We start from the raw sequence: 57671 nt of genomic DNA, 5'->3' as shown, positions 1-57671 counted from the left end.
AATCATAATTTGCCAATTGCTATAAACTCGGTAAATTACGAGTAGACTAAAAAATCATGCAAGATGGATACCGCGGTTAACAGCAAAGCAGCCCTGAAAGGGGCTGAATTCCTCGTGAAAGAGACTACCCCCGCCGGGATTTTTATTCCCGAAGATTTTTCAGAAGAGCAGCTTATGATCAAAGAAATGGCCGAACAGTTCGTAGCCAAAGAGGTGACGCCCGTTCTGGACCGCCTGGACAAGCTGGAAGAAGGCCTTATGCCTTCCCTCCTGGATAAAGCCGGTGAGCAGGGCCTCCTGGGAGCCGCCTTCCCGGAAGAGTTCGGCGGCCTCGGCAAAGATTTTATAACCGCTACCCTGATCAACGAAGCCCTGGGCGCCGGCCACTCCTTTTCCGTGGCCATGGCCGCGCATACCGGCATCGGCTCCCTGCCCATCCTCTATTTCGGCACAGACGCGCAGAAACAGAAATATATTCCCAAACTGGCCTCCGGCGAAATGAAAGGCGCTTACGCCCTCACCGAGCCGAACTCCGGCTCTGACGCCCTTAGCGCCAAAACCACCGCCAAACTCACCGCGGATGGCAAACACTACCTGCTCAACGGCCAGAAGATATGGATCACCAACTCCGGCTTCGCGGATGTGTTCACCGTATTCGCCAAGATAGACGGGGATAAGTTCACCGCCTTCATCGTGGACAAAGGCACTCCCGGCTTCACTCTCGGCCCCGAAGAACATAAAATGGGCATCAAAGGCTCCTCCACCCGCCAGATCTATTTCCAGGACGCGCAGGTACCGGTTGAAAACGTGCTTGGCGAGATCGGCAAAGGCCACCTCATCGCCTTCAACATCCTTAATATCGGCAGGCTTAAACTTTGCGCTGCTGCTTTAGGCGGCGCCAAAGGCAGCCTGGACATTGCCATTCAATACGCGAACACCCGCGAACAGTTCAAACAGCCCATCGCGCAGTTCGGCGCCATCAAACATAAAATGGCGGAGATGGCCACCCGCATCTGGGTATGCGAATCCGCGCTGTACCGCACCGCACAGCTGATAGACCAGAAAGAACACGAGCTGCTGGCGGAAGGCAAAGCCTTCAACGAAGCCCTGCTGGGCGCCGCCGAGGAATACGCCGTGGAATGCGCCATACTGAAAGTGAACGGCTCGGAAGTGCTGGACTTTGTAGTGGACGAAGGCGTCCAGATACATGGCGGCAATGGCTTCAGCGATGAATACGTGATCTCCAAAGCATACCGGGACAGCCGCATCAACCGCATCTTTGAAGGCACCAACGAGATCAACCGCCTCCTCACGCTGGATATGACGCTCAAACGCGCCATGAAAGGAAAAATAGACCTCATGACCCCGGCTATGAACGTGATGAAGGAACTCATGAGCATCCCGGACTTCGGCAATGAAGACGAAGGGCCTTTCGCCAAAGAAAAGAAACAGGTGGCCAATATGAAAAAGGCCATCCTCATGGCGGCGGGAGCGGCCGTACAAAAGCTCATGATGAAACTGGACACCGAACAGGAAATACTCATGAACATCGCCGATATGGCCATTGAAACATTCGTGAGCGAAAGCGCGCTGCTCCGCATCATCAAGCTCACCGAGCTGAAAGGTGAAGCAGCCGTGGCATTACAGGCCGATATGGTACGCACCTATCTCACAGACGCAGCGGACCGTGTGAACAAATCCGGCAAAGACGCCATCAACGGCTTCGCGGAAGGAGATGAACAACGTATGATGCTGCTGGGCCTGAAACGTTTTACCAAAACCGAACCATTCAATACAAAAGACGCGCGCCGCCGTATTGCTGAAAAGCTGATCGCGGATAACGGCTACACGTTCTGATCTTTTAATGCTTATAGATACCTTTGCAGGGAACAAGGAAACATAAATCCTTGTTCCCTTGTTTTATTGTAGAGAAAAAATTGTACGGATGAAAAGGTTAGGAGGCAGTCTGCTGCTTGTTGTATTGTTTGTATTACAGGCGCAGGCGCAGGAGAAGAGTTTTTTACGGCTCACGCAGCCGGGCAGGCAAAGCAACGCAGTCACAGCCACCCGGCAGTTCCTCGTAGGCAGTACCTGCAAATCCTGCCAGGTATTTGTGAATGATGAACTTCAGAAAGTATACCCCACCGGCGCCTTTGCCATTGAAGTGGAGCTGGAAGAAGGCAGCAATGAATTCGTCATCAAATCGCTCGGCCCCGAAGGAGATTCCATCCAGCGCATCATCTCTTTCACTTACAACGTCCCCCAGCCGGCCGTACCGGTCTCTTCCGTGAACATCGCCTATGTGCAGACCTTCCCCGAAGGCAACCTGCTGGTAGCCCCCGGCGATCTGATCCGCTTCCGCGTAAAAGCCATTCCCGGCGGCACTGTCACCGTCGGCGGTCAGTTCAGGCTTATGGAACTGCCCGTGAGCGGCAGCCAGACCATGCCCGGCATTTATCAAGGCACCTACACCGTGCAGTGCAACGATCCCCTCATCAACGGCCGTACCATGCCCGTAGTGCTGGAAGCGGAAGGCACACAGGTGCGCCGTAATACCACCTACACCTTTACCCTGAACGATCCGCAGGTGCAACCGATGGTAGGTAAAACCACCGGCGAAAACCCCTTCCTGAAATACGGCCTCGGCGAAGACCGCCTTGGCGGCGCGCGCATCGGCAACCTGGATACAGCCGTTTACCTGAACATTACCGGCAAGGTAGGGGCGGACTACCGCGTGAAACTCGCCAAAAACTTCACCGCCTACATCCCGCAGGAACAGGTGGTGATGCAGGCCCCCGGCACTTTCCCTCCATCGTCCCTCAGCAACAGCTGGCGCGTATGGGGCGATGATAAATTCGATTATCTCACCGTATCCCTCACACAAAAGCTACCCTACCGCACCACCCAGCAAACCGATCCTTCCCGCATCGTGCTGGACATATACGGCGCCACCGCCAATACCAACTGGATCACCCAGCTGGAGAACAGCCAGGAGATCAAAAATGCGTATTACGAACAGGTAGAGGATGACATCCTCCGGGTGATCATTGAGCTGAAACACAAGCAGCACTGGGGCCACCAGGTGTATTACAACGGCAGCACCCTCACCCTGAAAGTAAAAAGACCGCCGGCACAGTCCGGTCTTGGCAACCTGACCATTGCCGTGGACGCCGGTCATGGCGGCCGGAACACCGGTGCGCAAGGCCCTACCGGCGTATACGAAAAAGAAATGGCCATGGCCGTAGCCGTTTCCCTGCAGCAGGCTTTGCAGGCGGAAGGCGCCAGGGTGCTCATGACCCGCGTGAACGATTCTTATGTGGACAACAACTACCGCGTGAGCGCCTACCGCGACAAAGATCCGGACCTGCTCGTGAGCATCCACCTCAATTCCTCCGCGGACCCGGTGCGCATCCAGGGCACCAGCACCTATTACAAACACATCGGTTTCAGGCCGCTGAGCCAATATATTTACAAACACATGCTGGAGCTGGGCCTGAAGGAATTCGGCAATGTAGGCAGCTTCAACTTCGCGCTGAACAGCCCGACGGAATACCCGAACGTGCTGGTGGAAACCCTCTTCCTCAGCAACCCGGAAGATGAAATGAAGATCCTGGACCCGGGGTTTCGCCAGCAGATGGCAGGCAAAATAGTGCTGGGTATCAAGGATTTTGTGGCGGCAGGATATGCAGGCGCGGAGGAGCAGCAGTAAAAGAAATGGCTCCCGCAGAGGGAGCCATGTGAAGACCGCGATCTAATATTGTTCACGGTATTTCCATATCCAGAACGAAACTTGATGGAACGGAAAACCAGTTTGTCTTATTGAAAATAAAACGGTGGCCCAATCCCAAAGAAGGTTATTGTATCTTTTTAAATAGTCAAAATGGAGAGAAGCTCAGAATGGTGTTTTTCTGCTGCCCGTATTGCTCTGTCTAATGTCCAATGTCGCATCCGGCCCTATATGCCTGGGTTAGCGTACATAGCACAAAAATGGAATATCTATTGCAGCTCTGCAATACTCAGAACTGGGTATTTTTTGTTTTTTCCCTCATATTGTTTTAACCCTGAACCATAACATCTTACCATTACAGATTATCTCCCGATCTGGTATACAATATCCTACCATCTTAGTAGATTAATAACTATCTTTGCCTCCGCTGTAACAGCCTTATATTTTGTACATTAGCGTTATACATTTATAAATACGTGATTATGGGCCAGTTAGTGAAAAAATTTGACGAGTTGGGCGCCCTCAGCACTAAAACAAAAGAAATGCCCCCTTATACCCGCCGCGTAGCGGAATATTGGGAAGCGCTTGTGAATTCGTAACTTTACACCAAACCGATATATACAAAATGTCAACTACCATCATCCCTCCGCAGCCCTTAACGGCCAAGGACTTTGCAACGGACCAGGAAGTACGCTGGTGCCCGGGTTGCGGGGATTACTCCATATTAAAACAGGTTCAGACCATCATGCCGGGCTTAGGTATCCCGCGCGAAAATATAGTGATCGTTTCCGGTATCGGGTGTTCATCCCGCTTTCCTTATTACATGAATACCTATGGCATGCACTCGATCCACGGGCGCGCCACGGCTATTGCCTCCGGCCTCAAGGCCACCAGGCCCGAGCTGAGCGTTTGGATCGTGACGGGAGACGGGGACGGGCTGTCCATCGGTGGCAACCATACCATCCACCTCCTGCGCCGTAACTTTGATGTGAACATCATGTTGTTCAACAACCAGATCTACGGCCTTACCAAAGGACAATATTCTCCCACTTCAGAAGAGAACAAGATCACGAAAAGTACGCCTTACGGCAGCATAGACCATCCCTTTAATCCCATGGCACTCGCCCTGGGTGCGGATGCCACCTTTATTGCCCGCTCCATGGACCGTGATCCCAAACACCTGCAGGAAATGCTGAAACGCAGCCACGCCCACAAAGGCGCGTCTTTCCTGGAGATCTACCAGAACTGCAACATCTTCAACGATGGCGCTTTTGAGGTGTTCACCGAAAAATCCAGCAAGGCAGACGAGACTATTTTTGTGGAACAAGGCCAGCCGCTGGTATTTGGCCCGCAGAAAAATAAAGGCATCCGCCTGGACGGCCTGAAGCCGGTAGCCGTGGACCTGACCACCGGCGAATACAGCACTTCAGACCTCTGGATCCACGACGAACAGGACTTTGGGAAAGCCCAGCTGCTCACCCGCATGTTCGACGATGCGCGTATAGAAGGTCATCTCCCCAGGCCCTTTGGCGTGTTTTACCAGATCTTCCGCCCCACTTACGACGATATCATGACAGCACAGCTCCAGGAAGCCACCGCCAAACGCGGCCCCGGCAACCTCGACAAACTGCTGGCAGGTAATGAAACCTGGACTATCCTGTAATACGGGTAGGAATTATCCTGATAAATTGAACTTAAAAATATTCCCGGTTGCCGTAAGGTAGCCGGGATTTTCATTTTAGGTCTATCCAAAAGGATGTAATTAAAGCTATAGCTTTAAATTATGCTTGTAGGTTTAATGCTATGTCTTTAATTATATTCCCATTGAATTTCCTGACTTATACTTTTTTACCCCACATCAAGTCCGGATCAAGTCCACCTCATCTCCACCTCACCTCCGCCTCTCCTTCAATGCTGGTATAGGTTTCCTATAAGTTCCCGATAATGAAGATACAATGGTAAAATAAGACCAGTGCAGGCAGAATAGCTGTACATGCGGATTGATAAACAATGTTTTACACCTTACTGTAAACAAAAAGAGAAGGCCATCTGCCTCCTCTTTCCTGCAATTAAATATACGGTTCTGGTTAATAGACTAATGTGAAAACTCCCCGCCCCCAAACCACACCTGGTACAGCAACGCCAATCCAAAAACGATCATACACACCCCGGCGATGCGGTTCAGCCAGATCACGTTCGTAAGCGTGAGCTTATGCCTGATCTTGTCCGAGACGAACACCTTCAGGATATCCGCCGACAGTACGAACAGCAGGCAGATGCTGTACATGATCGCCCGGTGGGTGATAGTAGTGGGCGCATTGGCCACGCACACGCCCAGCCAGAAGATGATCACACCGGGGTTCAGCGTGTTCATCAGGAAACCGCCCAGCCAGATCTTTGCGTAATCGCGGGTGCTGAACATTTCCGGCCGTTCATCGCCTGTTACGATCTTTACCTGCTTAAAAACCAGGCCGTACACGCCCATCACGATGAGCAAAATACCGCCGGTGATGCCGATAATACGGGTATGTTCACTAAGATTGCTGATAAAAGAAGTGGCAAGGTTCCCTAGCAGTACGAACATGATGTCGCTGGCGGATACGCCCATGGCAAAGCTGATGCCGGCCCTGAAGCCGTTACTGATGCTATATTTGATGATAGCAAAAATCACCGGGCCTACGGATACAGACAAAAACATTCCCAGCAACAATCCTGCGATAACAGCTGCAATCATGAATTCAATCGTGGTTAGGCTTTCACGCCTGCTTTGGTGGTAAGAAATTGCTCCCAGTCCTTCAGCTTCTCGCCTTTCAATACACGGGGGAACTTGTTCATGGCTCCTTCTTTGCCTTTGCAACGCAGGTAATCAATGAATACCTCGTTCGGCAATATTTCGACAAAAATTTCTTTTAATGCGGAGGTACGCTCCACGGCATAGTCGTCATTCACCTCGCTGAGCGTCTGGTCTATGATCTCGCGCACCCGGGCAACGTCCACGTTCGGCGCTTCCGTGCCAATGTACCAGCGGTGGGCAAACAGGTTTTCGTATCCGAAGCCGGCCACGGTAAACTCACGGATGTTGATCCCCAGTTTCTTCTGCACATTATCTATCGCCTTATTCATATTATCCACGCTCATGTGCTCTCCCGCCAGGCTGAGGAACTGCTTGGTACGGCCCACGATAGTGATCTCATGTTCTTTTACGGAGGTGAACTTCACCACGTCCCCGATCAGGTAACGCCAGGCGCCGGCACAGGTGCTCAGCATCACGGCGTATTCCACGTCTTCCACCACTTCATGGATCATATAAGACTTGGGATTGGGTTTAAACTCCCCGTCCGCGTCAAAATTCTCCTCGTTGAACGGAATGAATTCGTAGAAGATCCCGGCGTTCAGCACCAGTTTGATGCCTTTTACGCCCGGCCTGGCCTGGAAGCCGAAGGAACCTTCGGAGGCCATATAAGTTTCGATAAAGGTGATGGGTTTGCCCAGCAGCTTCTGGAAACTGTCCCGGTAAGGCTCAAAGCTCACGCCGCCATGGATGTAAATAGCCAGGTTCGGCCAGATCTCATGGATGTTTTTGACGTTGTGGTATTTGATGATCTCTTCCAGTACGATCTGTACCCAGGCGGGCACGCCGCACACGGTGCCTACGTCCCACTGCGGGGCCTTGCGCACGATCAGTTTGATACGCTGTTCCCAATTGGGTTTCCGGGAAATGCTGCCGCCGGGCTTGTAAAAGCGGCGGAACCATTTAGGAATGTTTTTAGCCTGGATGCCGCTCATGTCCCCTTCGTAATAGTCGCCTTTTTCGAAGAGGGAGGTGGTGCCACCGAGCATCAGGATGCCTTTGGTGAAGGATTTAGGCGGAACGTTGAAGTTCGCCATGGAATATAGTTGTTTCACGCCCACCTTTTTCACGGTCTTGAGCATATCCCGGGTTACAGGGATGTGTTTGCTCGCCGATTCCGAGGTGCCGGAACTGAGGGCGAAATACTTGATCTTTTCAGGCCAGCTCACGTTGGGGGTACCTTCCAGGCATTTGTACCACCATTCTTTATGCATTTTGTTGTAGTTATGCACAGGTACCTTCTGCCGGAACTGGGCAACCCAGTTGGGGGAGTTCAGTATCTGCTCATACCCGTAATGCTCGCCAAACTGTGTGTGTTTGGCTTTTTCCATCAACCTGCGCAGTACCTGTAACTGGTACTGGCGCGGCGTTCCCAGCTTGAACGTGAACTGTTTCCGAATTCGAAGTGATCTGGATATCAGATTACCTATTATGGCCATTAAGTGCGATTCTAGTTATAAAAAGCAAAAATACTTAATTCGTGCGTAAATCAGGGGAAGTTGCGCACACTTCGTACCTTTGCGCCATGTTAAAATCTACGTTACTCAAAGCTACGCAAGCCGGTGCAAAAGTTTTACAGGAATATTTTAACGGTACTTTCACAGTTTCCCATAAAAGTTCGGTGAACGACCTTGTAACGGAGGCGGATAAAAAGGCGGAAGCAGCAATTATTCAGACGATCCAGGCCGATTTCCCGGATCACCAGATACTCAGCGAAGAAATTGGCGCCATCACCACCAGTTCCACCATCAAATGGATCATAGACCCGATAGACGGCACGGTCAATTTTGCCCATGGCATCCCCATCTGTTGTGTGAGCGTCGGGGTGGAGCAGGACGGGGAGATGATCCTCGGCGCGGTGTACAATCCGTTGATGAATGAGCTGTTTTTTGCCCAGAAAGGCTTTGGCGCTACGTTGAACGATAAAAGGATCAGTGTATCCACCAAAACAAACATGGCCAATGCCTGCCTGGTGACAGGTTTTGCCTACCAGTACGAATCCACCGCCAACCCCCTGGATGTACTCCAGCGGTTTATCAGGCAGGGCCTGCCGGTGCGCCGCCTCGGCTCCGCCGCCATAGACCTCTGCTGGGTGGCCTGCGGCCGCTTCGACGGGTTCTGGGAACATCACCTGAACGCCTGGGATTCCGCCGCCGGATTCCTCATTGTACAGGAAGCGGGCGGTAAAGTGACCGATTTTTCAGGCAAAACCTATTCCCCTTACCAGAAACAGATACTGGCCACCAACGGCCATATTCATAACGACCTGCTGAAAGAGATCAACAGTATTTAATTATACATGGAAGAAAGAACAGAAATAGAAAACCTCGGGGAATTCGGCCTGATCGAATACCTCACCCGGAATATAGAGCTCCACAACGCCGGCACCATCCTGGGCGTGGGAGACGATGCCGCCGTGATAGATCACTTTGGCAAACAAACCGTGATCTCCACCGATATGCTGGTGGAAGGCATTCACTTCGACCTGATGTATACCCCGCTGAAACATCTCGGGTACAAATCGGTGGTCGTGAACCTGTCCGACATCTACGCTATGAACGCCGTGCCCACGCACATCACCATGAGCCTGGCATTCTCCAACCGCTTTTCGCTGGAAGCCCTCAACGAATTCTACGAAGGCGTGTACGCCGCCTGCGAACGGTATAAAGTAGACCTCATCGGCGGAGATACCTCTTCCAGCAAAAAAGGTTTTGTGATCAGCGTAACCGCTATCGGCGAAGTAGCCCCGGACCAGTACGTGAAACGCTCCACCGCCCAGAAAGGCGACCTGCTCTGCGTTTCCGGCGATCTCGGCGCCGCTTACCTCGGCCTCACCCTGCTGGAAAGGGAAAAACAGATCTTCCTGGAAAATCCGAAAGTACAGCCGGACCTGGAAAACCAGACCTATATCATCGGCCGCCAGCTGAAGCCCGAAGCCCGCCAGGATATCATCGAATTTTTAGCTGAAAAAGAGATCCGCCCCACTTCCATGATGGACGTAAGCGACGGTCTCAGCTCGGAGATACTGCACATCTGCAAACAAAGCAACGTAGGCTGTGTGCTTTACGAAGAAAAATTGCCCATCCACGACCAGAGCCGCAGCATGGCCATGCAGTTCGGCCTTGATCCTACCGCCTGCGCACTCAGCGGCGGCGAGGACTACGAGCTGCTGTTCACCATGAAACAGGAAGATTATGACAAGATCACGCTGAATGAAGAAATTGCCGTGATCGGTTATATCACCGAAGCAGACCAGGGTTCGCACATCATTACAAGAAGCGGGAACAAACACCAGATCACCGCCCAAGGATGGAATGCTTTTAAATAAGGAAACTATTATTATAGAAAAAGGCCGTCATTGCGAGGAGCAGCAGCGCCAAAGCGGGAGGGGCGCCGAAGCAATCTCCCGGGCTGAATTGAAACACTCCAATATCAGGAGATTGCTTCGTCGCGGCTCCTGCACAAAGGCCTCGCTGCTTCTCGCAATGACGGAGATTCGTTATTCCACTTTTAATTTTATCACCTGGCTGTTGTGCGTGGGATCCGGCACAGCGGGCGCCTGTATCCCCATCTTCAGCTTATATTCACCAGCCACCGGCGGCGCCTGGATAGTGATGTCCACACTGTCTTTTTTCAGCACATCCGCCAGCCGCAACGAATAACCGGATTGCCGGTAGTCATCTTTGTTCCAGATGAGATACCCTACCAGCGGGCCTTCCGCGTCTTTCATTTTTACGGGAACATTATACCCGTTCTTCACGCCAAAACGCAGCATCACCGATCCGCCCGTTTTCACAGCGACCGCTTTCTCCGCCGTCTCCAGCTGGATAAGGGAATAAGAATAATACGCCATTTCGGGACGGTTAAAAAAATCGCCCTGTGAAGTACCGATACTGTCTGCTCCCGAAAAATAATAAGCATCCGGCGCACTCATTAAGACTTCTTTCCCCCACAGGTCTTCTTCCGTATGCCAGAAATTATACTGGCTCCTGCGGGAAGGAATGGTATTGAGGCTATACGCTTCATGACCCGTATAAAACATGTATTTGGAGGGGCGCTGGTAACTGTTGAGGAACACGACCGGCCTTCCATTCGCCTGCTGTTCGATAACGTTTGTCCATTCCCGGTTGTGATGGATCTCCGGGCGCACAGGTACACCGGGCATAAAATCCCAGATCATGTACACACGCGTCACACACACCAGCAGCAGGGACGCCGCCCAGGTGTATTGGAATATCTTCGCTGAATAACCCTGCCGTACAATACCCTGGTGCGCCAGTATGAACATGGGGGTGAATATCATCACCGTCCAGTTCGCCTCCACACGGCCTTTGAAGGTGCTGAACAGGAAAAACACCAGCACGCCCACCAGGCTGAATTTCAATGCGCGCTCAAAGGTGCTCACCACCGGTGTACGGAAAGCGTAATACAATATCAGCCAGCCCACCAGCGGGCCGAAAAGCAATATCTGCCCCGTTACATAGTCCAGCGTATGGGTGTAATGGTAACGGTTGGAATTGCGTTCCACGAGATGGTATTGCAAAGAAGGGAAGTTGTGCGAGTACTGCCAGTACAGGTGCGGGAAAAACAGCGCCGTTGTAATGAATACAGCTATCCAGAAACGGTAAAGCCTGAGCAGGGAAAGGTTGCTGAGCACGGTAAAGAACACCAGCAGGATGCCATGATATTTGCTGTAGAACATCAGGGCCATGCTGAGGCCCAGCAGCAAAGTGTTTTTCCAGCTCTGCGACTCCAGGAAACCGCGATAGATATAAAAATACAGGGTGGCAAAAAAGATCAGCGGCAGATCGGGCACCGCCAGCATACCGCCCAGCTGCATGGCACCCATACCGGCCAGGAGGAGATAAAACACACGGTTATCTTTCTGGGGAATAAGTTTGTCCGTGAGGATGAGCGTGCCCAGGTTCAGCGCCACCATGCCCAGCCTTACGCCCAGCTCGTTATGAAACAGCGCGTACCCGGCTTTGATCAGCAGTGCGATCATCGGCGGATGGTCGAAATACCCCCAGTCCAGGTGGCGGGAGTATACCCAATAATACGCCTCATCGTCCATCAGCTGGGTGAAGCCGGCCTGGAACAGCGCGAGTATGACCCAGATGGCCAGTACCCCGTTCTTATATTGATCTTTGGTAAAAAAGCGGATCATAGCCCGCGAAGTTAGGTAAGTTCCCGTTTAAATTACAGGATCATAAACCGGTCCGCATCCTTCATAAAGGGGAAGCGGGCGCGCAGGTCGTCCAGGTGCTGGCGGGAAAGGGTGTAGGTGAATACGTCCTCCTCGTGCTCCTTGCGGTAAATGATCTCCCCTACAGGGTCTATGAGGCTGCTATCGCCGCTGTGATAGATGTCGTTGCCATCGTTGCCCACACGGTTCACCCCGATCATATAACACTGGTTTTCGATCGCTCTTGCCTGGAGTAAAGCTTTCCAGGGCGTGCTGCGGCGCTCGGGCCAGTTGGCTACGTTGATGAGCACGTCGTAAGCCGGCTCTCCGTTTTCCTGTATGTTGTTGCGGCTCCACACGGGGAATCGCAGGTCGTAGCAGATAGTGAGATTTATTTTCCAGCCTTTCACCTGTGCGATGAGGCGTTTGTCCCCGGCTGAATAGTGGTCCTCTTCTCCGGCAAATCCAAAGCGGTGGCGTTTGTTGTAGATGCCAAACTGCCCGTTGGGAAGCATCCAGATGAGGCGGTTAAAATATTCGCCGTTCTCCTCGATGATGAGGCTGCCGGTGATGATGACGTTTTTCTGTTTCGCCTTGGCTTTCATCCACTGTACAGCGCTGCCATCCATGGTTTCGGCCAGGCGTTCGCTCTGCATGCTGAAGCCGGTACTGAACATTTCAGGTAATACGATCACTTCCGTCCTTTCTTTGATGGAATCGATCTTTTGATCGAACATGGCCAGGTTGGCCGCTTTATCTTCCCAATACAAATTCGCCTGGATGAGCGAAACCGTTAAATCAGACATATTATTCAGATTACTACAAAACGACTCCAAATTTACGATGCCAGAGCTTAGAAAGTTTTAAATATTTCCCTTATTAATCCTCTTTTTTTGCGATTTGTTCAATCGCATCGCGTGCAAACTCCTGTTCAAAGCCTTTTTGCAGCAGGTATTGAAGGGTCTTGTACTGGCGTTTCAGGTATTGTTCGCCGTGCAGGGAATTGTATTTCCGTTCCGCGAGGTTCAGCAGGGTTTGGCCGTACGCTTCGGGGTCTATCTCCGCCAATCCTTTACGGATGCAGTAATCGGAGATCTGTTTTTGTTTCAGGGCAAGCCGGATCTTTTTTTTACCCCATTGCTGCATCCTGAATTTGCCGCCGGCAAAAGCTTTGGCATACCGTTCCTCGTTCAGGAAACCTTCCGTCACCAGGTGAGCAATGGCTTCCTCCGCTTCTTCGCCATACAGCTTCAGCTCGCGGCACTTTTCCCGCACTTCCATATGGCAGCGCTCCTGGTAGGCGCAATAGTGGCGGAGTTTTATGATATCGCTGCTGCTCATCGTCACGAATATAAAAAGGGCTGACCAAATATTACTTCAGTCAGCCCCCGTAAATAGTTATACTTATTGTTGTCTTACGATCATCAGTTTGGCGTAGTTCAACATGATCTTCTTTTCGCCGCCGCCTTTCGGGAACATCACCGTGGCAATGCGGTTGTTGGGCGCGCCTTCCATGCTCAGTATCTTCCCGAAACCGAACTTCTGGTGCTCCACATCCATACCGGGCTCCATGCCGGAGGGATCGTCCGCCGTAAACCCTGGCGTGGGCGTATGATTGCTCACCGGGCCCGAGGTAGGTCTTGCCGCCGCGGTCCTTACCGGGGTGGGGCCTTGTGAAGGCGCTGCCGTTTTACGTTTCTCGAACATATTGCCCCATGAAGCCCCGCCGCCAAGGCTGCCGGAGTTGCGGAGACCGCCGCCGGCATAGCTGCGGTCCAGCATCTGCTCAGGCACTTCTTCCAGGAAACGGCTTGGCTCGTTCTGCTGCAACTGGCCAAAACGGTAACGACTGTTCGCATAAGTGAGGAACAGGCGGGCTTTGGCGCGGGTTACCGCTACGTAGAACAAACGTCTTTCTTCTTCCAGCTCCTCGCGGGAATTGATGGACATGCCGCTGGGGAAAAGGCTTTCTTCCATCCCCACCGTGAACACCACCGGGAATTCCAGTCCTTTTGCCGCGTGAATGGTCATCAGTTTCACCACATCGCTGTTTTCGTCGTTGGTATTGTCCGCATCCGTGAGCAGTGTGATCTGCTGCAGGTACACGCCAAGGGTTTTATTGTCCAGCAATTCGCCGTCTTCCGTGGGGGTTTCGGTGAATTCCTTGATGGAGTTCAGCAACTCCTGGATGTTCTCGTAACGGGCAAGACCTTCGGTGGTTTTGTCGTTGAACAGTTCTTTTACAATGTTCGTGCTTTTACCTACCTGCACGGCTACTTCGTAGGCATTGTGTTTCTCCAGCATGATGCGGAAGCTCTTGATCATGGTCACAAAACCGTCTATCGCTTCCAGTGTGCCGGCTTTGAACCCGAATTCCTTCGCTCTTTCCAGCACTTCCCAGAACGTGATATTCTGGTCATTCGCATAAATGGATACTTTCTCTACCGTGGTTTTACCAATACCGCGCACGGGGTAGTTGATGACACGTTTGATCGCTTCTTCGTCGCGGGAGTTCATCACCACGCGCAGGTAAGCGATGAAGTCCTTGATCTCTTTCCTTTGATAAAAAGACAGGCCGCCGTAGATCCTGTACGGGATGGCCATCCTGCGGAGGCTTTCCTCAAATGCACGGCTCTGTGCGTTGGTACGGTACAGTATGCAGAAATCGCGGTTGCTGTAGTGGTTGCGGAGCTTCTGCTCAGCGATGGTATCGGCTACGGTCTTGCCTTCTTCGTTGTCCGTATTGGTACGGATCAGTTTGATCTTTTCACCTTCGGCATTGTCCGTCCAGAGGTTCTTTTCGATCTGCCCTTTATTCTTCGCGATCACCTCGTTCGCCACGTTCAGGATGCTTTTGGTGGAGCGGTAGTTCTGCTCCAGCTTCACCACTTTCACATCATCGTAATCCTTTTCGAACTGGAGGATGTTCTGAATGGTGGCGCCGCGGAAGGAGTAGATACTCTGCGCATCGTCTCCCACCACGCAGATGTTCTCATGCACCGCGCCCAGCAGCTTCACGATCTCGTACTGCGCGGGGTTCGTATCCTGGTACTCATCGATCATGATGTATTTGAACTTGTGCTGGTACTTGGCCAGTACATCGGGGAAACTTTTCAGCAGCACGTACATCTTGAAGAGCAGGTCGTCAAAGTCCATGGCGCCGTTCTTGAAGCAGCGTTTGGCGTACATGTCGTAGATCTTCCCCGTGAGCGGGCGGCTGGCCCGCTGGTCTTCCTGCTGGATGTAATAATCCTGCTGGTAGGCTTCCGGGCCCATCAGGCTGTTTTTGGCTGCGGAGATGCGGTTGTATACGAGGTTCGGCTTGTAATGTTTATCGTCCAGGTTCAGCTCGTTCACGATGGTTTTCACCACGCTTTTGGCATCGTCCGAATCGTAAATGGTAAAGTCGCTGGGGTAGCCCAGCTTGGGCGCATCGCTGCGCAGCAGGCGGGCAAACACGGAGTGGAAAGTACCGATGTAAAGATTGCGGGCTTCGTTTCCGCCGAGTATCTTTTCCACCCTTTCTTTCATTTCCTTGGCCGCCTTATTGGTAAAGGTGAGTGCTAATATGTTAAAAGCATCCACCCCGTTGCGCATGAGGTGGGCTATCCTGGTCGTCAGTACCTTCGTTTTACCTGAACCCGCACCCGCAATGATCATTAATGGCCCTTGCAGGGAGATGACAGCTTCCCGCTGCCGCTCATTCAGATCGTCTAAATAGTTTGCCTTCATTAATGGATTTTTTGCAGGCTGTAAAAGTACGATTTGAGCGGCGGACTGCGAAATTAGGTGGATAACTCAGTGTGAACACTGCGCTAAGCTGTTTTCCCAGGCATTACGGCATAAAAAAAGAGGCTTCGCAGCCTCTTTTTTTAATGTTTTTATTTTTCGTTCCGGTCCACCTTCGGGCGGTCGTCCCTGTTGGCAATGCTCCAGGCGGTGTGAAACACCAGCTGTGCGCGTTTGGCCAGCAGCCCGTAGCTGATCTTGTGCGGCTCGTCACCTTCGCCGTGATAGTCCGGGTGCACGCCGTTGAAGTAGAAAATGATGGGAATTTTATGTTGCGCGAACATGTAATGGTCGGAGCGGTAGTAGAACCGGTTCGGATCGTTCGGGTCGTTGTAGCGGTAATCCAGCTTCAGTTTTGTTTGTTCATTAGCGGCTTCGCTGATGGGGCGCATGTCTGAGCTGAGCTTGTCGTCACCGATGATGTACACGTAATTGCTGTCTTTTTTATGGTCCGCGTCTATACGCCCGATCATATCGATGTTCAGGTCCGCCACGGTTTCCTGGAGCGGGTAGATCGGGTTGTCTGTATAATAACGGGAGCCCAGCAGGCCTTTTTCCTCACCGGCTACGGTCATGAATACGATGCTGCGGCGCGGGCCTTTACCGGCCTTTTTAGCTTTCATAAAAGCTTCCGCCATCTCTATGACCGCCACTGTGCCGGAGCCGTCATCATCCGCGCCGTTGTGCACTTTGCCGCCGATGATGCCGATGTGGTCGTAGTGAGCGGTGATGAACAGGTATTCGTCTTTTTTATCCGTTCCGGGAAGTATCCCCAGCACGTTGCTGGATTTGATCTCGTTCTTTCCTTTTTCAAACACCAGTTCGGACACCTGTCCCGTGGCGGCTTCCTGCCTGCCTGCTTTGAGGCTGGCGGCCAGTTCGGACCAGGGCTTGCCCAGTATGGCGGAGGCCAGGTCCGGGGAAATAAAATATGCGTTGGGAATAAATTCCATGGTCGTCATCGTTTCGAAATACAGGCCGGTACGGCGCAGCCTGTCTCCGGCACGGCCCATGGCCGGTACCCTGTCGGATACCAGGAACACTGCCCTTGCACCTTTGTTTGCAGCAGCGCGCAGCTTGTCTTTCAGCTGGAGGCCCTGTTGGCCTTCCTGCCGGGGGATCAGCGGTTTGCCTTCCGCGTTCATGGGCTCACCATCCGCGACGATCACGATCTTATCATTCAGGTCAAGGTCTTTGTAGCTGTCCTGCGCTTCGTGGGTGATGCCGTAACCGGCGTATACCACCGCGGTCTGCCCAAGCGTCTGGTTCACGGTTTCACGGAGAGCGCTGTAAAAGCCGTTGCCGAACTCATACGTTTTGCCGCCGGCAGTGATGCTGCTGCGGGTAAGCGTATCCTGGAACAGGCTGAAGGGTTGCTCCCACTGCCCGTCCTTTCCGCCGGGCTGAAGGCCCACGCGTTTGAACTGTTCGGCGATATATTTGGCGGCTTTGTACTGGCCGGGTTTGCCGGTTTCACGGCCTTCCATTTCGTCGCCGGCAATGATGTAGAGGTGTTTTTTGAGGTCCGCCGCGGTGATGCCGTTTGCGTACGGGGTGGACGCTGCCGGCTTCGCCGGTTTTTTGGCCACCTGCGCGCAGGCTACGGTTCCTACGGCCAGCATAGATGCCAGTAGCGGGAGTTTTTTCATTGGTTGTGTTTATCTCTAAAATTAAGGTTTACAGTTGTTGTAAGCGCTACCACTCATCAAAAGCAGGCACTCTTTTGCCCTGCTGCGGCCGGTCCTCAGGCACAGGATTACAGGTGTTTTCCTACGATCCGCGTGCGGCGGGTATTTTACAAAAAAGGCTGTTCCATCGGAAACAGCCTTTTACGTTATAATATCTTCGTTTATACGCAGGCGATCTTTTTCACCCTGCTTTCATGGCGGCCTCCTTCAAAGGGGGTTTCCACAAAGATGTCAACCATCTCTTTCGCGGTGGCCTGGTCCACAAATCTTGCGGGAATGCAGAGCACGTTCGCATTGTTGTGACTGCGGGCAAGACGGGCCAGTTCATCACCCCAGCAGATGGCCGCGCGGATGCCCTGGTGTTTGTTCGCCGTGATGGCCACACCGTTTGCGCTGCCGCAGATCAATATGCCGAAGGTATGCGTGCCGGCTTCCACGGCGCTGGCTACGGGGTGCGCGAAATCGGGGTAATCCACCGAGTCCGGCGAGTGTGTTCCGAAATCTTCTACCGCGATGCCTTTACCTTCAAGGTAAGAGATCACTTCTTCTTTATATTCAAACCCCGCGTGGTCGGAACCGATCGCTACGGGTAATGCGGGGTTAAATGTCAGTTGTTCCATAACCTGCTTTTTAATTTGTTCACGCTTTTAAAAACTACTATCAGCTCCATTCTTCCGCCTCAGTCTTTTCCATCTTCCTGTACGTTCTCGCGGAGATGGCGATACTTACTTCATACAGCAGGTATAAAGGTACGAAAACCAGCAATTGGTCTAATACATCGGGCGGGGTAATGATGGCCGCCAGGATGAGGATCACCACCACGGCGTGGCGGCGGTACGTGCGCATGAAAGTAGGCGTGAGCAGGCCGAGCTTGGTGAGGAAATACACCAGGATAGGCATTTCGAAGAGAGCGCCCATACCCAGGATGATCTGGGACATGAGGGCGAAATAATCGTCGATGAAGAAGTCGTTTTTGATCACTTCGGACACGGTGTAGCTGGCCAGGAAGTTGATCATGAACGGTGCGATCAGGAAGTAGCTGAAAGCGATACCCATCAGGAACTGCAGGCTCACCCAGAAGATGACGCCCTGGGAACCTTTGGCTTCATTGTCTTTCAGCGCGGGGCGCACAAAACGCCAGAATTCCCAGCAGATGTAAGGGAAAGCGCCGATAATGCCGAGAATAAACGCCAGTTTGAACTGCAGCGTGATCTGCCCGGCAAGTTTGGTATTCTGGAATTGAATTTTGGGCGGTACGATACACATCTTGTCTCCCAGGCCCAGTGCATGGCTTGCACTGCAGAGCCACTTATATGTCGGGAAAGAAGCCTGTGTGGGCCCGAAGATCACATTGGTGAGGATCCAGTCCGTAAACACGAACCCAAAAATACTTAACAACACGATGGCTGCGGCAGATCGCACCAGATGCCACCTGAGTTCTTCCAGGTGATCAAAAAACGACATCTCTGCCTTGTCCTCATTATTCGAAAATAGCTTCTTTAACATGTGCGCTTTATAAAAATCAGGGAGCACAAATATAACGTGTGCCCGGTGAATAGTCTAGTCTAAAAACGGGACAAGTTAAGAATAAAAAAAGGAGGAAAATAATGAAGGGGAGGAAGCGGGGCTTAAATTATCCTTAAAAAAAAAGAGCCAGCCCGAGAAGAATCAAGAGCCGGCCTTTCATCCATTGTTTGTTAACCCCAAAAAAGTTGAATTCGAGAATGTCTTTATTCGCTACTGTTATGAAATAACTCATTCCTTTATGGCAAGCTATCAGATATAAGTTATAACCGTTACAGAGCTTTTAAATTTCTAAAACAAAAATAGAAAGAAATATCGTATTATCAATGTTACAACAAAGTTTTTTACAACCTTTTAACAAAAATCAAATTATTGTGTTACGTATCAGCACCTATGTTAATTCAATTCGTGTTAATTTACTACTACTCTTATCAAAAACGATTTAGCAAGACTAATATTATACAAAAAAATAATTTCTAAATAGCTATTTCCTTAAAATGCTGTTTTACAGGCTGTAAACGCTTAATTCCTTTTTTTCTTATCCTGATCCCCTTTTTTATTGGTTTACAGGTTTCATTCTGCACCTGATATTTATAGCAATTTTCGCGCCGGAATCATTAGTTCAGGATCTTCATTTTCACCATTTCTATCCTCGTATCCGTCACGCTAAGGATGTCAAACTCATAGTCATCGATGATGATACGCTCCTTCAGCCGCGGGATCGTTTCGTAATGGGAGATGATATACCCGGACAAGGTTTCGCTCTCATCTTCCGGGAAATCGAAGCCGTAGCGCTCGTTCAGATAATCCAGTTCCAGCCTGCCGGAAAAGATGTACTCTTTTTCCGCGATCTGTTTCTCCACGAATTCTTCTACATCATGTTCGTCTTTGATGTCGCCGAATATTTCTTCCAGCACGTCTTCGATAGTCACAATGCCGGCCGTGCCGCCAAACTCATCCACTACCCAGGCGATGCTGCGGCGCTCTTTGTTGAACTTGCTCAACAGGTCTATCGCGCTCATCGTTTCGGGCACGGCCAGGATGGGGTGGATCACGGAACGGATCTCAGGCGGGTTCTTGAACATATCCAGCTGGTGCACATATCCGAGAATATTGTCAATATTATTTTCGAAGATGATGACCTTGGAGAGTTTTGTATCAATAAATTTTTTTCTGGCGTCGATGATACTGCTGTTGATGTCCAGCGCTTCGATCTCCTTACGGGGGATGAGGCAGCCCCTGATCTTTACGTGCACCAGGCTCAGGGCGTTCTCGAACAGCTCGGTGTTCAGCTCCTGGCCTTCGCCCATGTGCTGCTGGCTCTGGCGGGTAAAATATTCGACATCCACGCGGGCAAAGGAGCTTTTATTCTCCGTAATACGCACGTTGAACAGGTATTTCAGTATCCATTCGGAAACGGACTCCAGCAGGTTGCCAAGTATATACAGCGGCTTGGAAAGCACGGAAATGGGCAGTGCGAAGAAACCCAGCAGGGCTTCGGGGCGGGAGCGGAAAATGCTTCGGGGAATAAAGAACCCGAAGAAAAGCATCAGCAGCGTGGCTACCAGTATTTCCACGAGCAGCGTTACCACCACGATATTTTCCAGGGTAGCCGGCGGTACCACCATTGCCCAGAGCGAATCTATCCAGCCGGCTACCAGCATACTGTAGATCACGATGCTGATGGTGAGGCCGATGAGGCTGGTGGCCAGGAAGCGGGCGGGGTGTTCGTTAAAGCCGGAAAGTATCTTGCCGGTAGCCCGGCCCTGTTTTTTCTTCAGTTCGATACTCAGCCTGTTCACGTTGGCGAAAGCGGTTTCCATACCGGCAAAGAAGCCAGCCACAAGGATCACTATAACCAGTAAAACAATCGTATAAATATCCATCCAAACAAAGATATGAAATTAGCTCAAAGCCCGCGCGGCCAACTGATCAATAACGCTCGTCAGCCCCGGAATGTTCTCCGGCGGGGTCAGTTACCGGCATCCCTCTCAAAATCCCGGCCAATCAGTCCAGGAAATTCTCCACGATCGCCTTTACCTCGGCATATGCCTTTTCCAGGTCCTCGTTCACCACAATGTGATCAAATTCCCGGGCAAATGACAGTTCGTAGCGGGCTTTGCCCAACCTTTCGTCCAGGGAGGACTGGGTTTCCGTGCCCCTTTCGCTCAGCCGGACGCGGAGTGCGTCCAGGGAAGGGGGCTGGATAAAGATAGTGAGCGCCTTGCCATGGTATTTCTCCCGGATGCTGAGCGCCCCTTTTACGTCTATATCCACCATCGGGTATTGTTCATTGCCCCAGATGCGTTCCAGCTCGCTTTTCAGCGTACCGTAATACTTCCCGGCATATACCATTTCGTATTCGGCAAAATCGTTCTGCTCGATATGCTGCTGAAACTCCTCCGGGCTCATGAAATAATAATCCTTTCCGTGCACTTCGCATTCCCTGGGGGAACGGGTGGCGGCGGAAATGGAAAAGGCCAGCTGTGGCATTTCGCCCAGCAGCCTTTTTACAATGGTAGTCTTACCTGCCCCCGAAGGCGCGGTAACGATAATGATCTTGTGTGATGACATGTTATGATTTACACGCGCTTGATGTCTGCTCCCAGGTTCCGCAGGCGTTCATCAATGTACTGATAACCGCGGTCGATCTGGTCGATATTATGGATCGTGCTCTTGCCTTCCGCGCTCAGCGCTGCGATCAGCAAGGATACCCCCGCCCTGATGTCCGGGCTGCTCATCGTGATGCCCCTGAGCTGATGTTGTCTTCCGAGGCCGATCACGGCCGCACGGTGCGGGTCGCAGAGGATGATTTGCGCGCCCATGTCTATCAGCTTGTCCACAAAGAACAGCCTGCTCTCGAACATCTTCTGGTGAATGAGCACGCTGCCTTTGGCCTGTGTGGCCACTACCAGCACAATGCTCAGCAGGTCCGGCGTAAAGCCGGGCCAGGGATTGTCGTATATGGTTAAAATGGAGCCGTCGATAAATGTCTGGATCTCGTAGCTGTCCTGCGCGGGGATGTAAATATCATCTCCCCTGATCTCCAGCTGGATGCCCAGCTGGCGGAACTTTTCAGGGATCACGCCCAGGTGCTGTATGCCTGCGTCTTTGATGGTGATCTCGCTCTGCGTCATGGCGGCAAGGCCAATGAAGGAGCCGATCTCGATCATATCCGGCAGCATGGCGTGGCTGCAGCCTTTCAGGCCGCTCACGCCTTCGATGTTGAGCATGTTGGAGCCAACGCCGGTGATCTTTGCTCCCATGCTGTTGAGCATTTTGCAAAGCTGCTGCAGGTAAGGCTCGCAGGCTGCGTTGTAAATAGTGGTAACGCCCTGTGCGAGCACGGCGGCCATCACGATGTTTGCCGTGCCGGTCACTGAAGGTTCGTCCAGCAGCATATAAGTACCTTTAAGACCGGTTTTGGCCTCAAGGCGGAAGTAATTGTCGTCCGTATCGTACACGAAGGCTGCCCCCAGTTTTTCGAAGCCGATCACGTGTGTGTCCAGCCTGCGGCGGCCGATCTTATCGCCGCCCGGTTTGGGGATGTATGCTTTGCCGAACCTTGCGAGCAGGGGCCCCGCCATCATAACGGAACCGCGCAGGCGGCCTGATTTCTTTTTGAATTCCGGGCTTTCGAGGTATACAAAATCGATGTCATCGGCTTGAAACTCGCAGGTGGCGCGGCTTACGCGGTTCACCTTCACCCCGATGTCCCCCAGAAGCTCTATCAGCAGGTTTACATCCAGGATGTCCGGGATATTGCTGATGGTTACTTTTTCAGGTGTTAAAAGTACCGCGCTGATGATCTGTAATGCTTCGTTCTTTGCTCCCTGCGGTATAATTTCTCCTTTCAGGCGGTTGCCGCCTCGTACTTCGAAAGCGCTGCTCACTTATTTCCTGTTTTTGTTGTGTTTGTTGTGTTTATTGCTTTTTCCCGGGTTCTGCTTGAACTTGTTCTGCTGATACGCTTTGCGTTTCTGGCTGCCGCCGCCCTGGCCGGAACCGCCGGACCGGAACTGCTGCTGCTCGCCTGCGTAGTTGTTGAACGAAGGGGCGTTTACGGGAATGGCGTTGCTGCTGGCGCTGCTCAGGCCCGGCTGGTATTGCAGCTTTCCGCCGGTGATAGCGCCCAGCTCTCCTTTGATCGCATCGTCGTGTACGCTTTCTTTATGCCAGTTGCTGTAAGCCAGCTTCATGTAGTTGCCGATCACCTGGGTAAAACCTTCCTTCATCTCGGGATTGTCTTCCGCGATGGCCTTGTCTATCACCATTTCCAGGTTTTTGCCGAAGTGGCGGTTGCGCGGGTATTTTTTGGGATAGGGCAGGCGGTCAGGTTTCGCGCGCAGGGTTTCGCGCGTGGGGATCGGATAGGGAGAATCCACGTCCAGCTTAAAGTCAGAAACGAGGAAAAGGTGGTCCCACAGCTTATGCCTGAAATCTTCCACATTGCGGAGATGCGGCTGAAGGGTGCCCATCAGCTCTATCACGGCCATTACCTGTTGCTGGCGATGCTCGCGGTCCTTAATGGTCAGGATGTGTTCGATCATCCGCTGTACATTTCTTCCATACTCGCGCATGATCAGATGGTTGCGGGCGGTATTATATTCCATTGCTGTAATTTAAGTAAAATCCGTAAAAAGTGATTGATTACCAGCCGTTCATCCGCGAAGTAACAAAAAAACCCGGGTGCGGAACGGCTATGTGTGCAGTCAAGCTCATGCAAACTTAATGAAAAATCTTTACGCTGCATTCTTACAACGCCCGATTCCTTACTTTTACGGCATGAATCTTTCGCTGACAGGTAAAACCGCCGTGATATGCGGAGCATCCCAGGGCCTGGGGCTGGCTTCCGCCAAAGAACTCGCCCTGCTGGGCGCTTCCTGCATCCTGCTGGCGCGCAACGAACAAAGCCTCTCGGCGGCCGTCGCGTCACTGGATACCACGCAGGGCCAGCGGCACAATTACTTTGTCACCGATTTTAACAAACCCGAAAATGTAAAAGCCACTATCCAGGCCATTACAGACGGGCAGATCGTGCACATTCTTGTCAACAATACCGGCGGTCCTTCCGGCGGCCCCATCCTTGCAGCCGAAGGCGGCGCTTTTATAAAAGCCTTCGAAATGCACGTGGTGTGCAACCAGATACTGGCCCAGGCTGTGGAGCCCGGCATGAAAGCCAGCGGCTACGGCCGGATCATCCAGGTGATCTCCACTTCGGTAAAAACACCGCTGAAGAACCTGGGCGTGTCCAATACCATCCGTGCCGCCGTGGCCAGCTGGGCCAAAACCCTGGCAACCGAACTGGCGCCTTTCGGCATCACGGTGAACAATGTGTTGCCCGGCTCCATGACAACAGACCGCCTGCGCAGCATCTTTAAGACCAATGCGGAAATGCGGGGCGTGCCCGTGGAATCCGTCGCGGAAGAATGGCGGCTGGAAATACCCATGCAGCGTTTTGGCGACCCGGCGGAATTTGGCGCAGCCGTGGCTTTTCTCGCTTCACCCGCCGCTTCTTACATCACCGGTATCAACCTGCCGGTAGATGGCGGCAAAACTCCCTCCCTCTAAATTCACCCGCCACATGAATATCTGGAAGAATATCATCAAAAGCCCAACCTGAGCACATTCCCGTCCGTTATTAATTTTTAGGCGGCCCCAAAGGGCCTATTGTATCACCTTACCCATTACTTTAATCACATGACGAATACGAATGTGCAATACGGCGACTATTTACAACTGGAGAACATCCTGAACGCCCAGTTCCCGGAAAGCGACAAACATCAGCTTCCCGCGCACGACGAAATGCTTTTTATCATCATCCACCAGGCGTATGAACTATGGTTCAAACAACTGCTGTACGAAGTGGATTCCGTTGCGGAGATCATGAGCAAACCCGCTGTGAACGACAATTCCCCGGAACTGCAAACCGTTGTGCACCGCCTCTCGCGGATGGTCACGATCCTGAAGTTACTGGTACACCAGATAGACGTGATGGAAACCATGACGCCCATGGACTTCCTCGATTTCCGCGATATGCTGCGCCCGGCATCCGGGTTCCAGAGCTGGCAGTTCAAGGCGCTGGAAGCAAGGCTGGGCCTGCAATACAAGCAGCGTTTCGGGCAGGAGTATTACATCTCGCAGCTGAAGCAGGACAAGATAGACATCATCCGCAAAGCGGAAAATGAAAAAAGCATCCTCACCCTGCTGAACGAATGGCTGGAAAGAATGCCCTTCTTTGAAGAGCCCGGCAACTGGACGAACTACAAAGCCGTAACGCCCGTGGAAGCGGGCCCGGAGCATATCTTCTGGCAGGATTACCGGCAGCTGTACAGCGGCGGCCTCGCGGAGGCGGAGAAAGACAACCGGGAATATTTCAACACCGTATTTGCGGACGCGAACGCGGGGGGCGAAAGGAACCTTTCCCCGAAAGCCTGCCGCGCGGCCCTGTTCATCATGCTTTACCGCGGTTATCCATTGCTGCAGCTGCCTTTCCAGGTGCTGAACAGCCTGCTGGAAATTGACGAACAGCTCAGCACCTGGCGTTACCGCCACATGAGTATGGTGCACAGGATGATCGGCTCCCGCATCGGCACGGGAGGCAGCACGGGGAAAGACTACCTGAAAGGCGCGCTGGACAAACATTTCATCTTCGCGGAAATAGCGCGGCTCACCAGTTTCCTGATTGAGCGGAGAAAGCTGCCTGTGCTGAGCCATGAAATGGGGCAGCGGCTCGGTTTTCAATAAAAAATACTGCTGCAAATAGTCAGGCCCAAAAACGGCAAAAAGGGTGGCGGAAGCCGCCATCCTTTTTGTCTTTGCTCATAACTGTGGAACTGTACCTGTTACTCAACGACATTGATGGTACGCGTAAAACTTTCTTCAAGCGAAATAAATGTTTCGGTGCGTTCAATCCCTTTGATCTTCTGCAGTTCGTCGTGCAGTACACGGCGAAGCGAGGTAATGTCTTTACAAATGATCTCCGCGAACATGCTGTAACTGCCGGTAGTATAGTTGAGCCTTACGATCTCTGGCATTTTACGCAATTCCTTGGCTACTGAATCATAAAGGGAGCTTTTTTCGAGGAAAATCCCGATAAAGGCGATCACATCATAGCCGATCATTTTTAAATCTACATGTAATCTTGTACCTTTAACTATACCCAGCTCCTGCAGTTTTTTCATGCGTACGTGGATCGTACCCCCTGAAACAAAGAGTTTCTTTCCAAGGTCTGCATAGGAGATTTCAGCGTTAGACATCATCTCGCTGATGATCTGTAGGTCCAGTTTGTCAATATTCAAATTGTGGCTCATTTTGACAAATTGTTTTTGAATGTTTTAAACTTACATGCAAATATTTAAAAAATATCGAAATTTCCAAAATTTCTATTAAAATATTTGCAAAAAATACCCTCTCTCTTTAGATTTGCATCATAATCGTTGAAAACAACCATTCCAATCCGGGTGGAAAAGCAGCTTAAAAGAGGTTGCCGCATCCGTGGAATTCCAACTTTGTGGGGTGATGGAATTGGCAGACATGCCCTCTCGTCTCGGGGGTGAGGATAACGGGATAAACGTAGCGTAATGGGTTGACCACTAATCTTATTTGTGCTATGGCTAACTGCCTCGTGTAGGTTCGAATCCTACTCCTACAGCAAAAGAAGCGTATAAGTTTGATACTTGTACGCTTTTTTTTTGCCCGGCCGGGCAAATTTAGCCCCAACTCATGCCTTGCATCCGCTTTGAGCGGACCTTTAGACCACCTTTTACACCCCCTTCCACACCTCCTTCCTCTTACTTTTATCTTAGAATTGCTGCAAAGTGGCCATAGTACTATGCTAGAGTAGGGATAAGGCATATATGTCCCATAGATATCCCATATATATCCCATAGATAAGGCATATCTATAAGATATGCCTTATCTATGCTTTATCTACCCTTTAAAGATGGTTTATCAATACCTTATCCTGACGGCATCGCAACAGCAGGCCTGCCTTTGTCCAACCTTTATGTAAAAGCATTCCAATACCCTTCCTTGCACCATCACCCTCATTTTCATTACTTTTGCCCCTTCATGGGACACAAAAAACTTATACGATTCGCCGAGATCGAGACATTTCCCAATGTGCTGATCTACCCGAAAGACATGCAGGGCGCCTGGGGCAAACACTTTGGCAATAACCACCCCCTCACCCTGGAGCTGGCCTGCGGTAAAGGAGATTATACCCTTGGCCTGGCAAAACTATTCCCGGAAGAGAACTTTACCGGGGTGGACCTCAAAGGCAACCGCATCTGGAAAGGCGCAAAAACCGCCCTCGACAGCAACCTGGCCAATGTCGCCTTCCTCCGCACCCAGATAGAGGCCCTTACCGACTATTTCGCGCCCGGAGAGGTAAAAGACATCTGGATCACCTTCCCCGACCCGTTCCTGCGCCAGTCCAAAGCCAAAAAACGCCTTACTCACCCGCGTTTCCTGGCACTGTACCAGCAGATACTCGCCCCGGGAGGCACCATCAACCTGAAAACGGATTCTACCGAGCTGTACGACTTCACCCGCATGGTGATCGCCAAAACCGGCTGTGAAAAGCTCATCGATATACCGGATGTATACGCACAGGCGGAAATTTCGCCGCTGCTGCGCATCCAGACCTATTACGAAGGCATGCACCTGGCCGATGGCAGAACCATCCGGTTCCTTAAATTTGTATTGCCCGCGGAGCCGATAGACTGGAAAGCGGTAAACCTGGACACCGATGAAGAAGCAGCTGGAAGAGAATATTGATTTTTATTACAACGCGCAGGGATATGTAGTGCTCACGGAAAAGTATCACCGGGAGCGCGGATTTTGTTGCGGAAATGGCTGCCTGCATTGCCCTTTTGATTATGAAAATGTCCCCGAAGATAAAAAAAGCCGTCTCCTCGAAGCCCGCAAAGCCCAAAAAGGAGCCTAACTTCCTCGATACGGTGTATGCCATCGTAAGACGCATCCCGAAAGGGCGCGTGACCAGTTATGGCGCCATCGCCGAAAGAGCGGGCATCCGCCTGTCCGCCCGCATGGTAGGCTGGGCCATGAACGCCGCGGGCTCCGCCCCCAAACCCGTGCCGGCGCACCGCGTGGTGAACAGCAAAGGACTGCTTACCGGCGCCGCTCACTTTGCCACCCCCACGCTCATGCAGGAGCTGCTGGAGGCCGAAGGTATAAAGGTGAAAGATAACCAGGTGCAGGATTTCGACAAGGTGTTCTGGAACCCGCCGCTCCCCAAAAAGAAACCATAGCGGCTTTATTTACTTTCAATACCTTTACATCATTACGGGTCCCGTTTACTTTTAAATATGTCAGTACTCAAACTCAAGCTGGATCAGGAGCAATTGGTGGAAGACTTTTTCGAGGATACCTGGCTGGCCGGGATCGTCTCCCAGGCCCGGGACTACCAGGTGTGCTGGCAGATCAACAAACAGCTGGGGTTCGACCTCAGGGTGAACAATTCCCTGGAGATCAATCTCACCAAAAACCGGCGTTCCTATTACTTTACAGTGTTCGAATACCAGGAGCTGACCAAATCGGCGGCCCACTATTTTTATAACAATCACTGTAAAGCTGAGTTTTTACTGCCGGAACTGAAACACGTAGACTATATCTGGCTGATCAAAGGGAATTATTACCAGGCCGCTGATGTGAAGTTGCTGACAGAACAGTGCAGGAAGGTGGAAACGGTGCAGCTGGTAACCCTGCTGGATATGAAAGACATTAAAAACAAGATCAACCTGATCTTCTAGTGCCTTGTTTAAAACACGTTATGATCTAAAAATCAATCATATGTGGCAGGAAACAGATCAACATCTCTACCGCGCATTTAAGTTCGCGGACTTCCGCAAAGCTTTTGCTTTTATGACCAGTGTTGCGCTCACCGCGGAAAAGATGGACCATCACCCCACCTGGACCAATACTTATAACAAGGTGGAGATCTGGCTGAACACACACAGCGCGGGGAATACAGTGACAGACAAAGACCGTGCGCTGGCAAAAGCGATAGACGAAATGTATGCATCATCCTAATACCAGCACTTAAGTGAACCGGTTTCTATTATTCGGCCTGTTGTTTTGTTGCTCCCTTTACCCCCTATCCAGAGCGGCCGCACAGGACACACTCTCCATCGATTTTTCCCATCCCGTCAATGGGGTGGACACCCGTACGTATACCTGGTCCTTTACAGACCGCACCGGCAGGCTCACCGCGGAGAATCTGCCACAAACTCCCTTCTACCCGGACAGTACAATATTCCATCCCCGCAAAAAAGCCCTCCGCAGCGTCAACAATGTATGGCTCAACCTGAAAATCCGGAATTCAGGGCAGGTGGATTCACTGGTATATCTTTTCACCGGATGGCACGACGACATTAGCTTTTATACCACGGATGCCGCCGGCAAACCCACCCTGCAAATGCATACCGGCCTGATGGTGGACCGCGGGGACGTGGAGCGCTGGAACCATTACACCTTCCCCCTGCATGTACGCGCGGGAGAGACCCGCACCTTTTACGTGCACATCCTCAACCGCTTTTACCGCGAAAACGAATTCCTGCCTGTACTTTACGACCCCATTCACAAGGCGGAATTTCACCATACACAAACAGACCAGTACAAGGGCGAAGTACTCGTGATACAGATCCTCATCGGCATGCTGCTGGTGTTGCTCAGCATTACCGTCATCAATTATACCCAGCTGCCGGACCGTTCCTCGCTGTACTTTGCGGCTTACCTGCTCGGGCTGATCCTCTTTTTTACTTTGCGGCTCGAAACAAAACCTTTCCAGCTTTCATTTTTCCATTTCTGCCCGATGTTCAAGTTTTACTGGGACATCCCGGCGCTGCTGTTCTGCTTTTACTTTATGTACATGCTTTTCGGCAACATGTTCCTCAGCCTGCGGGAGCGTTACCCCCTCATGGAAAAGATCTACCGTTACGGCGCCATGGTTACGGGCATCCTCATTCTCGTATGTATCGCCATGATCGCCATGGGCAACTTCCAGGCGCCCGCCATGATCTACACCTGGACCTACTTTATCACACTCATCCCTTTTGGCATCTCCTTTATAGCACTGGCACGCAGAACGCGGCACCACCCACTGATCCGCTTTTACCTGTTCGGGTCCATCAGCCTGTACCTGCTCACGATCTGGGCTTTCCTGAACAACAACGAGCCGGTATCGTTCACCCCGCTGCCCGAGCTGGTAGGGCCTTACAATGTGCTGGTGCTGGGCGTGCTGCTACAGGCTTTGTTTTTCGCGGCCGGGCTCAGCTACCGGAACAAACTGGTGCACCAGGAAAAAACAAAGACACAGGAAATGCTCATCAAACAGCTCAACAAAAACAAAGAGCTGCAGCGCAAGCTGAACGAGCAATTGGAAGAACTGGTGAAAGAACAGACCACGGAGATCCTGCGCAAAAAAATGGAGCTGGAAGAGCAGCGGAAACTTCAGCTGGACGTCGAATACAGCAAAAAACTCGCGGAGATAGAGCTGAAGGCCATCCGCGCGCAGATCAACCCCCATTTCATTTTCAACTGCCTCAACTCCATCCAGCTGTTCGTCATGCAGCGGGATTACGAGCACGCACAGAAATATCTTTCAGATTTTTCATACCTCATCCGCAAAACGCTGGATTTCTCCCGCCGCAACTTTATCACGCTGGCGGACGAAATAACTTACTTAAATACTTATCTTGGACTGGAGAAGATGCGTTTTGAGCAAAAGATGAGCTACGAGATACTCACAGACCCCTCCATCGCCACCGCCGAGCTGGAAGTGCCGGCCATGCTGCTGCAACCTTACGTGGAAAATGCCGTTAAACACGGGATGATCAACGAAGACCACTCCTCCGGCCTGCTGGTGATCCGCTTCAATATGCTGGCCGGCGATATGCTGGAATGTGTAATAGAAGATAACGGCATCGGCATAGAGCGGTCACGCGCATTGCGCAGCCTGCCCGGGCATCACCAGAGCCAGGGTATGGAGATCAGCCTGAACCGGGCGGAGCTGCTGAACAAAATGTATAATACCGGGATCCAGATAGAGATCATCGATAAATCAAAAAAGCAGGCCAACGACAGCGGTACCGTTATCCGGGTACTGATACCCCAGCTTTAGCTGACCTGTGCCACAACTAAATAATGTTATGATCCGCGCAGTAATTATAGACGACGAACGGAACAGCAGGGATATTATCTCGCTGATGCTGAACAAGTATTGTCCGGAGATCGAGGCAGTGTCTTCAGCAGCCAATTGCAGAGAGGGCATCGAGCAGATCCGCCTGCATAAACCCCAGCTGGTATTTCTTGACCTTGAAATGCCTGACGGCACCGGCTTTGACGTGCTCGCGGGCGCATACGACGCCACTTTCGAAGCCATTTTTGTAACCGCTTTTGAAAAACGTTTCCTGCACACCATCCGCCTCAGCGAAGTGGAGCTGATACTGAAGCCGATAGATAAAGAAAGCCTGCTGCAGGCCGTAAGCGCCGTGACCGCCCGCATCCAGCGGCCGCACCGGCAGGAGCGGTACGATGTATTATTGAGCAATTTTGGCAAACCCGCCGGCGAAATGCGCCAGCTCGTATTGCCCGCCGCCGAAGGAGAAGAAAACGTCGTAAGCGTGGAGGACATCTGTTACCTGGAAGGCCTCACCGAAAAGACCGTGTTTTATCTGGCGGACGGCACAGCCCTTCACAGCCCCCGACCTTTCAGGTATTACACGGAGCTGTTTGCCGCCATGCGGTTTTTCCAGGTGAACAATCACCAGATGGTACAGCTGCCGCACATTCAGAAAATAGACCAGGACGAGCACAGGCTCTGGCTCAGGAATAAAACCATGCTGGAGGTAACGGAAAGAAGGAAAAAGGAACTGTCGGCCATCTGGAAGCAGAGCTAAAGCAGCCAGCCAGCAAGCAGACAGGCCAGAACGATAAAGGGAGACGGCAGCTTTGAGTACCATAACAGGGCCAGGGTGCTGAGCATAATGGCCCAGTTGTACCAGGTGCCGTCTATGGACGTGAACAGGATAAACGTAGCCGCCCACATAATACCCACCACCACCGCATTGATACCTTCCAGCGCGCGGTAAATGATCACATGTTTTTTAAGATTGTTCCAGATCGGGAAAAAGAACAGGACCAGCAGCATGCTCGGTAAAAAGATCGCAATGGGTGCCAGCAGGCAGCCCAGGAACTGGTAGCCCGGCCCCAGGTTGCGCATCACCATTCCCCCCACATACGCGGACACCGAAAAGGTAGGCCCCGGCATGGCCCGCATGATACCCGCGCCGGTAAGCAGCTCCTCCGCGCTCATAAACATGGATTTGGTACGCTGTACGTACTGCTCCAGCATCATCGCGATAAGGATATCCCCGCCGCCGAACACCAGGCTGCCGAAACGGTAGAAGTTCTCAAAAAGGTTAAAAGGCCTCCGGGTGATCCAGTTATTGGTACGCGCCAATTCCGAAAGGAAACCGGCCAAAATGAAGATCAGGGCAAAAAGCCAGAGGTTGCCCCACTGGATCTTCTTTTTGGGCTCATTCAGGTCCGGAATACGTTTGTCGCTGAAATTTGAAATGATACCTCCCAGGACGATGAGGGCGGGAAACAACCAGGGCGATTTGATGAACACGGCGGCCAGCAGGGCCACGGCCATAATACCCAGGGTAGCAAGGCTGCGGATGCTGATCTGGTAAGCGCGCAGCCCCCCAAAAGCCAGGAATCCGACCGCCATGGGTTGTACGTATTTGAATATATCCACATCCAGCGCCCGCTTGTCCATGAACTGCAGCAGGAAACTCAGGGAGCCCATGAGCAGGCAGGCGGGGGTGATCCATATCATGAGGGTGACCACGGCCAGGGGTATGCCGCCCCTTTTGTAGCCGATGAGGGTAAGCGTTTGCGAAGAAGAAGCGCCGGGCAGCAGCTGGCAGAACGCGTTGTATTCCATTAATTCCTTTTCCGTAACATCCCTGCGTTGCTGCACAAACGTTTTCATCATCATTGCCAGGTGCCCCTGCGGACCCCCGAAAGCGGTGATGCTATGCAAAAAAACTGCCTTCAGAAACGAAATGTGACGTAAAAACACTGGTATAAGTTTCAACTACCCGAACCGAAAAATAGTGAAAAAAAACCATCTCCGGCTGCGCGAAGGTACTGATTACATGGAACATGGGAACCGGCACAAGGGTTTGTACCACACTTACCGGCAGGCATAAAACTTGCAAAGGTTAAATAAGCAGAACAAATGCCTTCGTTTAGGCGTTTATGAAAAGACAGCACAATCGTAGTTTATGAAGCGATTTTTGATAACCTTCCTCCTCATTGTCAATATCGTAACAGCCCGGGCGCAGTTAACCGTTTACAATAGCAATGAGTCCTGGTCCCGGTTCGCTCTCCAGCCGGAAACCCTCGAACCTTTTATGCACAGCGATACCTGCCTGGTATTTGTCTCGAACCGGTACATCCATCCCCAAAGCCTCCGCTTCGTGGACGAATTCCTGGATACGGCCTCCCTCAAATACTTTTTCCTCGAAAAAATAGACGGCAAATGGAATGTGTATAAGGAAAACACCTTGCAGGAAGCCATGCAGCACCTTCCCGTGAAAAAAGATATCGTGGTATACGCTGAAGGCATGGGCAAGATATTCACGTCCAACGTGGAGCGGGCGCAGCTGATGAGCAGCCAGTATAATGTGAATGTGGTGATGTTCGACTACGCCAGCATCAACACCACTTATAAACCGTCCAAGAACTTTAAGTTCGCCCGCAACAACGCCAGTCTTTCCGCCGGGCAATACCTTTCACTGCTGCATGAATTCAGGGACGCGAAACAACGGGGTGAAGAATGGATCAGCGGCGTGAAGCTCAGCACTTTTTACCACAGTATGGGTAATATTATCCTCGAACAGATGATGCGGCATCACGACATCAGCAGTATCAACGGGGAACCGTTTGTGGACAACCTCGTGATCAACGCCGCCTGTGTACCTTCCAGGGGGCATGCGGAATGGGTGGAACAGATAAAGTTTGCCAAACAGGTATATGTGCATTACAACCGCCGGGATCTTCAGCTGAAAGGTGCGCATTTTCTGACCATGCGCAAACAACTGGGCGAAAAGAGCGGAAAGAAGATGCGCGCTGAAAATGCCGTCTATATTAACTTTCACGACATGGTGGGCTGGCAGCACAGTTACTTCATGAACTTCCCGTATAACGAGTTCAGGCTCTCACCGGCCATGGTGGCTTATTTCTCCCGTCTCTTCAACGGGCAGGGCATTTCTTCCAACGAAGCTACAAGCCTGCTGGCTACGCAAAAACAACCGAACGCAAGGATGTAAGGCCTAACCCTGGCCTTTTTTCTTTTTTTTCTCCTCTTCTTCCTGCGGTGCCGTCATTTCTTTCGTCAGGTCGGGTATGGAATCGAACTTCACAGGGGGAAGCGTGGGCAGGCCTGTAGCGGCTTCCACGTAGTCATCTGCTTTTCCGCCGGTAATAGTTCTCATGTCTGAAACGGACAGCTCAGTAAGTATGGTTGGTAACATGCCCCGCAAATTAAGCAGGGGGCTTCATTCAGCGGCTGTTCAGTTTATTCATTCCTGTTCTCCGTATGCAGCCTGTTCATTCCGCATGAAAAAAGCCGGGATCATCGTCCCGGCTTCCGTTTATTTTTTCAGGCCTATTTCCTTCAACCGTTCATCCAGGTATTCCCCGGCGGTGATCGGCGGAAACTCCGCTGGGTGTTGCGCATCCACGCATCCTTCCAGGCAGGTGAGATCCATGTTGGATTTCGGGTGCAGAAAAAACGGGATGGAATACCGGGAGGTGTTCCACATTTCACGGGGTGGGTTCACCACCCGGTGGGTGGTGGATTTCAGGCGGTTGTTCGTCAGTCTTTGCAGCATATCTCCCACGTTCACCACTATCTGGTCCGGCAGGGAAGTGACGGGCACCCACTCGCCTTTTTTGTCCAGTATCTGCAAACCGTCTGCCGATGCGCCCACCAGCAGGGTGATGAGGTTGATGTCCTCATGCTGCTCCGCCCTTATCGCGGACTTAGGCTCCTGTGTAATAGGCGGGTAATGGATCGCGCGGAGAATGGAATTACCGTTATGTACCTTGTTGTCAAAATAATGTTCATCCAGCCCGAGATAGATCGCAATAGCCTGCAGCAGCGACGTACCGGAAGTTTCAAAAGCACGGTAGGCTTTGAAGAACGTGGGCGTGAATTCCGGCAGTTCATTTACCTGCACATTCTCCGGGTATTCCGATTTGATGGGATCGTTGTCTTCCACGCTTTGCCCGAACTGGAAAAACTCTTTCAGGTCCGGCGCGTCAAATCCTTTTGCGTGTTCTTTTCCGAAGGAAGTATACCCGCGCTGGCCGGCCAGCTCCGGTATTTCATATTTGCTTTTGGTGCTGGAAGGCTGTGAGAAAAACTCCTGTACGTATTTGTACAGGTCCGCTATCAGGTCCGCCGGGATGCCGTGATTCCTGACGGCCACAAAACCTACCTCTTCATAGGCCTTGCCCAACTGTTCAACAAATGCTGCTTTACGCGCGGGATCTCCGGAAGTGAAGTCCGCCAGGTCAACGGAGGGGATGGAATTAACGGTTGCCATATCAGTATTTTTTTAGGAATACTAAGGTAAGGCAAATTCACCTGAGCGCGCACGCTTATTCCGTCAACATTTTTGCTTCTTCATCTGTTATGTCCACCACCGCATAACGGGCCACACGGTTGATCTTCATCTCGTCCAGCGCATCCACCATATTGCGGTAACTGCCGCCTTCCGCCACTTTGATCATTACTATCAATTGTTCCGGATCGCCATAGGCTTTGGCCACCCTGCGCTGTTTATCGCGTATCACGTTGCCGATGCCGGACTGAACGGAAAAGTTGCTGCGGTTCAAGGCTGTTTTGTTTTCAGCGTCCACAAACAGGCCTTCGTACCAGGACACCGTATTGTCGTTCTCCACCAGCAGCGTAAGCGACTTGCTTTCGGGCACAGGCGTCGCGTCGCCATCAGCGGGCATGATCAGCGGCAATGCCTTGGGTTTGGAAAGGGTGGTGGTAAGCATAAAAAAGGTAATGAGCAGGAAGCCGAGATCTACCATCGGCGTCATATCCACGCGGGTGGATAATTTTTTACTGCGCTGGCCGCCCCTGCGGCGGCCGCTTTCGGAGGAAGTGTTCATCTCAGCCATGTGGAAAGGTTTTAAGGGTGAAGGGATTTACCGGCAGCGGGTGCGACAACCCGCCACCGGTAATTACACACACTGTATTGGTTTTGCTCAATTACACATTAGATGCGCGGGATGGCCGTTTCCATAAAATCTCATTTAAGGGGTATTTAAGTCAGCGGTCAAACCAATAAAAAACGTCCCGCCGTAATGGCGGGACGTTTCGGGTATCCTTCAATCAGGTGATAATTAAAATTCAGCGCTCTTGGGCGTACGCGGGAAAGGGATCACGTCGCGGATGTTCGTCATGCCGGTCACGAACAGCACCAGCCGTTCGAAGCCCAGCCCGAAACCGGCGTGCGGCGCGGTGCCGAAGCGGCGGGTATCCAGGTACCAGTAGAGTTCTTCCACGGGGATTTGCAGCTCTTCCATTCTTTTCACCAGCTTGTCGTAGTTCTCTTCACGCTGGCTGCCGCCCACGATCTCGCCGATGCCGGGGAACAGGATGTCCATGGCACGAACGGTTTTGCCGTCCTCGTTCTGTTTCATGTAGAAACTCTTGATAGCGGCCGGGTAATCCGTCAGGATCACGGGTTTCTGGAAGTGTTTTTCCACCAGGTAACGCTCATGTTCGCTTTGGAGATCGGTGCCCCATTCTTCCACGGGAAACTGGAATTTCTTGTTCTTATTGGGTTTGCTGTTCTTCAGGATGTCTATCGCTTCCGTGTAAGTGATACGCATGAACTCGTTGTTCAGCACAAATTCCAGCTTTTCGATCAGGCCCATCGGGCTGCGGTCCGCCTGCGGTTTTTGTTTTTCTTCATCCAGGAGGCGCTGCGCGAGGAAGTCCAGGTCTTCGCGGTTATGCTCCAGCGAATAACGGATCACGTATTTGATGAACTCTTCCGCCAGGTCCATATTGTCCTTCAGTTCATAAAACGCCATTTCCGGCTCGATCATCCAGAATTCCGCGAGGTGGCGCGCGGTGTTGGAGTTTTCAGCCCTGAAAGTGGGGCCGAAAGTGTAGATGTCGCCGAAAGCCATGGCGCCCAGCTCTCCTTCCAGCTGGCCGGACACGGTGAGGTTGGTGGCACGGCCGAAGAAATCCTCTTTATAATCGATCTCGCCTTTTTCATTCAGCGGCGGTTTTTTCATATCCAGCGTGGTTACGCGGAACATTTCGCCGGCGCCTTCCGCGTCTGATGCGGTGATGATGGGCGTATGCAGGTATACAAAACCTTTTTCGTTGAAGAACTGGTGAACGGCGAACGCCAGGGAGTGGCGGATGCGGAACACGGCTCCGAACGTATTGGTACGAAAGCGCAGGTGCGCTATTTCACGCATGAATTCCAGGCTTTGTTTCTGCGGCTGGATGGGATACACTTCCGCGTCGCAATCGCCAAGGATCTCCAGTACGGCGGTTTTCAGTTCCACTTTCTGGCCTTTGCCGAGGGAAGGGATGATCTCACCGGTAACGGCAATGGCCGCCCCGCGGGTGATCCGGCGGAATAAAGCGGGGTCCATATCCGCTTCATTTACCACTACCTGGAGATTATTATTGGTAGAGCCATCGTTCAGAGCTATAAACTGGTTATTGCGGAAGGTGCGTACCCATCCTTTTACCGTTACTTCATAGTTTGTTCTGTCGCTAAGCAAAATCTGCTTGATCTTTACTCTTTGGCTCATGATAAATGATAATTTTTTATTGAGCAGCAAAAATAGATAAACCGGCGCATATTTGGCCGGTTATTTGCGCTGGTGGCAGGATAGATGGTTGGCAGAAGCGGTTTACAGGCTTGACAATTTTTCGCTATACATTATGCGGGGTGCATCAATATTTTTTTGGAGAATAGCAAAACTTGTTTTAATCTTGTACTTACAATCTGTCTGATAAGTTCCTTTTTTGCCATCTTCATCAGCAGTCCTTAACTCAAATCGATCCCTATCAATTTAACGATCAAAGTTTTATTATTGACTTAAAACAATTATTTGTTAATTGGTGATGTTGGTATGCAGTGGTACCCACCTTTCGACACTTCTAAAATTTGACAAACGCAGATGATGTACGACATCTTACAATTGAACGACATGCTCGTTCCTGAACTGCTTGATATTGCAGAAAAGCTGGACATTCCCAACTCAAAAAAACTGGACAAGCAAGCACTAATTTATAAAATACTCGATAAACAAGCGGTGATAGCCTCAGAAGATCAGCAAGGAAACGGAGACGAAAAGAAAGGACGAAAACGAAAGCCTGTCTCGAAAAAAGAAGAATCCGCACCAGCCCCAGCAGCATCTGAAGAACCTAACTCCGCCGAAGACAAACCCGCCGCAAAAAGAGGACGCAAACCCGCCGCACCCGCCGCAAAAGTTTCCAAACCAGAAGAAGAAGTTCAGGCACAACCGCAACCCAAGCGCAAGCTCGATATCGACCTCGATATACCTTCACTCACATTTGATGATGATGATGATATTGTATTGCCTGCTTTAACAGATGAAGAGGAAGAAGAAGTTGCACTGCCTGAAGCGGAAGAAGACGAGGACGAAGATGATTTCGTTACTGTGTCTGAACCCATCATACAGCCGAAAGCGCAGCCCGGTGGCGGACATAAATACCCGAAGAAAGAACCCGTGTTCAATATAGAGTTTGATGGTGTGATCGTAAGTGAAGGCGTACTGGAAATGATGCCCGATGGTTATGGTTTCCTCCGTTCTTCAGATTACAACTACCTCAGCTCTCCCGATGATATTTACGTTTCTCCTTCACAGATCAAACTGTTCGGCCTCAAGACCGGCGATACCGTTCGCGGTTCCGTTCGCCCGCCGAAAGAAGGTGAAAAGTATTTCGCGCTGCTGAAAGTGGAAAGCATCAACGGTAAATCTCCCGAAGAAGTACGCGACCGCGTGCCTTTCGATTACCTCACCCCGCTGTTCCCCTTCGAAAAGCTGACGCTCACCACCACTTCGAACAACTACTCCACCCGTATCATGGATATGTTCACACCTATCGGTAAAGGACAGCGCGGCCTGATCGTTGCGCAGCCTAAAGTAGGTAAGACCATGCTGCTGAAAGAAGTTGCAAACGCCATCGCCACCAACCACCCCGAGATCTATCTCATGGTAGTGCTGATCGATGAGCGCCCTGAGGAGGTGACGGATATGGAGCGTTCCGTAAAAGCGGAAGTGATCGCTTCCACTTTCGACGAACCGGCCGAAAAACACGTGAAAGTATCCGCTATCGCTTTGCAGAAAGCAAAACGACTGGTGGAATGCGGTCATGATGTAGTGATACTGCTGGATTCCATCACCCGCCTGGCGCGTGCGCACAACACCGTGGCACCCGCTTCCGGTAAGGTATTGAGCGGTGGTGTGGAAGCAAACGCCATGCAGAAACCCAAACAGTTCTTCGGCGCTGCCCGTAAGATTGAAAACGGCGGCTCCCTCACCATACTTGCCACCGCTTTGATAGACACCGGTTCCAAAATGGACGAGGTGATCTTTGAAGAGTTCAAAGGTACCGGTAACATGGAGCTGGCGCTGGACCGCAGGCTGGCCAACCGCCGCATTTTCCCCGCTATCGACGTTACGGCATCTTCTACCCGCCGCGACGATCTGCTGCTGGAAAAAGAAATGCTGCAACGTATCTATATCCTGCGCAATCACCTGGCGGATATGAACACGGAAGAAACGATGAACTTCATGCTGCAGCATATGCGCGGCACCCGCAACAACGAAGAGTTCCTGGTCACGATGAACAGGTAAACATATTGAGATGTATATGTAGAAAACGAAAAGGCTCCGGAATTCCGGGGCCTTTTTTCATTACATGCGATACAAACATCAATAAGAAAGGCCCCGTATCCGGAGCCTTTCTCTTTTCAAGTGCTATCTGTGAGGGTATGCTATGGTAATATCCTTGATCTGCGCCTCCTGCTCTATCATCGGGCCGTGCGGCGGCCTGGGCGGTGTAGGAGGTTTAGGCGGCCTTGCAGGCGGGGCCGGGGGCCTTGGCACTGCGCAACTCGCTGCAAATATCATCATGGCTGCTGCCGCACTTTTTATCCATACCGTTTTCATATCACTGAAGTATTTGATTCCTTAATGTTGTTTTTTCTGCTGACCCGGTGCAAAAGGTTTGGCCGATTTGGTGCCATACATTTTCTTTGCCTGGCCCGGCGGTATCTTATGCCCGTCCGCATCATGATACACCGTACAGCTGCCTAAGATCAGCGTTACAGCAAGTATAAACAGCAGGTGTACCCGGTTATTTTTCATCAGTAGGTGATTAAGTTCCCTATACTCTTTACCAAAACTCTGCCAAACTGCCCAAAAACAAAAAGGACATTGTCTTTCAACGACAATGCCCTTATAAAAAACGCTAATATCAGACTAGAACAGGAAAGAAACACCTACACGGAATTTCTTTGTGAAGTCGAAATTGAAAGAACTATTGGTTGTTTCAATGCCGGTGCCTTCGTTTTTGTCTTTGGTATTGTTGTAGTTGATACCGCCGAATACGCCTTCGAGCACAAAACGTTTGTTCACGAAATAGCTGATACCCGGAACGATGTTCGCATCAATACCGCTCAAGGAAGCAGTTTTGGTATCGCCGCTTTTGGTAGTACCAAAGCCGTAAGCTACGTTCGCTTCGCCAAACAGGGCTACTTTTTCGCCCAGCATGTGATAGTTACGAACGAATATACCCGGAGCGATCACGTTGGATTTTAATTCGGTGTTCGGCTCTACGGTTTTGTCTTTGGAATTGCTGAATTCTGACGATACAAATACACCTACCATCCATTTGTCGCTCAGCGCGTAACCAGCTTTAGGGCTGATGCTGAATGAAGTAGTGGTTGTTTTACCATCAACGCCATCCTTCTTTTCTGAGTTGGTGGAGATACCTACGTTACCGCCAACGAGTACATTGCCTTTTTTTACCTGTGCATTAGCAAACTGAGTTCCGATAAGGCCCAGAACGGCCACAATAATCATCTTTTTCATCTGTCGTACAATTTTTAGGTTTATTATTCAATAATTGATGAGCCAAAAATTAATTTCTTCATCCTGAAGAAGTATTAGAAAAGAAACGAAACACCTAATTCAAATTCCTCTGAAAAGCTCAAACTGATGCCATTACTGGTGGTTTTACGGTGGTTGATGACGTCTTCAAATTTGCCGTAGCTATACCACAATCCACCAAATGTGCCATCCAATACAAACCGTTTGCTCACGAAATAACTGAGGCCCGGAAAAACGCCCACCTGGATACCTCTATTGTCCGTATGCTTTACGTCATTGTATCTGACACCGGAGTGAAAATATCCCACGTTAGCTTCGCCAAACAGCGCCAGCTTATTGCCCAGCCTATGATAATTACGCACAAATATGCCCTCCATCATATTAACCGCGCCGACATCCATACTGCTTTGCCCATTGAGGATAATTCCGCTTACATATGCACCCGCCAGCCATTTGTCGCTTATTGCATAACCTACTTTTGGCGAAAAAGTATAGGTCGTTCCCTCCGCTTTATAGTCCAATGCCTTATCTTGCTCAAATTTGATCCCCGCAGATCCACCCACCAACACATTGCCTTTTTTCACCTGTGCGCCCGCAAACTGAATTCCGAAAAGGCACAGGAAGGCCATTACGTACAATTGTTTCATTTGTCGTACATTTTTTAGGTTTACAATATGTCAATAAAACTGATGAGCTACATTTTCATGTGACTACATACTGGTGTAAGTAAAATGGGAAGTAAAAAGCTGGCTGATGATGGGTCCGTTATCTTAAACCCTGGAAAAATATGGCTAACACCATCCTTTCCCGGTTCATGAATTCCTTGATATTATCTGTTTGCTGAAGTTCGAAACCTGCGGCCTGCCATTTGCACCACATCACCCACAAACCAAACAACACGTGCGTCAACAGGTCGGCCGTTTTTTCAGGATCATGTTTGTCCGCTATTTCACCAAGGGCTTTCCCCTTGCGGATAAACTGCGATAAAAACCTGATCTCCGATTGATGTACCAGTTCCCCCACCTGCCGGTTAAGGCTGCTGGGCTTGTCCGTCACCCATTCATGAATGCCGAACAACAAATGGTAATCGAGTAATATCCTTTCCTTGACAGACAGGTAACGGTCCAGCACCTCCTGTACGGAAGCAGCCTGCTCAAGACTGCTGCTGATATCCGTAAAACACTGCGATACGATCTTTTCCACTACTGCCACATAGATCCTATCTTTGTCCGGGAAATAATAATATAAAGAGCCTTTTGATATCTCCAGATCCTTTGCTATTTCATCCATGGTCGTCTTCGCCAGGCCAAAACGTTTGAAACGCTTCAGCGCAGCCTCCAGTATCACTTCCCTTTTCTGATCCTGTTCAGCCATTTATGAAATACAAAATCCCTGTTTGACTTTTTGACTTTGCGGGTCAAATGTACGAGTAATTTTGATTCAGCAAAAAGAATTTCTACCAAGAATGAAAAGAACTAATTAAAACGTTATGCGTAATTCAATTGGAACGCAAACATAAAGAAATATTTAATATTTACAATACGTATCTCTGTAAAGAATTGTTAAAACAACGTTGGCAAGGCGTTCAGGGATTTTACCGGGATAAAGTTTCATGTAGATAAGCAAACCAGGTGCCGAACAGCTGTAGGTAACCCAATGTGACAGCCAAATTTTTGTTAATGCTTTGTTCCGGGGCAATAAAAAAGGCCGCAAACCGCGGCCCTTCTTAATTATATGGAAATAGTCTTATTACCAGCCGAGCAGGTAAGCGAAGATCAGCGGCGCAACGATCGTTGCGTCTGATTCTATCACGAACTTGGGCGTATGGATGTCCAGCTTGCCCCAGGTGATCTTTTCGTTCGGCACAGCGCCTGAATAAGAACCGTAAGAGGTAGTGGAATCGGATATCTGGCAGAAGTAACCCCAGAACGGTACGTCCGTCCATTCCAGGTCCTGGTACATCATCGGCACCACACAAATGGGGAAGTCGCCCGCGATACCGCCGCCGATCTGGAAGAAGCCTACGCCTTTTCCGCCGGAGTTTTTACGGTACCAGTCGCTCAGTTCCACCATATACTCAATACCGCTCTTCATGGTGGAAGCTTTCAGTTCACCCTTGATGCAGTAGGAAGCAAAGATGTTGCCCATGGTGCTGTCTTCCCAGCCCGGCACCACGATGGGAATATTCCTTTCGGCCGCGGCGATCATCCAGCTGTTTTTCGGGTCTATCTCGTAGTGTTCTTTCATGACACCGCTCAGCAGCAACTTGTACATGTATTCATGCGGGAAATAACGTTCGCCGGTTGCTTCCGCGTCTTTCCAGATCTTCACTATATGCTGCTGGATACGGCGGAACGCCTCTTCTTCGGGGATGCAGGTGTCTGTAACACGGTTGAAGCCGCCTTCCAGCAGTTCCCATTCATCCTGGGGGCTGAGGTCGCGGTAATGGGGCACGCGTTTGTAATGCGTATGGGCCACCAGGTTCATAATATCTTCTTCCAGGTTTGCGCCTGTGCAGGAGATAATGTCCACCTTGCCGGCACGGATCATTTCTGCGAAGGAAATACCCAGCTCCGCGGTACTCATGGCCCCTGCCAGGGTCACCATCATTTTGCCGCCTTCCAGCAAATGTGTTTCATATCCTTTGGCCGCATCTACCAGTGCCGCAGCATTGAAGTGGCGGTAATGATGCTGGATAAATTGAGAGATCGGTCCTTTGTTCATATCAGTACAATATTTTGCTTGTGTACAAGCCGCAAAGGTACAATAAACAGGGTTTACCGCATAAAAAAACCGTCCCGTGGGAAACGGGACGGTTATACTGACTAAAACTAAAACTAAAACTCGGTTATGCTTTCTGTAACTTTTTCAGTTTGGTAAGGTTGCCGTTCGATTCAGCTTTCAGAACGGTCCAGTGTGTGTCGCTTTCCAGCGTGATCACGTAAGTGGTCGAGCCTTCGGCGTCGTACTCCACAATGCTGTGGATTTTCTGGTCCGGGTACTTTTTCATCATCCTGGTAATTACATTCAGCGGCAGTTCCGTGTCTGTAATATAACGGGAGGTGGCAAGCAGGTTCCCTTCCCTGTCGAAATGCGCGGTCACTTTGGATGCTTTCATGGTAAATTTAGCCACATATTTATCGGATGTGGTATACCAGGAAACGTCGGCTGCTCCTACGAATTCCTTCTTAAATGAGTCCATCACTTTTTTATTGTCGATGGTGGCACCGTCCAGGGCAAATACTGCGCTACTGGTTAATACGGCTGCAAAGGTCAAAATGGCGATAAGTTTTTTCATGGCGGAAAAATTTTATCCTGATTTTTAAATGATGATTATTAAATAAAGAACTTGTTTGTTGTTAACGATGTAAAATTACATCCGCTTCTATCGGTGGACAAGTGGATTGGTATGATTGGTTTACAGACATTAAGCGAATGTTATGGATGTTACCACGCATATATAAATCCCTTTTCTACACCCCTTCCAAACCCTTTCCAGCAAAGGAGTTGAGCGGAAAAGGCAAATGTTGCACGAAGCGGGGTTAAGAGTTTGTTAAAGTGAAGGTCCGGTGACAGCCGGTAGATGCATTTGCCCTGTTTGCAAAAACGGACATTCTGTTTCATCATCGGACACCCCTGGCGGATTATAACTATCTTCGGTACACGGAGAGCCCCGTTTACCGTGACTTTGCCGCTCATTGATCAACAACGCCGCTCAACAACCCATGAACTATCTGGCCCACGCATATTTGTCTTTCCAAGACCCGGCTGTAACCACCGGGCAGATGATCGCGGACTTCGTGAAAGGAAAACAATTCTATTCTTATCCTGAAGAAATCCGCCGCGGCATCCGTCTGCACAGGGCTTTGGACGAATATACCGATCAGCACCCCGCCACCAGGGAAGGTAAAAATATCTTCCGCCCTACCTGCGGCCTGTACGGCGGCGTGTTTATGGACATCGTGTACGACCATTACCTGGCCAACGATCCCGAACGCTTCAACACCCTGACCCTGGCGGCTTTCGCGGAATCTACCTATGGTATTATCCAGGCCCGTCATGACGAACTGCCGCCGGTATTTCAGCAGGTATTCCATTATATGCGGAGCCATAACTGGCTATATGGCTACCGGCACAAAGACGGTGTGCTCCAGAGTTTCAAAGGCATGGTGCGCCGCGCAAAGTACTTTCCCCACCCAGTAGACGTGCCGTTTGGCGTGTTTACAGACAATTACAAGGCGCTGCGGGCCTGTTATAATAGTTTCTTCCCCGATGCTGTTGCTTTTATGAAAAACGAAACGGGGAAAGGGCCGGAGCCTTGAAATTTCCCTCCACGTTTTTTATATTGACATATGAAAACGTTTGTCTTACTATCCTTCACGTTGTTCAGCGCAGGTATTCTTTCCGCGCAAAATTCCACCCGTCCCAACATTATTTACATCCTGGCGGATGATATGGGCATCGGCGATGCCCGCTGCTACAACCCTTCCGGGAAAATAGCCACGCCCAATACAGACAGGATGGCCGCGCAGGGCATGCGCTTTACGGACGCACATTCCGGCTCCGCCGTGTGCACCCCCACGCGTTACGGCATCCTCACCGGGCGTTACTCCTGGCGCAGTTCCCTGCAAAGCGGTGTGCTGAACGGTTATTCCAAACCATTGATAGATTCCGCGCGCCTCACCGTGCCGCAGTTATTAAGGGACAATGGCTACCAGACCGCCGTCATCGGCAAATGGCACCTGGGCATGACCTGGGCCATGAAAAACAAACAGCCGGACTTCAGCCAGCCGCTGCGTCATACCCCGCTCAGCAACGGTTTTGACTATTATTTCGGCATCAGCGCCTCGCTGGACATGCCGCCTTATGTATACATCGAAAATAACCGGCTCACGGAAATACCCACAGACAGCGTGGTGGCCAAACAATACCCCAACACCCGGCCCGGCCCCAAAGGCCCCGGCTTTGTATTTGAACATACGCTGCAAACCATGGCAGATAAAACCCAGGCTTACATCCATGATCATAAACAATCCCCGTTTTTCCTTTACCTGGCGCTCCCTTCCCCGCATACCCCGCTGGTGGCCGGCGCGGCATTTAAAGGGAAAAGCGGTATCGGGAATTACGCGGACTATGTCATGGAAACCGATTGGCTGCTGGGGCAGGTGATGACATTCCTCGAAAAAGAGGGGCTATCGCAAAACACCCTGCTGATATTCACCAGCGACAACGGCTACGCGCCTTACGCGGAATACGACCTCCTGAAAGCCGCCGGCCATGACCCTTCGGCGGGTTTCAGGGGCAATAAGGCGGACCTTTACGAAGGCGGCCACCGGGTACCATTTATCGTACAATGGCCCGCGAAAGTAAAAGCAGGCGTCGTAAGCCCCGCCACCATCTGCCTGACGGACCTGATGGCCACCTGCGCCTCCGTGGTGGGGAAATCCCTTCCCCCGGAGGCCGGGCCGGACAGCTTCAGCCTGCTGCCCCTGCTCGAAGGAAAGGAAAAACAATACCAGCGCAGATCCATTGTGCATCATAGCATTTCCGGGCATTTCGCCATCCGGGAAGGGGACTGGAAGCTGTTATTCGCGCCCGGCTCCGCCGGCTGGAGCGAGCCCCGCAACCCAGCCGCCCGCAAACAGGGCCTGCCAGAGTTGCAACTCTTTAACCTTCAAAACGATATCTCCGAAAAAAATAACCTCCAGGCCACAGAACCAGCCACTGTAGCCCGGCTTACCCGGTTACTGGAGGAACTGATCGGCAACGGGCGGAGCACACCGGGCCCGGTGCAGCAAAACGATGAAAAAGTGGACATGCGCAAGGAAAAATCATAAAAAAACCGGCGGGCGGGCCATAATTACCACCCGCCATTTCACTTTTTCATGAATTTCCGGAAAACCCGTAGGTTTGGGGCCAGATTTAAACCCACCAAGATTATGAATACGCTCAAATCATTACTGGTGATTGCCGGTATAACCGTTGCATCATTTGCCACAGCCACAGCACAGGAAAAGAAAATGCCGCCGGTAGACCCGAGCCCGATGGATATGGCTTATTACCCCGTAATGTATCCATATGTATGTAAGGTAAAGGGAGAACCGGGCACGCTGGTAGCCCGTGCGATCTTCAGCCGCCCGCAGAAAAAAGGCCGTCCCATCTTCGGCAACCTCGTGGAATATGGTAAAGTATGGCGCCTTGGCGCGAACGAAGCCACCGAGGTGGAGTTTTACCGCCCGGTAACCATCGGTAACAAGCTGGTACCCAAAGGCCGGTATACCATTTATGCCATCCCCACGGAAACCAAATGGACCGTGATCTTCAACAAACAAACGGATATCTGGGGCGCTTATAAATATGAAGCTTCCATGGACCTGGTTCGTACAGACGTACCCGTTTCCACCCCGGCCGATGAGCTGGAAGCCTTCAGTATGGTATTTGAAAAAGCGCCTTATGGCGCAAACCTCCTGATGGGCTGGGATAAAACGCAGGTAAGCGTTCCCATCCGCTGGTCAGAATCCAAAGTAGTGGCGGCCAATACACCGGCAAAAGCACCTAAAAAGAAGTAACAGTCGCAGACTGAGCAACATAGAAAAAGGCAGCGGGATCCCGCTGCCTTTTTCTTTTATCTGGAGTAAAGATGTTACAATAAAAAAAAGCGGTAAGAATACCGCCTTCAGAAATTTTAACCATATCCTATGAAAAACCTACGGTGAAATTAGCCCAATAAAGGATACGGGAAAACCCGTTTCTGGTGAATGCATCAATTTATCTCGTAAGTGCGGGGATATGGTCCGTATGGTATTTCCTGCTGCGAAAAATCCGCTGAAAGCCCCGTAGAAAAAGGGTTTGAGGCATCCGGTAATACTACGTAAGTGTTATAGTATAACTACGTACGCACGTCCGTGGAACCCTTCTAAATTCCTTACCTTTGGTACTTCCGTAAAACATAGCAAACCATGAAGTTAGGAACCAAGCTCATACACGCCGGCGTAGAACCGGACCCATCCACCGGCGCTATCATGACGCCCATCTTCCAGACCTCCACTTATGTGCAGGCTGCCCCGGGCGATCATAAAGGTTACGAGTACGCCCGTACGCAGAATCCCACGCGCGATGCTTTGCAGAAAGCGCTGGCTGCCATAGAGAACGGTACGCACGGCATCTGTTTCGGCAGCGGCCTGGCGGCTACGGATGCGGTGCTGAAGCTGCTCGCGCCCGGTGATGAGGTAGTGGCTTCCAGCGACTTATATGGCGGCACCTTCCGCATTTTTACGAAAGTGTTCGCCAAATACGGCATCAACTTCCATTTCACGGACCTCAGCGATGCGGAAGCCCTGCGCCCGCACCTCAACGCCCGCACGAAAATGATCTGGATAGAGACGCCCACCAACCCCATGCTCAATATCATAGACATAGCGGCCGTTGCGGCCATCGTGAAGGGAAAAAATATCCTGCTGGCGGTGGACAATACTTTTGCCTCCCCTTACCTGCAGAACCCGCTGGACCTTGGGGCGGACATTGTAGTGCATTCCGCCACCAAATACCTGGGCGGCCACAGCGACGTGGTACATGGCGCCGTGATCGTAAAGGAAGAAACACTGGCCCAGCAGCTCTATTTCCTCCAGAACAGCTGCGGTGCAGTACCCGGCCCGCAGGATTGTTTCCTGGTGCTCCGCGGCCTTAAAACCCTGCATGTGCGTATGCAGCGCCATTGCGAAAACGGGGAAACCGTAGCCCGCTTCCTGCGCCAGCATCCTAAAGTGGATAAAGTCTACTGGTGCGGTTTTGAGGACCATCCGAACCATGCCATCGCCAGGAAACAGATGCGCGGCTTTGGGGGCATGATCTCCTTCACCCTGAAAGATGACAGCATGGATGCCGCCCTGAAGGTACTTAGCGGCACAAAACTCTTTTCCCTGGCGGAATCGCTGGGTGGCGTAGAGTCCCTGATCGGGCACCCCGCGAGCATGACGCACGCGTCTATCCCGAGGGAAGACCGCCTGAAAAACGGCCTTACGGACTCCCTCATACGCCTGAGTGTGGGCATAGAGGACGCTTCCGACCTTACGGAAGACCTGAAAAAAGCCATTGGCTGATTTTAAAAGCTGGGATAAACTATTTACTTTTAGCACAATACACCTACGCCTCCCGCCCCGGACGGGAGGTTTCCATATACCATAACCGATGAAGTCCCAACAACTAAAGGAATTTTTAGACACCAAGGCAGCTTATTACGATCAGCCTGCATTTGTACCAGGGGATCCCGTCAGTATCCCCCACCGCTACACCCAGCTGCAGGACATTGAGATAGCAGGGCTGTTTGCCGCCATCCTCGCATGGGGCAACCGCACTACGATTATCAATAAATGCACGGAACTGATGACGCTCTTTGATAATGCACCTTACGATTTTGTGCGCAATCACCAGGCGAGGGACCGGATGCGGCTCATGGCCTTCAAACACCGGACGTTCAACGGGCTGGACCTGCTCTATTTTGTGGAGTGGCTTCAGCACTATTATACGAATATCACTTCCCTGGAGTTCGCTTTCAGCGGGCATTTGAGCGCGGAAGACGAAGACGTGCGGAAAGCCCTCACCGGCTTTCATAAAATGTTCTTTTCGCTGGAGCACCCCGAGCGCACGAGGAAACACGTTAGCACGCCGGACCGCAACTCCGCCTGCAAACGGCTGAATATGTACCTACGCTGGATGGTGCGCGACAGCAAAAATGGCGTGGATTTTGGACTGTGGAAGCATATTTCCCCCGCCCAGCTGGTATGCCCGGTAGACGTGCATGTAGGCAGGGTGGCCGCCAAGCTGGGATTGATCCCTAAAGCGGAAGCCAACTGGAAAACCGCCGTAGAACTTACGGAACAATTACGCCTCCTGGATCCGAAAGATCCTGTCAAATATGACTTTGCATTGTTCGGCCTGGGGGTGATCGAAAAATATGTTTGATCAACAGAACAGAGATAGAAAATGAAGAAACTTACCGGACTGGTAGCTTTATGCTGCTTTGCAATGACGCTCTCCGCGCAGGATTATGTGGAGCTGGATTACACCTTCAAACAAGGTGACGGGTTTGAACTGTCGCAGGAAAGCCGCAGCGAAACCTACATTACGGTAGACGAAGTGATCCAGCGCACCACGCGGGATTATAACAACAAAATGACCATCAAGGTCACGGAAGCCACCACAGGCCGGTTCATCCTCACCTGGGCTTACACCGACATCAAATTCAACTTCAACGCCAAGAACCAGAACATCTTCGTGGACGCCAAGGTGCCCAACCCCGCGGAGCCCCTGCAGGATGCACTGAAGCTGATGCTGGAGCAGCCTTTTACCGTAGAGCTGCAATCCAACGGCCTCATCGTAAGGGTGGAGCAGCTGGACGCTGTGCTGGAAAAAGCCTCCGTGGCCTTCTCCAAACTCAAGGCCGACGAACAGGTAGCCTATAAAAAACTCCTGAAGGACCAGTTTGGCACGGAAGCCTTCCGTGGCTGGCTGGAGCAGCTACTGGTGGTATACCCCGTTCACGGCATCAAAAACGGCACCCAATGGGAAGAAAGCGTGCCCATCCGCACGGGCCTCAAGGGCCGGGTGGACCTTTACTGGAACCTCCAGCACTGGGACAGCCAGACGGCCAAGGTGAACGGCACCGGCAATATCAAGACCGATAAAGTGGAAACTTTCACCGTGGAAGAAGGCATCCAGGCCACCGCCGCCATAGACGGCAAGCTTACCAGCAATTACCTCATCAACCTCGAAAGCGGGTTCCCGAGCATTTGCGTGCAGAACACTGAAATGAACGGCGAATACGTATACCTCGCCAACCGTAAAAAACAGCTCAAAAAGGACCTGAAAGTGCCCGTAAAGATCGTTACCAACGCATCCTATAAGATCAAGCAGGTAAAATAATGGAAGACCGTTATTTACAGGAAGCAGGCGACTGGCTCCGGGAAAATGCCGGCCTCAGGCTACCCTCCGTCATCAGCATGGAAGACCTGGAGCAGATGCTCGCGGAAAGACTGGAAATATTAGTGGAAAGAGATTTTCAGCAGTTCGTGCTGCTGCTTTACCAGGTGGACGTTTCGGAGAATAAAGTGAAAGAGATCCTGTCCACCCAAAACTACCCGGACGTATACCGGAACGTTGCCCGCCTCATTATAGAACGGCAGGCCGAGAAGATCAAAAGCCGGGAAATATACCGCCAGCCCCCGGAAAGTTTTAACAACGACGAAGAAAAATGGTAATAAAAAAGGGCCTCACCGGAGGCCCTTTTCTTTATTTATCGAACATCAACGATTTCACTTTTTCTTTATCATCCTTCTCCTTGTCCAGGTCGAAGAATGTACCGAACACCCTGTCCCAGAAAGAGGAGCTTACGCCAAAGCCCTTGTCGTCGCTTTTGTAATGGTGCAGGTGATGGTTGCGCCAGAGCGGTTTCAGGAACTTAAACGGAGGGTTCCAGGCATGTATCGCGTAATGCATGGTGCCGTAGATCAGGTAACCCAGGATAAAACCGGGGAAAAACATGAAGGCGGTGCCCTGCATGATCACGTACATAATGGCGAATATCACGGAAGACAGCAGGAGGCTGGGCACCGGCGGCATAAAAAGTCTTTGTTTGTCCCTGGGGTACTCGTGGTGGTTACCATGCAGCACATAAATGATCCTGATCCAGGTGGGATTTTCCGACACCAGGTGGAAAAGGAAACGGTGCATGATGTACTCAAAAAATGTCCAGAAGAAGAGGGCGCCCGCAAATACGAGGCCTACCCTGCCCAGGCTGTTGCCTAATGTGTCGTGACTGTAATACAACATATAGCCCATGATCGGGATGTACATCCCCCATATGATCAATGGGTGTGTTTTGGTCAGCATTTCGAGATAGCGGCTTTCAAATAATCTAGCCTGTCCTTTATTCTTAATCTTCTCAAATTTCATGACTCCTTTTTTAAAATTTAAACCATTTTGTAAACAGCAAACAGGAGTAGGGAAACTAAATGGTTATTGTTTGGACAATAACCGGGGTATTGTGACAAATACGTATTCTTTACTCTGCAAATATCGTATCAATTTATTCAATTGAAAATAAAATTTATCTATACGCCTCGGATCCGTACCGATATGCAGCAACAGGATAAACCCGTTGAGCCCCGCAGGACGCTGATTTTCAAAGGTAGTAACGGATTCCGTTATATTTTCACTATTCCTGTAATTTTTTCCCATTTCTGGATAAGTATAATCGGCATTGCTGCGGGTACCGGGGCTGAAATTTACCAGTTGCAACCCCAGGTCCGCCGTCCATTTTACGATAGAATCGTTGTACCATTCATAGGGCGGCAGGAAATAATGCGCCGCCGGTATGCCAAACCTGTCCATGGCTTTGTAATTCAGGGCGAGGTCCTCCTCAAACTCCCTGTGGGTGACCAGTAAACTGTCCCGTTTGCCCCAGTCGCAATACAGCAAATGCCGGCCGGAATGCGCCGCCAGGTAATGCCCGTCCTGCTTCAGCCGCTCGATAATAGGCGCAAAAGCCGCCGTTTCGTAAAAAGTCCCGGTCAGGAAAAAAGACGCGGGCACACGGTTCTTTTTCAGCACATCCGCTATGTACAGGCCGCCATCGGCAAACTCATGGCCGGTAAACACCAGCGCCACCTGTTTTTTGGCCGTATCCCCCCGGGTGATGGCTTTTGGCGCCTCTCCCAGGCCCGCCACAGCATCCTCAAACACCTGGAGGTCAGGCGCGTGGGGGCGTTTCCGTTGCAGCTCATAATCGTACAAAATATTCCCCACTTCTTTAAAAAAGGGGTAACCGTCTTCCTCGTATTCGTATTTGTTATCGTTCAGCACCCCGTCCCTGTTCACATAGATGCTTCCGCTGACCATAAACTCTGTTTTGTGCTTAAAGTCGGCATGATAGGCCACGTCCGTCAGGAAGCCGTAGCTCCAGCCCGTTTTGTTGAACACGCGGTAATAGGGCGGGATTTTGCCCTTCCCGGCCTTAAAACGGAAAAACTTCGTATAGCTGTCGAAGAATTCGGTGGTATCGTAGCCCGGTTTCCGGCTTTCATGCGGCAGGGCGCCCATGTAGCGGTAGAGGAAGCGGTAATCGTCGTTAGTAAGGTTAAAACGTTTGCCGGCCGGAACGGATCCGGGGAACAGCACGGATTGCAATATCTGCTGAAGGTCCGCCAGCGGTGCATTGTTATGCCGCGTAAAATCCATGGGCGTATTGACCAATTGTTCGTCTTTGTTCATATGCCCTTTGCCCACCAGCAGCTCCCGGCTGAAATCATATTGCAAGGTACTCACGGCCGCAGGCTGGCTGTACACTGGCTTCCCATCCCGCTCAAACCGGATGGGATTGGTATGCCTGTTCTGATCCTCATTCATCGATACAAACCGGCGGACGATGCGCATTTCCGGGTATCCTTTAGCCCATAACTGCTCGTGAATGGTCTGTTGGCCGATGAATTCGTAAAGGCGGTTGTACGCATCGTTGTCGCTGACCAGGAATACCTTTTTGATATAATTGGCAATGGAAGGGAGCCCGTTGGCTGATGAAGTATCCATCCACACGCGGGTTTGCGCCGCGTAGCCGCTATCCGTGAGCATGGGCGTGTATTTATCGATGCCCAGTTTATTCAGTTTCTCCAGCGCCAGGAAAGCCAACGGCATTTTTACGGTGGACGCTGGGTTGAAATATTTTTTGTTGTCTACCTGGAAATAATAATGTTTAAACGTGGGCCGGTTCCGCGCATCCCGGTTGATCTGCGTGTAGATGAGCTGCACCTGGAAAGAGTCCGGATGCTGAAGGATATGTTTTAGCAATGGAGAACCACGTTCCATCAATAACTTTTCCAGGAATTTATCCGTACGTTGCTGAGCGGCTGCGGTCGTACAGCAGAGCAGGCAAAGAAAAGCGGCATATAATCGATGCATACCTTAAAGCTATAAAAATCCAATATATTTGGCGAAATAAAAACACCAGGACAACACCATGAAACTTGTTACATACATCCGTGAAGAAGTGGACCAGCTGGCGATCCTCGTAAACGGGCAGCTGTATAATCTCCAGGAGATCCACCCGGACCTTCCCTCTACCATGCACATGTTCCTCCAGATGTGGGAAGATGTGATAGACCTTGCCCTGGCCATAGACGCACAGCTCAAGGCCGGCAAAAACCCGCGCTCCAGCGTGCATGGCGTGCCTTACGACCAGGTGCAGCTGCTGGCCCCCGTGCCTTTCCCCACCAGCTGCCGCGACGGTTACGCCTTCCGCCAGCACGTTGCTGCCGCGCGCAGGAACCGCAAAGTGGAGATGATCCCCGAATTTGACCAATACCCGATATTTTATTTCACCAATCACAACGCCATACAAGGCCCCGGCGACATTCTCTGTATGCCGGACCACTTCCAGAACCTGGACTTTGAGCTGGAAGCGGCCATTGTGATCTGCAAACGCGGCCGGAACATCACCGCGGCGGAAGCGGACGAATACATCGGCGGATATATGATCATGAACGATATGAGCGCGCGCCTGCTGCAAATGGAAGAAATGAAACTGAACCTCGGCCCTGCCAAAGGGAAAGATTTCTCCACTGTGATAGGCCCCATGCTGGTAACGCCGGACGAGCTGGAACCCTACCTGGTCCCCGCCAAAGAAGGCCATACCGGCAACAATTATAATCTCAGCATGAAATGCTGGGTGAATGGCGTACAGGTGAGCGAAGGCAATATGGGCGATATGGACTGGACCTTTGCCGAGATCGTTGAGCGCTGCGCATATGGTGCGGACATCCTACCGGGAGACATCATCGGCAGCGGTACCGTGGGCACGGGATGTTTCCTGGAGCTGAACGGCACCGGCAAGCTGAACGATCCCAACTATACCCCGCAGTGGCTGCAGGAAGGTGATGTAGTGGAAATGGAAATCGAAGGATTAGGCAGACTGGTCAATAAAATTGTGGCCGAAGAATCCGACTTCTCAATATTGGCGCAGAAAAAGAACGTATGATGAAAGTGATACCGGGCGAGGTAAAAACCGCCCAGCTGCATGCATACCTGCTCGGTGCGGTGGCGCCGCGCCCGATCTGTTTTGCCAGTACGGTGGATGCCGAAGGCCGCCCGAACCTGAGCCCCTTCAGCTTCTTCAACGTATTTGGCTCCAACCCGCCCACACTGGTGTTTTCACCCTCCCGGCGCGTACGCGACAATACTATCAAACATACCCTGGAAAATATCTATGCCACCCGCGAAGTAGTGATCAATGTAGTGACCTACGCCATGGTACAACAGGCATCCCTCTCCAGCTGCGAGTTCCCAAAGGGCGTCAGTGAGTTTGAAAAATCGGGTTTCACGCCTTTGCCTTCGGATAAGATCAAACCTTTCCGCGTAAAAGAAAGCCCGGTGCAGATGGAATGCGTGGTGAAGGATATCATCGAAACCGGCCAGGGCGGCGGCGCGGGCAACCTCGTGATCTGCGAGCCGGTGCTCGTGCACATTCACGAAGGCATTCTTGATCCCAATGGTAAAATAGACCCGCAGAAAATAGACCTCGTAGCCAGAATGGGCGCGGATTACTATTGCCGCGCTTCCGGCGATGCCGTATTTGAAGTGGCGAAACCGAACCTGAAAGTGGGCATCGGTGTAGACGCCTTACCCGCCGGCATCCGCAGCAGTCATATCCTCAGCGGGAACAACCTGGGCCAGCTGGGCAACGTGAACGAACTGCCGGTGATAGACGCCGCTTTTAACGATGACCATCTCAAAAACATCATCCAATACTACAGCATCAACCCCGATGAAATGGAGAAGGAGCTGCATTCCTACGCAAAAAAACTGCTGGAACAGAATAAAGTGGATGAAGCGTGGCAGGTGCTGCTGGCGGGGAGCTGATCGTTATTCCACATCCAGTTCGCCGGTATAACTGCATAACAATACATGCCCTTCTCCCACATCCGTGAGGGGAATGGATATGCTGTATTGCAGCTTGATACCGTCTTCACGGAAATATACATTCGGAGCGAACAAGACCGCATATTCCTTCAATACCGGCTGTAGCCGGTAGTTGAACAATTCTTTGCGGATAACGGTATCCAGCACTTTCACGCCGTCGCTCACGATCGTCAGCGAGGACACAAAATTATGCGTTACATAATCCTTGATCTTGTAAAGTTCCGTGTAACGGTCAGGGATGTGCAGTGCGCTGTCGTTCAAAGCGTAATGCCGGAAACTAATGTGGACGCTGCGGCTACCGCGTTGCAAGGTGGTGTCTACTTTCAGGGTGTCCCTGGTGCTTTTTTCATAATCGGCCATTACCTGCGACAGTTCGGGGACCACCTCGTGATCGGAAATGTTGGCCCCGCTTACTATGGAATCTTTTTTGGAAACTTCTTCAGGATGGGATGTGGCACAACCGGCCAGCAATACCAACGCGATCAATAAAACTCTGCTCATAGGCAATATTGCAGCTTCGCTGCTTTTCTCGGCATGAAGGGATCGAATGAATTCTGGTACATCAAATTAAGCAGGAAAAGTTTCTTCTGCAAGTGGCGCTGCGGTATTAAGTGATCTAAGCCGGAAATAACTGATCACCCATGCCAGCTCACGTTTTTCCATGGTAAACAGGGCGAGGCTGAACACTTCCGCCTTACTGTTATAAGGTATTAATACCAGGCCGGTGCCGCTAACCCGCCGGCTTTCCCAGAATCCCACATCCTCAAGGTCCTTCCATGGCAGGAACCACTCGCCAGAGCGTATGCCGTCACCATCTATCTGTAAGGTGTAATTAATATCCTTGTTGAATAACTGGCGCCAGATTAACAATCCTGCAACCGGTAACATCAATACCAACGTAATTACTGTACCTCCGAAATTGCCGTCGCTTAGCCATACAAAAGCAGGCAGGGCAATACACAACACGATTCCAATAGCGGTGGCGTAAAATGTCCTGAGCCAGCCCGGGCGATAGATCACCCGTTCACCGCAATCCCAGGCGATGGTCTTGTGCAGGTAATAAGAAAGCGGAGTTGCACCGGGAAATTCCCTTGCAAGGCGGTCTGGTGGAGGTGTTGTTTGTATCATAGGAAAGGAAACGGGCTTAAATATAACATAAAAAAAGGCCGCTCCCTTTGGGAAGCAGCCTATAGTCAGTTCAATATTTGTGTGGTTGCCTAGATCTTACCGCCAAACACCTTTTTCAGCAGCTCGGTCGTTCTTGCACCCGGATTCTGGCGGATGGCCAGCTCTTCTTTCGCGATCTGGTCAAACAGGGCTTTTACCGCTTTTTCGGTCACATAACCTTTCAGGTCAGGATTCACCTTGTTAAAAGCGATGGGCAGCTCGTTGTATTTGGTCACGAGAGCGCTGTAATATTTCGTGGCGGAAGTTTTGTTCAGCGCACTGTCTATCACCGGTGAAAATGCGCTGGTGAGCGAAGCAGTGGTTTTGGACTGGAAATAATCCGTCGCGGAGCGTTCGCCGCCTCTCAGCAGGTTCAGCGCATCGGTGATGGTCATTTGTTTGATGGCGTCCACGAAGATGGGCTTTGCAAAACCAACGGCTTCTTCAGCGGCGCGGTTGATCTGGAGGATGGCTTTGTCCACTTCTCCGCCGAGGCCGATGCTGCGCAGCGTTTTTTCCGCTTTCAGCGCATCGGGCGGCAGCAGT

Annotated in this window: 56 protein-coding genes (2 of these 56 cut by a window edge); 25 read left to right on the top strand and 31 right to left on the bottom strand. The window is 51.2% G+C overall.

Annotation, left to right across the window (positions count from 1 at the left end; genetic code table 11):
• Window positions 1-6: the beginning of an alpha/beta fold hydrolase gene (locus tag EG028_RS13910; protein WP_120517252.1), read on the bottom strand. It extends 849 nt beyond the left edge of the window; the window shows 6 of its 855 coding nt (coding positions 1-6); it begins with the start codon at window positions 4-6; its stop codon lies off the left edge, out of view.
• Between the two features lie 57 nt (window positions 7-63).
• Between EG028_RS13910 and EG028_RS13905 the strand changes: the two genes are divergently transcribed.
• The 3 genes from EG028_RS13905 to EG028_RS13895 all read left to right on the top strand — a co-directional run bounded on the left by EG028_RS13905 (window position 64) and on the right by EG028_RS13895 (window position 5390).
• Window positions 64-1857 (top strand): acyl-CoA dehydrogenase family protein, encoded by a 1794-nt coding sequence (locus tag EG028_RS13905; RefSeq protein WP_120517253.1) that lies wholly within the window; start codon window positions 64-66, stop codon window positions 1855-1857.
• Window positions 1858-1945: 88 nt separating this feature from the next.
• On the top strand, window positions 1946-3709 hold the full coding sequence (locus EG028_RS13900; protein WP_120517254.1) for an N-acetylmuramoyl-L-alanine amidase: 1764 nt from the start codon (window positions 1946-1948) through the stop codon (window positions 3707-3709).
• Window positions 3710-4352: 643 nt separating this feature from the next.
• A complete protein-coding gene (locus EG028_RS13895; protein ID WP_120517255.1) occupies window positions 4353-5390 on the top strand; it encodes a 2-oxoacid:ferredoxin oxidoreductase subunit beta in 1038 nt (345 codons plus the stop codon).
• Window positions 5391-5822: 432 nt separating this feature from the next.
• Here EG028_RS13895 and EG028_RS13890 read toward each other — a convergent pair whose 3' ends face one another.
• A complete protein-coding gene (locus EG028_RS13890) occupies window positions 5823-6461 on the bottom strand; it encodes a LysE family translocator (RefSeq protein ID WP_120517256.1) in 639 nt (212 codons plus the stop codon).
• A 14-nt stretch (window positions 6462-6475) separates the two neighbouring features.
• Window positions 6476-8017, bottom strand: coding sequence for a GH3 family domain-containing protein (locus tag EG028_RS13885; protein WP_120517257.1), 1542 nt, complete (start codon window positions 8015-8017; stop codon window positions 6476-6478).
• Window positions 8018-8103: 86 nt separating this feature from the next.
• Between EG028_RS13885 and EG028_RS13880 the strand changes: the two genes are divergently transcribed.
• Window positions 8104-8871, top strand: a complete 768-nt coding sequence (locus EG028_RS13880; RefSeq protein WP_120517258.1) for an inositol monophosphatase family protein — start codon at window positions 8104-8106, stop codon at window positions 8869-8871.
• 6 nt (window positions 8872-8877) lie between these two features.
• Complete coding sequence (thiL, locus tag EG028_RS13875) at window positions 8878-9906, top strand: thiamine-phosphate kinase (protein ID WP_120517259.1); 1029 nt, start codon at window positions 8878-8880, stop codon at window positions 9904-9906.
• A gap of 171 nt (window positions 9907-10077) precedes the next feature.
• On the opposite strand, the gene EG028_RS13870 is transcribed toward thiL, so the two are convergent.
• From EG028_RS13870 to EG028_RS13820, 11 genes are all read right to left on the bottom strand, one after another.
• Entirely contained in the window at window positions 10078-11745 is a 1668-nt protein-coding gene (locus tag EG028_RS13870) for an ArnT family glycosyltransferase (RefSeq protein WP_120517260.1), read from the bottom strand.
• A 32-nt stretch (window positions 11746-11777) separates the two neighbouring features.
• Window positions 11778-12569: an amidohydrolase gene (locus EG028_RS13865; protein ID WP_120517261.1), complete on the bottom strand. Its 792-nt coding sequence runs from the start codon at window positions 12567-12569 to the stop codon at window positions 11778-11780.
• A 73-nt stretch (window positions 12570-12642) separates the two neighbouring features.
• On the bottom strand, window positions 12643-13104 hold the full coding sequence (locus EG028_RS13860) for a regulatory protein RecX (RefSeq protein WP_120517262.1): 462 nt from the start codon (window positions 13102-13104) through the stop codon (window positions 12643-12645).
• Between the two features lie 63 nt (window positions 13105-13167).
• On the bottom strand, window positions 13168-15495 hold the full coding sequence (locus EG028_RS13855; RefSeq protein ID WP_120517263.1) for an ATP-dependent helicase: 2328 nt from the start codon (window positions 15493-15495) through the stop codon (window positions 13168-13170).
• A 149-nt stretch (window positions 15496-15644) separates the two neighbouring features.
• On the bottom strand, window positions 15645-17201 hold the full coding sequence (locus EG028_RS13850) for a M28 family peptidase (protein ID WP_120517264.1): 1557 nt from the start codon (window positions 17199-17201) through the stop codon (window positions 15645-15647).
• Between the two features lie 200 nt (window positions 17202-17401).
• On the bottom strand, window positions 17402-17860 hold the full coding sequence (gene rpiB, locus EG028_RS13845) for a ribose 5-phosphate isomerase B (protein ID WP_120517265.1): 459 nt from the start codon (window positions 17858-17860) through the stop codon (window positions 17402-17404).
• Between the two features lie 40 nt (window positions 17861-17900).
• Window positions 17901-18746, bottom strand: coding sequence for a twin-arginine translocase subunit TatC (gene tatC / locus EG028_RS13840; protein WP_120517266.1), 846 nt, complete (start codon window positions 18744-18746; stop codon window positions 17901-17903).
• Window positions 18747-19381: 635 nt separating this feature from the next.
• Window positions 19382-20650: a hemolysin family protein gene (locus tag EG028_RS13835; protein ID WP_120517267.1), complete on the bottom strand. Its 1269-nt coding sequence runs from the start codon at window positions 20648-20650 to the stop codon at window positions 19382-19384.
• A 121-nt stretch (window positions 20651-20771) separates the two neighbouring features.
• The gene (gene gmk, locus EG028_RS13830; RefSeq protein WP_120517268.1) at window positions 20772-21338 is read right to left on the bottom strand and encodes a guanylate kinase; all 567 of its coding nucleotides are present in this window, start codon (window positions 21336-21338) and stop codon (window positions 20772-20774) included.
• 8 nt (window positions 21339-21346) lie between these two features.
• A complete protein-coding gene (murA, locus tag EG028_RS13825) occupies window positions 21347-22657 on the bottom strand; it encodes a UDP-N-acetylglucosamine 1-carboxyvinyltransferase (protein ID WP_120517269.1) in 1311 nt (436 codons plus the stop codon).
• Window positions 22658-23377, bottom strand: coding sequence for a DUF4290 domain-containing protein (locus tag EG028_RS13820; RefSeq protein WP_120517270.1), 720 nt, complete (start codon window positions 23375-23377; stop codon window positions 22658-22660).
• Between the two features lie 172 nt (window positions 23378-23549).
• Here EG028_RS13820 and EG028_RS13815 point away from each other — a divergent pair, with 172 nt between their 5' ends.
• Together EG028_RS13815 and EG028_RS13810 are read left to right on the top strand one after the other, a co-directional pair.
• The gene (locus EG028_RS13815) at window positions 23550-24335 is read left to right on the top strand and encodes an SDR family oxidoreductase (protein WP_120517359.1); all 786 of its coding nucleotides are present in this window, start codon (window positions 23550-23552) and stop codon (window positions 24333-24335) included.
• Between the two features lie 129 nt (window positions 24336-24464).
• Window positions 24465-25511: a tryptophan 2,3-dioxygenase family protein gene (locus EG028_RS13810; protein ID WP_120517271.1), complete on the top strand. Its 1047-nt coding sequence runs from the start codon at window positions 24465-24467 to the stop codon at window positions 25509-25511.
• A 98-nt stretch (window positions 25512-25609) separates the two neighbouring features.
• Here EG028_RS13810 and EG028_RS13805 read toward each other — a convergent pair whose 3' ends face one another.
• A complete protein-coding gene (locus tag EG028_RS13805; protein WP_109695159.1) occupies window positions 25610-26077 on the bottom strand; it encodes an Lrp/AsnC ligand binding domain-containing protein in 468 nt (155 codons plus the stop codon).
• Window positions 26078-26837: 760 nt separating this feature from the next.
• On the opposite strand from EG028_RS13805, the gene trmB reads away from it, so the two are divergent.
• Genes trmB through EG028_RS13770 form a run of 7 tightly spaced genes read left to right on the top strand, consistent with a single transcriptional unit; the run spans window position 26838 to window position 31687 of the window.
• Window positions 26838-27545 carry a tRNA (guanosine(46)-N7)-methyltransferase TrmB gene (gene trmB, locus EG028_RS13800; RefSeq protein WP_120517272.1) on the top strand — a complete coding sequence of 236 codons (708 nt, stop codon included), beginning with the start codon at window positions 26838-26840 and terminating at the stop codon, window positions 27543-27545.
• Window positions 27517-27714, top strand: a complete 198-nt coding sequence (locus EG028_RS13795) for a DUF5522 domain-containing protein (protein WP_120517273.1) — start codon at window positions 27517-27519, stop codon at window positions 27712-27714. Before trmB ends, EG028_RS13795 begins: the two co-directional genes overlap by 29 nt.
• The gene (locus EG028_RS13790) at window positions 27653-28039 is read left to right on the top strand and encodes an MGMT family protein (RefSeq protein ID WP_120517274.1); all 387 of its coding nucleotides are present in this window, start codon (window positions 27653-27655) and stop codon (window positions 28037-28039) included. Before EG028_RS13795 ends, EG028_RS13790 begins: the two co-directional genes overlap by 62 nt.
• A gap of 57 nt (window positions 28040-28096) precedes the next feature.
• Window positions 28097-28540, top strand: coding sequence for an IPExxxVDY family protein (locus EG028_RS13785; RefSeq protein WP_120517275.1), 444 nt, complete (start codon window positions 28097-28099; stop codon window positions 28538-28540).
• A 40-nt stretch (window positions 28541-28580) separates the two neighbouring features.
• Window positions 28581-28820, top strand: coding sequence for a 4a-hydroxytetrahydrobiopterin dehydratase (locus EG028_RS13780; RefSeq protein WP_120517276.1), 240 nt, complete (start codon window positions 28581-28583; stop codon window positions 28818-28820).
• 13 nt (window positions 28821-28833) lie between these two features.
• Entirely contained in the window at window positions 28834-30909 is a 2076-nt protein-coding gene (locus EG028_RS13775) for a histidine kinase (RefSeq protein ID WP_120517277.1), read from the top strand.
• 28 nt (window positions 30910-30937) lie between these two features.
• Window positions 30938-31687 (top strand): LytR/AlgR family response regulator transcription factor, encoded by a 750-nt coding sequence (locus tag EG028_RS13770; RefSeq protein ID WP_120517278.1) that lies wholly within the window; start codon window positions 30938-30940, stop codon window positions 31685-31687.
• Here EG028_RS13770 and chrA read toward each other — a convergent pair.
• Complete coding sequence (chrA, locus tag EG028_RS13765) at window positions 31684-32877, bottom strand: chromate efflux transporter (protein ID WP_120517360.1); 1194 nt, start codon at window positions 32875-32877, stop codon at window positions 31684-31686. The two genes, EG028_RS13770 and chrA, sit on opposite strands and share 4 nt — an antisense overlap.
• A gap of 205 nt (window positions 32878-33082) precedes the next feature.
• Between chrA and EG028_RS13760 the strand changes: the two genes are divergently transcribed.
• Window positions 33083-34129, top strand: coding sequence for an alpha/beta hydrolase (locus tag EG028_RS13760; RefSeq protein WP_120517279.1), 1047 nt, complete (start codon window positions 33083-33085; stop codon window positions 34127-34129).
• Between the two features lie 3 nt (window positions 34130-34132).
• On the opposite strand, the gene EG028_RS13755 is transcribed toward EG028_RS13760, so the two are convergent.
• From EG028_RS13755 to asnS, 4 genes are all read right to left on the bottom strand, one after another.
• Window positions 34133-34333: a hypothetical protein gene (locus EG028_RS13755; protein ID WP_123864668.1), complete on the bottom strand. Its 201-nt coding sequence runs from the start codon at window positions 34331-34333 to the stop codon at window positions 34133-34135.
• A 120-nt stretch (window positions 34334-34453) separates the two neighbouring features.
• Window positions 34454-35410, bottom strand: coding sequence for an isopenicillin N synthase family dioxygenase (locus tag EG028_RS13750; RefSeq protein WP_120517280.1), 957 nt, complete (start codon window positions 35408-35410; stop codon window positions 34454-34456).
• 55 nt (window positions 35411-35465) lie between these two features.
• Complete coding sequence (locus EG028_RS13745) at window positions 35466-35996, bottom strand: ExbD/TolR family protein (RefSeq protein WP_120517281.1); 531 nt, start codon at window positions 35994-35996, stop codon at window positions 35466-35468.
• Between the two features lie 225 nt (window positions 35997-36221).
• Complete coding sequence (gene asnS, locus EG028_RS13740) at window positions 36222-37658, bottom strand: asparagine--tRNA ligase (protein WP_174235429.1); 1437 nt, start codon at window positions 37656-37658, stop codon at window positions 36222-36224.
• Between the two features lie 375 nt (window positions 37659-38033).
• Between asnS and rho the strand changes: the two genes are divergently transcribed.
• Window positions 38034-39734 (top strand): transcription termination factor Rho, encoded by a 1701-nt coding sequence (gene rho / locus EG028_RS13735; protein ID WP_120517282.1) that lies wholly within the window; start codon window positions 38034-38036, stop codon window positions 39732-39734.
• A 336-nt stretch (window positions 39735-40070) separates the two neighbouring features.
• Here rho and EG028_RS13730 read toward each other — a convergent pair whose 3' ends face one another.
• The 6 genes from EG028_RS13730 to EG028_RS13705 form a co-directional block, all read right to left on the bottom strand.
• Window positions 40071-40247: a quinol oxidase subunit 4 gene (locus EG028_RS13730; RefSeq protein WP_120517284.1), complete on the bottom strand. Its 177-nt coding sequence runs from the start codon at window positions 40245-40247 to the stop codon at window positions 40071-40073.
• A gap of 114 nt (window positions 40248-40361) precedes the next feature.
• Window positions 40362-40973, bottom strand: a complete 612-nt coding sequence (locus EG028_RS13725; protein WP_120517285.1) for an outer membrane beta-barrel protein — start codon at window positions 40971-40973, stop codon at window positions 40362-40364.
• 74 nt (window positions 40974-41047) lie between these two features.
• On the bottom strand, window positions 41048-41638 hold the full coding sequence (locus tag EG028_RS13720; RefSeq protein ID WP_120517286.1) for a hypothetical protein: 591 nt from the start codon (window positions 41636-41638) through the stop codon (window positions 41048-41050).
• A 118-nt stretch (window positions 41639-41756) separates the two neighbouring features.
• A complete protein-coding gene (locus tag EG028_RS13715) occupies window positions 41757-42365 on the bottom strand; it encodes a TetR/AcrR family transcriptional regulator (RefSeq protein ID WP_120517287.1) in 609 nt (202 codons plus the stop codon).
• Between the two features lie 375 nt (window positions 42366-42740).
• A complete protein-coding gene (locus EG028_RS13710; protein WP_120517288.1) occupies window positions 42741-43715 on the bottom strand; it encodes a deoxyhypusine synthase family protein in 975 nt (324 codons plus the stop codon).
• A gap of 124 nt (window positions 43716-43839) precedes the next feature.
• Entirely contained in the window at window positions 43840-44289 is a 450-nt protein-coding gene (locus EG028_RS13705; RefSeq protein WP_120517289.1) for a PepSY-like domain-containing protein, read from the bottom strand.
• Window positions 44290-44716: 427 nt separating this feature from the next.
• On the opposite strand from EG028_RS13705, the gene EG028_RS13700 reads away from it, so the two are divergent.
• From EG028_RS13700 to EG028_RS13670, 7 genes are all read left to right on the top strand, one after another.
• Entirely contained in the window at window positions 44717-45313 is a 597-nt protein-coding gene (locus tag EG028_RS13700; protein WP_123864667.1) for an acyl carrier protein phosphodiesterase, read from the top strand.
• A 30-nt stretch (window positions 45314-45343) separates the two neighbouring features.
• Window positions 45344-46828 (top strand): sulfatase family protein, encoded by a 1485-nt coding sequence (locus EG028_RS13695; RefSeq protein ID WP_120517292.1) that lies wholly within the window; start codon window positions 45344-45346, stop codon window positions 46826-46828.
• A 102-nt stretch (window positions 46829-46930) separates the two neighbouring features.
• The gene (locus EG028_RS13690; protein ID WP_120517364.1) at window positions 46931-47560 is read left to right on the top strand and encodes a DUF2911 domain-containing protein; all 630 of its coding nucleotides are present in this window, start codon (window positions 46931-46933) and stop codon (window positions 47558-47560) included.
• A gap of 390 nt (window positions 47561-47950) precedes the next feature.
• On the top strand, window positions 47951-49090 hold the full coding sequence (locus EG028_RS13685) for a cystathionine gamma-synthase (protein WP_120517293.1): 1140 nt from the start codon (window positions 47951-47953) through the stop codon (window positions 49088-49090).
• 88 nt (window positions 49091-49178) lie between these two features.
• The gene (locus EG028_RS13680) at window positions 49179-49952 is read left to right on the top strand and encodes a TIGR02757 family protein (RefSeq protein WP_120517294.1); all 774 of its coding nucleotides are present in this window, start codon (window positions 49179-49181) and stop codon (window positions 49950-49952) included.
• A gap of 21 nt (window positions 49953-49973) precedes the next feature.
• The gene (locus EG028_RS13675; protein ID WP_123864666.1) at window positions 49974-50912 is read left to right on the top strand and encodes a DUF6263 family protein; all 939 of its coding nucleotides are present in this window, start codon (window positions 49974-49976) and stop codon (window positions 50910-50912) included.
• Complete coding sequence (locus EG028_RS13670; RefSeq protein ID WP_120517296.1) at window positions 50912-51247, top strand: hypothetical protein; 336 nt, start codon at window positions 50912-50914, stop codon at window positions 51245-51247. Before EG028_RS13675 ends, EG028_RS13670 begins: the two co-directional genes overlap by 1 nt.
• A 31-nt stretch (window positions 51248-51278) precedes the next feature.
• Here EG028_RS13670 and EG028_RS13665 read toward each other — a convergent pair whose 3' ends face one another.
• Both EG028_RS13665 and EG028_RS27835 read right to left on the bottom strand, forming a co-directional pair.
• Window positions 51279-51941 (bottom strand): sterol desaturase family protein, encoded by a 663-nt coding sequence (locus EG028_RS13665; protein ID WP_120517297.1) that lies wholly within the window; start codon window positions 51939-51941, stop codon window positions 51279-51281.
• Window positions 51942-52004: 63 nt separating this feature from the next.
• The gene (locus EG028_RS27835) at window positions 52005-53942 is read right to left on the bottom strand and encodes a serine hydrolase (RefSeq protein WP_206614455.1); all 1938 of its coding nucleotides are present in this window, start codon (window positions 53940-53942) and stop codon (window positions 52005-52007) included.
• Window positions 53943-54000: 58 nt separating this feature from the next.
• Between EG028_RS27835 and EG028_RS13655 the strand changes: the two genes are divergently transcribed.
• Entirely contained in the window at window positions 54001-55017 is a 1017-nt protein-coding gene (locus EG028_RS13655; protein WP_120517298.1) for a fumarylacetoacetate hydrolase family protein, read from the top strand.
• Entirely contained in the window at window positions 55014-55898 is an 885-nt protein-coding gene (locus EG028_RS13650) for a flavin reductase family protein (RefSeq protein ID WP_120517299.1), read from the top strand. The genes EG028_RS13655 and EG028_RS13650 overlap by 4 nt, the downstream gene beginning before the upstream one ends.
• 3 nt (window positions 55899-55901) lie before the next feature.
• Here EG028_RS13650 and EG028_RS13645 read toward each other — a convergent pair whose 3' ends face one another.
• The 3 genes from EG028_RS13645 to EG028_RS13635 all read right to left on the bottom strand — a co-directional run.
• A complete protein-coding gene (locus EG028_RS13645; RefSeq protein ID WP_123864665.1) occupies window positions 55902-56459 on the bottom strand; it encodes a hypothetical protein in 558 nt (185 codons plus the stop codon).
• Window positions 56460-56525: 66 nt separating this feature from the next.
• On the bottom strand, window positions 56526-57086 hold the full coding sequence (locus tag EG028_RS13640) for a hypothetical protein (protein WP_120517301.1): 561 nt from the start codon (window positions 57084-57086) through the stop codon (window positions 56526-56528).
• An 89-nt stretch (window positions 57087-57175) separates the two neighbouring features.
• Window positions 57176-57671, bottom strand: partial view of a DUF4197 domain-containing protein gene (locus EG028_RS13635; RefSeq protein WP_120517302.1) — the 3' portion only. Its footprint extends 236 nt past the window's final position; only the last 496 of its 732 coding nucleotides appear in the window; its start codon lies off the right edge, out of view; its stop codon occupies window positions 57176-57178.

The organism is Chitinophaga barathri (genome assembly GCF_003807585.1).
Classification (GTDB): domain Bacteria; phylum Bacteroidota; class Bacteroidia; order Chitinophagales; family Chitinophagaceae; genus Chitinophaga; species Chitinophaga barathri.
The sequence above is the reverse complement of the archived record's forward strand: the minus strand, read 5'-3'. Positions and strand labels throughout refer to the sequence as shown.

Excerpts from the sequence above, each read along its gene's own strand:
- EG028_RS13905 (WP_120517253.1), top strand. The coding sequence starts at position 64 with ATGGATACCGCGGTTAACAGCAAAGCAGCCCTGAAAGGGGCTGAATTC.
- EG028_RS13855 (WP_120517263.1), bottom strand. The coding sequence starts at position 15,495 with ATGAAGGCAAACTATTTAGACGATCTGAATGAGCGGCAGCGGGAAGCT.
- EG028_RS13815 (WP_120517359.1), top strand. The coding sequence starts at position 23,550 with ATGAATCTTTCGCTGACAGGTAAAACCGCCGTGATATGCGGAGCATCC.
- EG028_RS13810 (WP_120517271.1), top strand. The coding sequence starts at position 24,465 with ATGACGAATACGAATGTGCAATACGGCGACTATTTACAACTGGAGAAC.
- EG028_RS13730 (WP_120517284.1), bottom strand. The coding sequence starts at position 40,247 with ATGAAAAATAACCGGGTACACCTGCTGTTTATACTTGCTGTAACGCTG.
- EG028_RS13675 (WP_123864666.1), top strand. The coding sequence starts at position 49,974 with ATGAAGAAACTTACCGGACTGGTAGCTTTATGCTGCTTTGCAATGACG.
- asnS (WP_174235429.1), bottom strand. The coding sequence starts at position 37,658 with ATGAGCCAAAGAGTAAAGATCAAGCAGATTTTGCTTAGCGACAGAACA.
- EG028_RS13760 (WP_120517279.1), top strand. The coding sequence starts at position 33,083 with ATGAAGCGATTTTTGATAACCTTCCTCCTCATTGTCAATATCGTAACA.
- EG028_RS13880 (WP_120517258.1), top strand. The coding sequence starts at position 8,104 with ATGTTAAAATCTACGTTACTCAAAGCTACGCAAGCCGGTGCAAAAGTT.
- EG028_RS13700 (WP_123864667.1), top strand. The coding sequence starts at position 44,717 with ATGAACTATCTGGCCCACGCATATTTGTCTTTCCAAGACCCGGCTGTA.
- EG028_RS13780 (WP_120517276.1), top strand. The coding sequence starts at position 28,581 with ATGTGGCAGGAAACAGATCAACATCTCTACCGCGCATTTAAGTTCGCG.
- EG028_RS13860 (WP_120517262.1), bottom strand. The coding sequence starts at position 13,104 with ATGAGCAGCAGCGATATCATAAAACTCCGCCACTATTGCGCCTACCAG.
- EG028_RS13665 (WP_120517297.1), bottom strand. The coding sequence starts at position 51,941 with ATGAAATTTGAGAAGATTAAGAATAAAGGACAGGCTAGATTATTTGAA.
- EG028_RS13725 (WP_120517285.1), bottom strand. The coding sequence starts at position 40,973 with ATGAAAAAGATGATTATTGTGGCCGTTCTGGGCCTTATCGGAACTCAG.
- EG028_RS13820 (WP_120517270.1), bottom strand. The coding sequence starts at position 23,377 with ATGGAATATAATACCGCCCGCAACCATCTGATCATGCGCGAGTATGGA.
- EG028_RS13805 (WP_109695159.1), bottom strand. The coding sequence starts at position 26,077 with ATGAGCCACAATTTGAATATTGACAAACTGGACCTACAGATCATCAGC.
- thiL (WP_120517259.1), top strand. The coding sequence starts at position 8,878 with ATGGAAGAAAGAACAGAAATAGAAAACCTCGGGGAATTCGGCCTGATC.
- EG028_RS13715 (WP_120517287.1), bottom strand. The coding sequence starts at position 42,365 with ATGGCTGAACAGGATCAGAAAAGGGAAGTGATACTGGAGGCTGCGCTG.
- EG028_RS13795 (WP_120517273.1), top strand. The coding sequence starts at position 27,517 with ATGAAGAAGCAGCTGGAAGAGAATATTGATTTTTATTACAACGCGCAG.
- EG028_RS13790 (WP_120517274.1), top strand. The coding sequence starts at position 27,653 with ATGTCCCCGAAGATAAAAAAAGCCGTCTCCTCGAAGCCCGCAAAGCCC.
- EG028_RS13640 (WP_120517301.1), bottom strand. The coding sequence starts at position 57,086 with ATGATACAAACAACACCTCCACCAGACCGCCTTGCAAGGGAATTTCCC.
- EG028_RS13710 (WP_120517288.1), bottom strand. The coding sequence starts at position 43,715 with ATGAACAAAGGACCGATCTCTCAATTTATCCAGCATCATTACCGCCAC.
- EG028_RS13865 (WP_120517261.1), bottom strand. The coding sequence starts at position 12,569 with ATGTCTGATTTAACGGTTTCGCTCATCCAGGCGAATTTGTATTGGGAA.
- EG028_RS13690 (WP_120517364.1), top strand. The coding sequence starts at position 46,931 with ATGAATACGCTCAAATCATTACTGGTGATTGCCGGTATAACCGTTGCA.
- EG028_RS13870 (WP_120517260.1), bottom strand. The coding sequence starts at position 11,745 with ATGATCCGCTTTTTTACCAAAGATCAATATAAGAACGGGGTACTGGCC.
- EG028_RS13850 (WP_120517264.1), bottom strand. The coding sequence starts at position 17,201 with ATGAAAAAACTCCCGCTACTGGCATCTATGCTGGCCGTAGGAACCGTA.
- EG028_RS13720 (WP_120517286.1), bottom strand. The coding sequence starts at position 41,638 with ATGAAACAATTGTACGTAATGGCCTTCCTGTGCCTTTTCGGAATTCAG.
- EG028_RS13695 (WP_120517292.1), top strand. The coding sequence starts at position 45,344 with ATGAAAACGTTTGTCTTACTATCCTTCACGTTGTTCAGCGCAGGTATT.
- gmk (WP_120517268.1), bottom strand. The coding sequence starts at position 21,338 with ATGTCATCACACAAGATCATTATCGTTACCGCGCCTTCGGGGGCAGGT.
- rho (WP_120517282.1), top strand. The coding sequence starts at position 38,034 with ATGTACGACATCTTACAATTGAACGACATGCTCGTTCCTGAACTGCTT.
- EG028_RS13750 (WP_120517280.1), bottom strand. The coding sequence starts at position 35,410 with ATGGCAACCGTTAATTCCATCCCCTCCGTTGACCTGGCGGACTTCACT.
- EG028_RS27835 (WP_206614455.1), bottom strand. The coding sequence starts at position 53,942 with ATGCATCGATTATATGCCGCTTTTCTTTGCCTGCTCTGCTGTACGACC.
- EG028_RS13650 (WP_120517299.1), top strand. The coding sequence starts at position 55,014 with ATGATGAAAGTGATACCGGGCGAGGTAAAAACCGCCCAGCTGCATGCA.
- rpiB (WP_120517265.1), bottom strand. The coding sequence starts at position 17,860 with ATGGAACAACTGACATTTAACCCCGCATTACCCGTAGCGATCGGTTCC.
- EG028_RS13745 (WP_120517281.1), bottom strand. The coding sequence starts at position 35,996 with ATGGCTGAGATGAACACTTCCTCCGAAAGCGGCCGCCGCAGGGGCGGC.
- EG028_RS13655 (WP_120517298.1), top strand. The coding sequence starts at position 54,001 with ATGAAACTTGTTACATACATCCGTGAAGAAGTGGACCAGCTGGCGATC.
- tatC (WP_120517266.1), bottom strand. The coding sequence starts at position 18,746 with ATGTTAAAGAAGCTATTTTCGAATAATGAGGACAAGGCAGAGATGTCG.
- EG028_RS13755 (WP_123864668.1), bottom strand. The coding sequence starts at position 34,333 with ATGTTACCAACCATACTTACTGAGCTGTCCGTTTCAGACATGAGAACT.
- EG028_RS13785 (WP_120517275.1), top strand. The coding sequence starts at position 28,097 with ATGTCAGTACTCAAACTCAAGCTGGATCAGGAGCAATTGGTGGAAGAC.
- EG028_RS13900 (WP_120517254.1), top strand. The coding sequence starts at position 1,946 with ATGAAAAGGTTAGGAGGCAGTCTGCTGCTTGTTGTATTGTTTGTATTA.
- trmB (WP_120517272.1), top strand. The coding sequence starts at position 26,838 with ATGGGACACAAAAAACTTATACGATTCGCCGAGATCGAGACATTTCCC.
- EG028_RS13885 (WP_120517257.1), bottom strand. The coding sequence starts at position 8,017 with ATGGCCATAATAGGTAATCTGATATCCAGATCACTTCGAATTCGGAAA.
- EG028_RS13770 (WP_120517278.1), top strand. The coding sequence starts at position 30,938 with ATGATCCGCGCAGTAATTATAGACGACGAACGGAACAGCAGGGATATT.
- EG028_RS13890 (WP_120517256.1), bottom strand. The coding sequence starts at position 6,461 with ATGATTGCAGCTGTTATCGCAGGATTGTTGCTGGGAATGTTTTTGTCT.
- EG028_RS13680 (WP_120517294.1), top strand. The coding sequence starts at position 49,179 with ATGAAGTCCCAACAACTAAAGGAATTTTTAGACACCAAGGCAGCTTAT.
- EG028_RS13645 (WP_123864665.1), bottom strand. The coding sequence starts at position 56,459 with ATGAGCAGAGTTTTATTGATCGCGTTGGTATTGCTGGCCGGTTGTGCC.
- EG028_RS13685 (WP_120517293.1), top strand. The coding sequence starts at position 47,951 with ATGAAGTTAGGAACCAAGCTCATACACGCCGGCGTAGAACCGGACCCA.
- EG028_RS13705 (WP_120517289.1), bottom strand. The coding sequence starts at position 44,289 with ATGAAAAAACTTATCGCCATTTTGACCTTTGCAGCCGTATTAACCAGT.
- EG028_RS13895 (WP_120517255.1), top strand. The coding sequence starts at position 4,353 with ATGTCAACTACCATCATCCCTCCGCAGCCCTTAACGGCCAAGGACTTT.
- EG028_RS13835 (WP_120517267.1), bottom strand. The coding sequence starts at position 20,650 with ATGGATATTTATACGATTGTTTTACTGGTTATAGTGATCCTTGTGGCT.
- EG028_RS13670 (WP_120517296.1), top strand. The coding sequence starts at position 50,912 with ATGGAAGACCGTTATTTACAGGAAGCAGGCGACTGGCTCCGGGAAAAT.